At 60.5% G+C, this 56916-nt stretch carries 53 protein-coding genes and 4 tRNA genes (2 of these 57 running past the window's edge); 41 read left to right on the forward strand and 16 right to left on the reverse strand.

The window, feature by feature from the left end; genetic code table 11:
- Positions 1-476 carry the 5' end (the start) of a glycosyltransferase family 4 protein gene (locus BR24_RS10055; RefSeq protein ID WP_496541357.1) on the reverse strand. It extends 628 nt beyond the left edge of the window, so 476 of the gene's 1104 nt are visible here — the first part of the coding sequence; its start codon is at positions 474-476; its stop codon lies off the left edge, out of view.
- Between the two features lie 177 nt (positions 477-653).
- On the opposite strand from BR24_RS10055, the gene BR24_RS10060 reads away from it, so the two are divergent.
- Complete coding sequence (locus tag BR24_RS10060; RefSeq protein WP_496541358.1) at positions 654-3308, forward strand: tetratricopeptide repeat protein; 2655 nt, start codon at positions 654-656, stop codon at positions 3306-3308.
- A gap of 85 nt (positions 3309-3393) precedes the next feature.
- On the opposite strand, the gene BR24_RS10065 is transcribed toward BR24_RS10060, so the two are convergent.
- From BR24_RS10065 to dksA, 5 genes are all read right to left on the reverse strand, one after another.
- Positions 3394-4434: a VgrG-related protein gene (locus tag BR24_RS10065; protein WP_496541359.1), complete on the reverse strand. Its 1041-nt coding sequence runs from the start codon at positions 4432-4434 to the stop codon at positions 3394-3396.
- A gap of 94 nt (positions 4435-4528) precedes the next feature.
- Positions 4529-5620 carry an A/G-specific adenine glycosylase gene (gene mutY, locus BR24_RS10070; RefSeq protein WP_496541360.1) on the reverse strand — a complete coding sequence of 364 codons (1092 nt, stop codon included), beginning with the start codon at positions 5618-5620 and terminating at the stop codon, positions 4529-4531.
- Between the two features lie 10 nt (positions 5621-5630).
- Positions 5631-6395: a 2,3-diphosphoglycerate-dependent phosphoglycerate mutase gene (gpmA, locus tag BR24_RS10075; protein WP_496541361.1), complete on the reverse strand. Its 765-nt coding sequence runs from the start codon at positions 6393-6395 to the stop codon at positions 5631-5633.
- Between the two features lie 93 nt (positions 6396-6488).
- The gene (locus BR24_RS10080) at positions 6489-8009 is read right to left on the reverse strand and encodes an NFACT RNA binding domain-containing protein (protein WP_496541362.1); all 1521 of its coding nucleotides are present in this window, start codon (positions 8007-8009) and stop codon (positions 6489-6491) included.
- 18 nt (positions 8010-8027) lie between these two features.
- On the reverse strand, positions 8028-8390 hold the full coding sequence (dksA, locus tag BR24_RS10085) for an RNA polymerase-binding protein DksA (RefSeq protein WP_018123422.1): 363 nt from the start codon (positions 8388-8390) through the stop codon (positions 8028-8030).
- A gap of 210 nt (positions 8391-8600) precedes the next feature.
- On the opposite strand from dksA, the gene BR24_RS10090 reads away from it, so the two are divergent.
- The 5 genes from BR24_RS10090 (at position 8601) to BR24_RS10110 (ending at position 10175) form a co-directional block, all read left to right on the forward strand.
- Positions 8601-8675: transfer RNA gene (locus BR24_RS10090), tRNA-Gly, on the forward strand.
- A 12-nt stretch (positions 8676-8687) separates the two neighbouring features.
- Positions 8688-8762 (forward strand) — tRNA-Cys (locus BR24_RS10095).
- 17 nt (positions 8763-8779) lie between these two features.
- Positions 8780-8854: transfer RNA gene (locus tag BR24_RS10100), tRNA-Gly, on the forward strand.
- Positions 8855-8933: 79 nt separating this feature from the next.
- Positions 8934-9008 (forward strand) — tRNA-Gly (locus tag BR24_RS10105).
- A 159-nt stretch (positions 9009-9167) separates the two neighbouring features.
- Positions 9168-10175: a hypothetical protein gene (locus BR24_RS10110; RefSeq protein ID WP_496541363.1), complete on the forward strand. Its 1008-nt coding sequence runs from the start codon at positions 9168-9170 to the stop codon at positions 10173-10175.
- On the opposite strand, the gene BR24_RS10115 is transcribed toward BR24_RS10110, so the two are convergent.
- Complete coding sequence (locus BR24_RS10115; protein WP_496541364.1) at positions 10172-11509, reverse strand: dihydrolipoyl dehydrogenase family protein; 1338 nt, start codon at positions 11507-11509, stop codon at positions 10172-10174. The genes BR24_RS10110 and BR24_RS10115 overlap by 4 nt on opposite strands.
- 96 nt (positions 11510-11605) lie before the next feature.
- A complete protein-coding gene (locus BR24_RS10120; RefSeq protein ID WP_496541365.1) occupies positions 11606-12472 on the reverse strand; it encodes an EamA family transporter in 867 nt (288 codons plus the stop codon).
- A 148-nt stretch (positions 12473-12620) separates the two neighbouring features.
- Between BR24_RS10120 and BR24_RS10125 the strand changes: the two genes are divergently transcribed.
- From BR24_RS10125 to leuB, 6 genes are all read left to right on the forward strand, one after another.
- Entirely contained in the window at positions 12621-13268 is a 648-nt protein-coding gene (locus tag BR24_RS10125) for a phosphatidylserine decarboxylase family protein (protein ID WP_496541366.1), read from the forward strand.
- 18 nt (positions 13269-13286) lie between these two features.
- On the forward strand, positions 13287-14057 hold the full coding sequence (gene pssA, locus BR24_RS10130; protein ID WP_018123427.1) for a CDP-diacylglycerol--serine O-phosphatidyltransferase: 771 nt from the start codon (positions 13287-13289) through the stop codon (positions 14055-14057).
- A gap of 324 nt (positions 14058-14381) precedes the next feature.
- The gene (locus tag BR24_RS10135; RefSeq protein WP_496541367.1) at positions 14382-15920 is read left to right on the forward strand and encodes a 2-isopropylmalate synthase; all 1539 of its coding nucleotides are present in this window, start codon (positions 14382-14384) and stop codon (positions 15918-15920) included.
- Positions 15920-17179 (forward strand): 3-isopropylmalate dehydratase large subunit, encoded by a 1260-nt coding sequence (gene leuC, locus BR24_RS10140; RefSeq protein ID WP_496541368.1) that lies wholly within the window; start codon positions 15920-15922, stop codon positions 17177-17179. Before BR24_RS10135 ends, leuC begins: the two co-directional genes overlap by 1 nt.
- Positions 17180-17189: 10 nt before the next feature.
- On the forward strand, positions 17190-17684 hold the full coding sequence (locus BR24_RS10145) for a 3-isopropylmalate dehydratase small subunit (RefSeq protein ID WP_496541369.1): 495 nt from the start codon (positions 17190-17192) through the stop codon (positions 17682-17684).
- A 9-nt stretch (positions 17685-17693) separates the two neighbouring features.
- Complete coding sequence (leuB, locus tag BR24_RS10150; RefSeq protein WP_496541370.1) at positions 17694-18761, forward strand: 3-isopropylmalate dehydrogenase; 1068 nt, start codon at positions 17694-17696, stop codon at positions 18759-18761.
- 83 nt (positions 18762-18844) lie between these two features.
- On the opposite strand, the gene BR24_RS10155 is transcribed toward leuB, so the two are convergent.
- Positions 18845-19207 carry a hypothetical protein gene (locus BR24_RS10155; RefSeq protein ID WP_496541371.1) on the reverse strand — a complete coding sequence of 121 codons (363 nt, stop codon included), beginning with the start codon at positions 19205-19207 and terminating at the stop codon, positions 18845-18847.
- Positions 19208-19404: 197 nt separating this feature from the next.
- Between BR24_RS10155 and BR24_RS10160 the strand changes: the two genes are divergently transcribed.
- Positions 19405-19923 carry a hypothetical protein gene (locus tag BR24_RS10160; RefSeq protein WP_496541372.1) on the forward strand — a complete coding sequence of 173 codons (519 nt, stop codon included), beginning with the start codon at positions 19405-19407 and terminating at the stop codon, positions 19921-19923.
- A gap of 100 nt (positions 19924-20023) precedes the next feature.
- Here the strand turns inward: BR24_RS10160 and BR24_RS10165 are convergent, their stop codons facing one another.
- Together BR24_RS10165 and BR24_RS10170 are read right to left on the reverse strand one after the other, a co-directional pair.
- Positions 20024-20563, reverse strand: coding sequence for a hypothetical protein (locus BR24_RS10165; RefSeq protein ID WP_496541373.1), 540 nt, complete (start codon positions 20561-20563; stop codon positions 20024-20026).
- The gene (locus tag BR24_RS10170; protein ID WP_496541374.1) at positions 20560-21936 is read right to left on the reverse strand and encodes an amidohydrolase; all 1377 of its coding nucleotides are present in this window, start codon (positions 21934-21936) and stop codon (positions 20560-20562) included. Before BR24_RS10170 ends, BR24_RS10165 begins: the two co-directional genes overlap by 4 nt.
- A gap of 234 nt (positions 21937-22170) precedes the next feature.
- Here BR24_RS10170 and BR24_RS10175 point away from each other — a divergent pair, with 234 nt between their 5' ends.
- The 3 genes from BR24_RS10175 to BR24_RS10185 all read left to right on the forward strand — a co-directional run bounded on the left by BR24_RS10175 (position 22171) and on the right by BR24_RS10185 (position 24788).
- Positions 22171-22368, forward strand: coding sequence for a hypothetical protein (locus BR24_RS10175; protein WP_496541375.1), 198 nt, complete (start codon positions 22171-22173; stop codon positions 22366-22368).
- 72 nt (positions 22369-22440) lie between these two features.
- Positions 22441-24279 carry a UbiD family decarboxylase gene (locus BR24_RS10180; protein ID WP_496541376.1) on the forward strand — a complete coding sequence of 613 codons (1839 nt, stop codon included), beginning with the start codon at positions 22441-22443 and terminating at the stop codon, positions 24277-24279.
- An 8-nt stretch (positions 24280-24287) separates the two neighbouring features.
- Complete coding sequence (locus tag BR24_RS10185) at positions 24288-24788, forward strand: hypothetical protein (protein WP_496541377.1); 501 nt, start codon at positions 24288-24290, stop codon at positions 24786-24788.
- A gap of 77 nt (positions 24789-24865) precedes the next feature.
- On the opposite strand, the gene BR24_RS10190 is transcribed toward BR24_RS10185, so the two are convergent.
- Positions 24866-25255 (reverse strand): Hpt domain-containing protein, encoded by a 390-nt coding sequence (locus tag BR24_RS10190; RefSeq protein ID WP_496541378.1) that lies wholly within the window; start codon positions 25253-25255, stop codon positions 24866-24868.
- On the reverse strand, positions 25252-26202 hold the full coding sequence (locus BR24_RS10195; RefSeq protein ID WP_496541379.1) for a chemotaxis protein: 951 nt from the start codon (positions 26200-26202) through the stop codon (positions 25252-25254). The genes BR24_RS10190 and BR24_RS10195 overlap by 4 nt, the downstream gene beginning before the upstream one ends.
- A gap of 216 nt (positions 26203-26418) precedes the next feature.
- Between BR24_RS10195 and BR24_RS10200 the strand changes: the two genes are divergently transcribed.
- From BR24_RS10200 to BR24_RS10320, 25 genes are all read left to right on the forward strand, one after another.
- Positions 26419-29379 carry an NAD-glutamate dehydrogenase domain-containing protein gene (locus BR24_RS10200; RefSeq protein WP_496541380.1) on the forward strand — a complete coding sequence of 987 codons (2961 nt, stop codon included), beginning with the start codon at positions 26419-26421 and terminating at the stop codon, positions 29377-29379.
- A gap of 19 nt (positions 29380-29398) precedes the next feature.
- On the forward strand, positions 29399-30484 hold the full coding sequence (locus tag BR24_RS10205; RefSeq protein ID WP_496541381.1) for a hypothetical protein: 1086 nt from the start codon (positions 29399-29401) through the stop codon (positions 30482-30484).
- Between the two features lie 116 nt (positions 30485-30600).
- On the forward strand, positions 30601-31119 hold the full coding sequence (gene tpx, locus BR24_RS10210) for a thiol peroxidase (protein WP_496541382.1): 519 nt from the start codon (positions 30601-30603) through the stop codon (positions 31117-31119).
- A 181-nt stretch (positions 31120-31300) separates the two neighbouring features.
- A complete protein-coding gene (locus BR24_RS10215; RefSeq protein WP_496541383.1) occupies positions 31301-31591 on the forward strand; it encodes an ArsR/SmtB family transcription factor in 291 nt (96 codons plus the stop codon).
- A gap of 105 nt (positions 31592-31696) precedes the next feature.
- On the forward strand, positions 31697-32758 hold the full coding sequence (locus BR24_RS10220; RefSeq protein ID WP_496541384.1) for an SO_0444 family Cu/Zn efflux transporter: 1062 nt from the start codon (positions 31697-31699) through the stop codon (positions 32756-32758).
- 78 nt (positions 32759-32836) lie between these two features.
- Positions 32837-33769, forward strand: coding sequence for an ABC transporter substrate-binding protein (locus tag BR24_RS10225; protein ID WP_496541385.1), 933 nt, complete (start codon positions 32837-32839; stop codon positions 33767-33769).
- A 1-nt stretch (position 33770) separates the two neighbouring features.
- Positions 33771-34502, forward strand: coding sequence for an ABC transporter ATP-binding protein (locus tag BR24_RS10230; RefSeq protein WP_496541386.1), 732 nt, complete (start codon positions 33771-33773; stop codon positions 34500-34502).
- Positions 34499-35251, forward strand: a complete 753-nt coding sequence (locus BR24_RS10235; protein ID WP_496541387.1) for an ABC transporter permease — start codon at positions 34499-34501, stop codon at positions 35249-35251. Before BR24_RS10230 ends, BR24_RS10235 begins: the two co-directional genes overlap by 4 nt.
- A 14-nt stretch (positions 35252-35265) precedes the next feature.
- Complete coding sequence (locus BR24_RS10240; RefSeq protein WP_496541388.1) at positions 35266-36249, forward strand: PhoH family protein; 984 nt, start codon at positions 35266-35268, stop codon at positions 36247-36249.
- Complete coding sequence (ybeY, locus tag BR24_RS10245) at positions 36246-36689, forward strand: rRNA maturation RNase YbeY (protein ID WP_496541389.1); 444 nt, start codon at positions 36246-36248, stop codon at positions 36687-36689. The genes BR24_RS10240 and ybeY overlap by 4 nt, the downstream gene beginning before the upstream one ends.
- Positions 36686-38224, forward strand: coding sequence for an AlbA family DNA-binding domain-containing protein (locus BR24_RS10250; RefSeq protein ID WP_496541390.1), 1539 nt, complete (start codon positions 36686-36688; stop codon positions 38222-38224). The genes ybeY and BR24_RS10250 overlap by 4 nt, the downstream gene beginning before the upstream one ends.
- Before the next feature lie 254 nt (positions 38225-38478).
- A complete protein-coding gene (gene argF, locus BR24_RS10255) occupies positions 38479-39378 on the forward strand; it encodes an ornithine carbamoyltransferase (RefSeq protein WP_496541391.1) in 900 nt (299 codons plus the stop codon).
- A gap of 31 nt (positions 39379-39409) precedes the next feature.
- On the forward strand, positions 39410-40645 hold the full coding sequence (locus tag BR24_RS10260; protein ID WP_496541392.1) for an argininosuccinate synthase: 1236 nt from the start codon (positions 39410-39412) through the stop codon (positions 40643-40645).
- A 1-nt stretch (position 40646) separates the two neighbouring features.
- Positions 40647-42032 (forward strand): argininosuccinate lyase, encoded by a 1386-nt coding sequence (gene argH, locus BR24_RS10265; RefSeq protein WP_496541393.1) that lies wholly within the window; start codon positions 40647-40649, stop codon positions 42030-42032.
- An 8-nt stretch (positions 42033-42040) separates the two neighbouring features.
- The gene (locus BR24_RS10270; RefSeq protein WP_496541394.1) at positions 42041-42583 is read left to right on the forward strand and encodes a hypothetical protein; all 543 of its coding nucleotides are present in this window, start codon (positions 42041-42043) and stop codon (positions 42581-42583) included.
- 200 nt (positions 42584-42783) lie between these two features.
- Positions 42784-44820: an ATP-dependent zinc metalloprotease FtsH gene (gene ftsH, locus BR24_RS10275; RefSeq protein ID WP_496541395.1), complete on the forward strand. Its 2037-nt coding sequence runs from the start codon at positions 42784-42786 to the stop codon at positions 44818-44820.
- A 21-nt stretch (positions 44821-44841) separates the two neighbouring features.
- Complete coding sequence (gene folP, locus BR24_RS10280) at positions 44842-45702, forward strand: dihydropteroate synthase (protein ID WP_496541396.1); 861 nt, start codon at positions 44842-44844, stop codon at positions 45700-45702.
- A 9-nt stretch (positions 45703-45711) separates the two neighbouring features.
- Positions 45712-46467, forward strand: a complete 756-nt coding sequence (cdaA, locus tag BR24_RS10285) for a diadenylate cyclase CdaA (RefSeq protein ID WP_496541397.1) — start codon at positions 45712-45714, stop codon at positions 46465-46467.
- 3 nt (positions 46468-46470) lie between these two features.
- Positions 46471-47376, forward strand: a complete 906-nt coding sequence (locus BR24_RS10290; RefSeq protein WP_496541398.1) for a CdaR family protein — start codon at positions 46471-46473, stop codon at positions 47374-47376.
- An 11-nt stretch (positions 47377-47387) separates the two neighbouring features.
- The gene (glmM, locus tag BR24_RS10295) at positions 47388-48740 is read left to right on the forward strand and encodes a phosphoglucosamine mutase (protein WP_496541399.1); all 1353 of its coding nucleotides are present in this window, start codon (positions 47388-47390) and stop codon (positions 48738-48740) included.
- A gap of 9 nt (positions 48741-48749) precedes the next feature.
- On the forward strand, positions 48750-49622 hold the full coding sequence (gene galU / locus BR24_RS10300) for a UTP--glucose-1-phosphate uridylyltransferase GalU (RefSeq protein WP_496541400.1): 873 nt from the start codon (positions 48750-48752) through the stop codon (positions 49620-49622).
- On the forward strand, positions 49610-50371 hold the full coding sequence (locus BR24_RS10305; RefSeq protein WP_496541401.1) for a hypothetical protein: 762 nt from the start codon (positions 49610-49612) through the stop codon (positions 50369-50371). The genes galU and BR24_RS10305 overlap by 13 nt, the downstream gene beginning before the upstream one ends.
- Before the next feature lie 3 nt (positions 50372-50374).
- Positions 50375-52714, forward strand: a complete 2340-nt coding sequence (gene priA / locus BR24_RS10310) for a replication restart helicase PriA (RefSeq protein WP_496541402.1) — start codon at positions 50375-50377, stop codon at positions 52712-52714.
- A 114-nt stretch (positions 52715-52828) separates the two neighbouring features.
- The gene (locus BR24_RS10315; protein WP_496541403.1) at positions 52829-53329 is read left to right on the forward strand and encodes an OmpH/Skp family outer membrane protein; all 501 of its coding nucleotides are present in this window, start codon (positions 52829-52831) and stop codon (positions 53327-53329) included.
- A 4-nt stretch (positions 53330-53333) separates the two neighbouring features.
- Positions 53334-54593, forward strand: coding sequence for an SH3 domain-containing protein (locus BR24_RS10320; RefSeq protein ID WP_496541404.1), 1260 nt, complete (start codon positions 53334-53336; stop codon positions 54591-54593).
- A 6-nt stretch (positions 54594-54599) separates the two neighbouring features.
- On the opposite strand, the gene BR24_RS10325 is transcribed toward BR24_RS10320, so the two are convergent.
- From BR24_RS10325 to BR24_RS10335, 3 genes are all read right to left on the reverse strand, one after another.
- Positions 54600-55022, reverse strand: coding sequence for a hypothetical protein (locus BR24_RS10325; RefSeq protein ID WP_496541405.1), 423 nt, complete (start codon positions 55020-55022; stop codon positions 54600-54602).
- Between the two features lie 186 nt (positions 55023-55208).
- Positions 55209-55973 (reverse strand): amino acid ABC transporter ATP-binding protein, encoded by a 765-nt coding sequence (locus tag BR24_RS10330; protein ID WP_496541406.1) that lies wholly within the window; start codon positions 55971-55973, stop codon positions 55209-55211.
- Positions 55973-56916: the 3' portion of an ABC transporter permease subunit gene (locus tag BR24_RS10335; RefSeq protein ID WP_496541407.1), read on the reverse strand. 76 nt of this gene lie beyond the right edge of the window; the window shows 944 of its 1020 coding nt (coding positions 77-1020); its start codon lies off the right edge, out of view — the gene reads right to left on this strand; it ends in the stop codon at positions 55973-55975. The genes BR24_RS10330 and BR24_RS10335 overlap by 1 nt, the downstream gene beginning before the upstream one ends.

Here is a 56916-nt window from a genome sequence, read left to right on the forward strand (position 1 = left end):
CAGAGCTGTTTCTCCGGTGTGCGCATGCGCTCGAGAAAATGCGTGGCCATGCGTTTGTTGGTGACGATGACGGAGTCCGCCACCGAAGCGTGCAGCCAGCGATTGACGGGGTCGTTCTTGGGCAGTCGCTGGTCGCCGCGAGTGCGGACCAGCCTGAACCCGAAGCCCGCCTTTCGCAGGGCGCCCCAGATGAAGAACCCCTCCCCCCGGTGACAGTTGACTATGTCCGGACGGTAGCGGCGCAGGAGCGATACGGTGTTCGCGATGGTGGAGGCGAGCCGGACCGGGTTGGTCGTGTTGAGGTCCAGCGCTTCCACGCGCAGGCCGAGATCCATGGCCTTGCGCTCCGCGGGAGTGCCCGGTTGGACTATGACGGTCACATCGTGCCCCGCGCGGGCCAGCAGTCTGGAAAGCTCCACGGCATACCATGCAGTGGCGTTGTACCAGCGGACGTTGATTACTTGGAATATTTTCATAGCTATTATTGGAAAGGCGGAGAACTTCGGGGCAGAATGACAGGAGCGTCAGTGCTTGGCAAGGGTGTGAGCACAAAAAGGTTGGAATTTTATTTGCATATGTGTACTTCGGCATAAACTGCGGTAAAAGATGCCAGCCGGAACGGAGCCGGCGGACAAAGAGAACCGGGGAGAATCATGCTGCATCTATCGTCCTTGGCGGGCGCATTGCCCGAGATTAATCAATCCCGCATGGTGTCGTCCGGATACGCGGTCTGGCTTGTCTGGGACGGCAAGCTGAACACGGCGATCACGCACACCCTGCGCGACTACGGCTGCCTCCTCATGGCCGAAGAGGAGCTGCAGGCTCTCTGGTACTGCTCCAATGCCGAAGTGTTTCGAGCCTTGGCCCGCCTTCAGACCTGGGCACGGGTCAACTCCATCAGCGTATTCGCGCAGGTCATGCCGGTCACGTTTCTTGTCGGCTACGACCTCTCCACCTCCCTCTCCGTCCCGCAGGAATTTCTTACCCAGAGCGCCGATGCCACCAATGATTTCGAGGTCTGGATACATCCCAAGCTCGAAAGCGAAATCAAGAACATTGCGGGCCTGAGTCTGCGGGCCGTGGGGCAACCGGAAGGCCTTTCCAACGTTGAATGGAAGCTGCTTCAGGCGGATCAGGGGCTGGACTACGAGTCCACGCTTCGCTGGTATTTCATCATCAAGCCGCTCGGGAAGCGCGGCGACAAGGAGAGCATCGTTGGCTGGCGCGATTTCTCCAATGAAATTCAGGAGCTAATGAAGCGCCTGAGTCTCAAGTATATTTCCGACGTCAAAGAGGGATTCATGTTCTTCCCTCTGGACAACGTCCGTCTGCTGCGCAGTTTCTGCACCGATATGCTCAACCTCATTCATGAGGCCAAGACGCAGGAAGATCACAAGTACTGGCCCGTGGTCATGGCGGTCGTGCCGCAGGGAGACTTGCCGTTCACGCAGGAGCTTCCCAAGAAAGTTGGCGTGGACTGGAACCGCCTCACGCCGGACTTCCCGCATATGCGCTATATCGACGGGTTTTTGTTGAGTCCGTGGTTTGCGGTTAACGATGCGCGTCTGGGGACCAAACAGACCAGCCTTGAGTCGTGGTGCAACATCCGCCTTCGCAAGGAGGGTGGCGAGGAGGAGTACGGGACCATCGAGGTCGGCATTCCGGTTTCGCTCACCGAAGCGGAAGGGATGGAGTGTTTCTACTGCGGCCAGAAGAACCACCCTGCATTCGAGTGTCCGAGCAAGCAGTTCGGCATCCAGACCGGAAAGGCGTGGGGGCAGCTGGCCCGCATGAGCATGGACGACATCAATGAAGGCGTCGCCCAGATCAATGACGACATCGACTCGGCCAATTTCGTCGAGACCGCCAACAAGATGCTGGCAGCCAAGGAACCGTCCAAGGGCGGCGTTATCCTTCAGGCGGTGTTCGACATCAATTCACCGGTGCAGCCCCGGACCGTGAAAATGGTATGGCGCAGCAAGGCCAAGGAGTGGGCCGAAGGGTTCCAGCAGCTTGGTCCCGAGGAGGGCGACCACATCTGGCGGGGGCTCAAGGCGGTGCAGGAGGGCGACCACGCGGAAGCCGAGGCGGAAGCCAAGAAGGCGGTGGTCAAGTACACCCGCAGCTATCAGCCTCAGAGTCTGCTCGGGTTTCTGCATCTGGAGATGGAGGACCCGACGCAGGCCATGTTCCATTGGCAGGAGGCCGAACGGCTCGCCTTCACTCCGCTTCAGCAGGGATATCTCGTCTTCCTTCAGGCGCGACTGCAGGAGGTCCTGGGCAACTTCAAGGACTCCACTTCACTTTACAAGCGGGTGAACGTTTTGAGTCCGGGGTGGCTGGAGCCGCTGTACCGGCAGGGCGTGTGCATGGTGAAGCTCGGCTTCACCGGGCAGGCGATGGACCTGTTCTTCGACCTCATCAATACGGACCCGAACATATTCAACCGCATTATCATCGACCCTGAACTGGACCGGGGGAGGGTGCAGCTCCTGAGCTTCCTCTGGGACAAATGGAGCGAAGCCCAGAAAGAGGCGGAAAAGCTCCGGGAAAAGCTGAAGGAATATATCGAGGAACTGGACAAGCGTTTCGAGAAGTCGCACCCGTTCTACGAAATAGCCGAAACCGAGCTTTCCAAGCTCAAGCATACGGCAGAGGTGGACAACTACGTCGCCTACCAGATGCTCAGCCGCGGCATGGAGCGTTTCGGCGAGCAGATGGAGAAGCAGGTCCAGCTCGAACTCAGGCGCATCAACTCCAACATCGACTTTCTCACGGAGCGCGTCCGCGAGATTCAGAAGGAAGCCGCGTGGTTTCCCTTTCCCAAACTGCTCGTGGAGTTCAACAAGGATTTCAACTACTGCGTGGAGAAGGTCAACTGGATCAAGACCCAGCACCTCAAGCAGGCGGATAATTTCAGGCTCGCCACAAAGTACGTCGAAGAGATCGAACAGCGCGTGGAGGCGCTCTCGGGAAGGCTTGTCACCCTGCGGATAGTACGTGACAGCACTTTGTTCGTCCTGATGCTCGGCAAGTCCTTCATCTGGTTTGAGCTGGTGGGCCTCGGACTCGCCTTTGTGGGCGTTCCGGCCTTCCTGTGGTTCACACAGGACGTGCAGGGCAGTTGGCTGGTGAGTACCATGCGCGAGAATCAGTGGGAAGTCACAAAGGGGTTCGTCATTATCCTGAGCGCGCTGGCGCTGGCGTTCGCGGCCATCAAGAGCGCCGCCGGATTCGAGAAACGCAAGCAGCAACTGTTCGACCAGCTGGAAGAGGAAATGAGCAGCCGCTCGAAGAAGCGCTACTGACCATTTTCATAAAAAAGAGGACGGGTGTTCCCCAACACCCGTCCCCATTACCGGACCGCCGGATCTCCCCTCCGGCGCCGCGGCGCTACGCGGTCCGATTGACCTGCATGCCGGAGAGCATGTTCAGGGCAATTTCCTTCTCCGATTCCAGACGGTTGCCTACCGCCTGTCTCACCCGCTCCGTGCTGGAGCCGAATTGCCCCTTGCGGGTGTCGTAGACCTGTTCAATGAGTTTGCGGCTGAACTCGCCGCCCTCGGTTCGTCCGAGAAACGCATTGATGGCCTTGCTGAAAATGTTGGTCGCTCCGGTGGGACCGTGTTGCACGGAAGTGCTCCAAAGCACTTCCTTGACGATGGGCGGTGCGCTGTCCAGGTCAATGCCGGTCTTGTCGCGGATCATGTTTCTGGCGGTGTCGTAATGCTCACCCTTTATGAAGCCGTGCTGGAGCTTCTCGAAGTGCTCGGGCATTTCGGAGGCGATGCTCTTCCATTCCTTGGGCATGTCTCCGGTGGTGCCCCCGGTCTCGGCCGGACCGGCCGAACGAAGGCGTTGCGCCAGCTCCGGTGCCTTGTCGTCGAGATAATTCAAAAAGCGGTCCATGGTCCCGGTCTTGGAGGCTATCTGGTATTTTCCGTACGAAGTCCCGCCGGTGCTGTCCCAGCCAATGGCCTCGATTCCCTTGTCGCCGGATTCGAACTGGGCGGACAGGAAGCCTTCCACCTCCTGCGCGATGCTCTGCGGCTTGGCCGCGGAAGCCGCGGCCGGGGCCTGTGCGGTATTGTTTGCCGCGAGTTGCGGTGAGACAGCCGCACGAACCGCCTGCGGTACGGAAACGGAAGTGGGGCCTTCGGTACCAGTCTGCTGCATGATGCGCGAGATGGTGGCGAGGGCGTCGAACATCATGGCGTCGTTGAGAAACGACGTGTCGAACTGCCCCGCTCCCGATCCGAGGTTCTCCTCCCCGTCCGAAAGAAGACTCTGTGCCATGTTCATCTGCTGCTCAAAGGCGCGGTTGACCTGTGCCGGAGGCTTGCCGCCGCCAAGACGCTCCCCGAACCCGGAGCCCGCGTCCTTGGATTGCAGCATCTGCACCGCGTCGATCATGCCTTTCATTCCGATCGCCATAGTTCACCTCATGTGTCAAATTACCGTCGGTGACGGCTTTGTCCACACGATTGAAAGCAATCGCTGTGCCATGATATTTAGTGCCTTGAAAAGACTAGAGATTGATTAGTGCTGAGAGCCGCAGGTCGTCATGAATCCGTTCAAGCAGCTTGCGGTGGCCTGCGGGGTAGGCATAGTTCGAGAGTTCCCGGGGCCGCACGAAGCGTCCTTCAACCGCCTCGTGAAATACGGGGGCCACGCTTCCTGCCGCTTTGCAGAGATAGCAGTGCATGGTCACGCGGTACTTGGTGTATGCATATTTGACCACGGCGAGCTTTTCTCCCGGCTCAACGGCGAGCTCGGTCTCTTCCAGATACTCGCGCCTGAGGGCCTGTTCGGGAGTTTCACCCGGTTCCACGCAGCCGCCCGGAAACTCCCAGAGGCCGGGCCAGACGTCGTCGGGCTTGCGTTTCTGGATGAGGACCTGTCCTTCGTGCACGAGAACGCCCGTGGCCATCTCGATGTGAATCACGTTCTTTCCGGGTTTGGGGAGCGGGCGTTCGAAAACGATGTTTTCCCGGTGGGCCGAGCAGCAAGGCTGGACAGGGCAGAGGTCGCACTCCGCCTTTCTGGAGCAGACCAGCGCGCCGAGTTCCATGAGCGCCTGATTGAACTCGCGCGGCCTGTCCTTCGGCATGAAGCGTAGAACGCACTGCGCGGCCTTTTCACGCAATTCTCTGGAGCCCGCCTCGAAGCCGAGGTTTTCCAGCCGCGCGAATACGCGCATGACGTTGGCGTCGATGCAGGGCACAGGGCGATTGAAGGCGATGCTTGCGATGGCGCCGGCGGTATATTCGCCTATGCCGGGAAGCGCCCTGATGGCTGCCGGGTCATCGGGAAACCGGGCGTCGTGGCTTTCGACAATCTCCCGGGCCGCCCGCAGGAGGTTGCGGGCGCGTGAATAGTATCCCAGCCCTTCCCAGAGCTTGAGGACTTCATCCTCTCGCGCCAGCGAAAGCGCATGTACGTCCGGGAAGCGCTCCACCCAGCGTTCGAAGTAGGGGACCACGCGATCCATCTGGGTCTGCTGGGCCATGATCTCGGAGACCCATACATGGTAAGGGTCGTACGTCCGGCGCCACGGCAGGTCGCGCCGGTTGGTCTCGAACCAGTCGAGCAGGGCGTTGGTGAAAGTGTCGGGTGTCACCCGCGATGCTTTACGCTTCCTTGTCCTGCTTGGCAACCGATGCCTGATTCGCCACGGCCTGCGCCTTTTTGGCCGCCTCTTCAGGATCGCCAAGATAGTACCGGTTCTGCGCCTTGAGGGAGCCGTCCAGTTCGTAGACGAGGGGGACCCCTGTGGGAATGTTCAGCCTGGTCACCTCGTCGTCGCTCATGCCGTCGAGATATTTCACGAGGCCGCGAAGCGAGTTGCCGTGGGCCACCACCAGCACCTTGAGTCCCTGCCTGACCTGCGGCGAGATTGTCTCGAACCAGTAAGGCATGGTGCGGTCAATGGTCAGCTTCAGGCTCTCGCTGCGGGGCAGTTCAGCCTCGTCCAGTTCAGCATAGCGGCGCTCCCGGCCGGGAAACCGCTCGTCGGAAGGATCAAGCTCCGGCGGCGGGACGTCGAAACTGCGACGCCATTCGAATACCTGATCGTCACCGTACTTTTCGGCTGTCTCGGCTTTGTTCAGCCCCTGAAGGGCGCCGTAGTGTCTTTCATTGAGTCGCCATGTGCGATGCACCGGCAGCCACATGAGGTCCATGCGGTCCAGAACCAGCCAGAGAGTCCTGATGGCCCGTTTCAGGACGGAGGTGTGGCAGATGTCGAAGGTGAACCCCGCTTCCTGGAGCAGTCTCGCGCCTTCGACCGCTTCCTGAACGCCCTGTTCCGTCAGGTCAACGTCGGTCCACCCGGTGAAGCGGTTTTCGAGGTTCCATGTACTTTGGCCGTGTCGAATGAGAACCAGCTTGTGCATTCGGCAATCTCCTGAGTTGAAATTCCAACGCACAGGCTAGCACGGCGTGAGAGGTGATTGAAGAATTATTTTGAGGCGGGGGGCAGGTCGCAGTCAGGTCTTCCAGCGAAGGCGCCTTTCGAGGTCGGGATCGGTCTCGGCACGGATGACGCCGATGGTTTCGTCCACCACCACCTGTCCGTGCGCGAAGCCCTTGACCTTGCGCACGTCCTTGACCAGCGCGTACATCACGTCGGCGTGCACGTCCTCCTTGCGCCAGCTCTTGTTGGCGCAGAGGGTCGCGGCCTGCCGCAGGCTTGTCTCCGGAACCTCCTGCCCCGGATGGTCGCGGCGCAGTATGACATGCGAGCTCGGACCGTCCGCCACATGAAGCCAGTAATCGAACGTGCTGGCGGCCTTGCTGATGATGTCGTGGTTGGCCTTGCTGTTCTTGCCGCGCACAACGGTCAGGCCGTCGTCCGTGACGAAGACGTGGGCGGCCAGTCCTTTGTATCGCTTGGGCAGGGTGGGGGATGGTCTCTGAGTGGTGGATTCCGGTTTGTCTTCGGCTGGGATGCCTTCATTTTCCACGCGGGCCATGTCTTCTTCGAGAATGCGTCGGCGCTCCTCGACGTGGGGCATGCCCCGGTCTGCTTTGGAGGCCAGCTTGAAGTAGCGCGCCATGTTCTCGCTGACGGAAAGAAACGGGTTCAGTTCGACAGTGACCTCTCCGTGTTCCGGGTGGTTCACCTCGACCGAGTCGAGTCCTTCGGCGTCCTGAAACCGGTAGAGTTCCGCCTGAAGTGCTTCGGCCTTGATGCGGTCGCGCCGATAGGTCTCGAGTCTGCTCTCTTCCTGGTCCAGCTTGGCGAGGGCCCGGCGGATGCGTCTTCTGGCCGACTTCTTGCGTTGTTGCAACCCGGGGTCCCCCGCCTTTTGCAACAGTGGAAACAGGGTGGGCTCCCCGTAAGCGGCACAGGCCTCCAGTGCCGTGTCGAACCGTTCGGCGTCCGGCGTTTCCGGCCAGAGAAGCGGCGGCTTGGGCGTCCCGTCCTGCGCGTGTGCCATGTAGCAGCATTCAGCCTCGCCGAGCGCGATCTTGGCGTAGGTTGCATGGCCATCGTGCTCGGGCAGCGAGCGCAGGCGACGGCGCAGGGGAGGGGAAATGTGCGGAAACTGTCGCCAGATCTCGTTGTCTTCCAGAACATCCTCAAAGGCGGGCCATTCCGGTTCAGCGGCGAAGCCCTCGTCAAGGCCGCGCACGAGCTTGAGGTCGTCGTGGATGTCGAAAACGAGGTGTGTCCACTCCGGGTACTGGCGCGAAGGGGTGAGTTCAAAGGCCAGCCGGAGATTGGGCCAGTCGGTGAAATGGGTCAGCAGCCGCCTGCCCTGAAGGCGTTTGCGCATCCACATGACAATGGCCGGCGCGTCGGCCGGGTTGGCGGGCTTGTTGTCCGTGAAAAAGAGATGGCCCGCCGATCTGGCGGGCCTGAACAGCATGTTCTTCGGGAGTCCGCGGGCATGCAGACGGAGATTCCAGACACCGGGAGCCGGGCCGAAAACCTTGTCGACCCTGCACCCTTCAAGCGCTGGGCCCAGTTCCGCCGCCAGACGGCGAAAGAAATTAGCTTCCATGTCGTCCTGAGCGTGGGGCTAGTCGCCGCGCACGTGCTCGTCTTCTTCCTGCTTGCTCTTGCACTCAATGCAGAGCGTGGTCATGGGTCTGGCCTTCAGGCGCGGGACGCTGATGTCATCGCCGCATTCCTGACAAAGGCCGAAATCGCCGTCGTCGATACGCTGAAGCGCCTGCTGGATCTTCTTGATCAGCTTGCGCTCGCGGTCGCGCAGTCTCAGGGTGAAGGCCCGGTCGGACTCAGCCGTGGCGCGGTCTGCCGGATCGGCATAGACTTCGCCGGTTTCGGTCATGTCCTCAAGCGTCTGATCACTCTTCTTGAGGATGTCGTCGAGCATTCCCGTGAGCATTTCGCGGAAGTACTGGATATCCTTGGCGTCCATGTATTAGGCTCCTGCGGATTCGGTGATGTGCGAAAACTTACCGAGACTCATGATAGTAAACAACTAGACCGGCTGCGTAAACCAAAAAGGCAGTGAAAGTAAAGCATTTCCTTGTATGGCGCCTGCCGAAATACAAAGCCGTAGTTTTTTCGGATTTCCCCTTGACAGCTGAAGGGGCCACGGATAGAACTCTCTTCGCTTTCGCAAAGAGCGGGAATAACTCAGTGGTAGAGTGCAACCTTGCCAAGGTTGAAGTCGCGAGTTCAAATCTCGTTTCCCGCTCCACTTTGAAATACAGGCGGCATAGCCAAGTGGTAAGGCAGAGGTCTGCAAAACCTCCATTCTCCGGTTCAAATCCGGATGCCGCCTCCAAATATCCCAATTTTCGAGCGGGAATAACTCAGTGGTAGAGTGCAACCTTGCCAAGGTTGAAGTCGCGAGTTCAAATCTCGTTTCCCGCTCCAAAATTTCCGATCCTCACGGCTTGCCGGAGGGTCGTTCCGGAATACTTCCGGAAGCAGCTTTCACACCTCAGTGTGACGAGCGGGAATAACTCAGTGGTAGAGTGCAACCTTGCCAAGGTTGAAGTCGCGAGTTCAAATCTCGTTTCCCGCTCCAGATTTTCAAGCCGGTCTCTTCATGAGACCGGCTTTTTTTGTGCCCTTCAGTTGTGCCGGTTTAATTCATTTATATTGATGTGGTGCTGGCACGCCTTTCCGGTATGGTCCATGCACTGGCTCGTGGCAGGCAATCAATTCCCACCCCACGGAAGACGATATGAACGAAGCCAGACTCCAGACATCCATAAAGCAGGCCCTCGACGGGTCACCTGCCTCGGCCCTGCTCTCGGGAGCCGGGATGCAGGCCCGCAACTTCACCACGGCGCTGGACTCCCCGGTCTGCGGGGAGTGTCCCGCCTTTTACCGCGAGACGCCACTTTTGAGCGACGTGGAACAACTCTGCGATCCGGCCGTGATGCCGGACGGGCCGGCGCTACTCAACCTCGTGCTGAAATATTTCCATGCCTACGTGCATGACGGGTCGCACGAGCAGAGCGTGTCGTATGCCGACATCGCCGCTTTGCTGACGGGGTTTTCGCGACACCAGAGCATGAACGAACCAGAGGACGATCCGGAGCTCATGAACCGGATGCGTAACTGGTCCGGGGCGCTTCGCTGCCTTGCCGACATCCCGAGGGCCGCCTTCATCGCGGGCAAGGTGCTCGGGGCCGCGGTGAAGTCCGGGACGGAGGAAAGCTGCCCTCATCTGGCAGTGGATGTGGGGGCCGCTTCGGGCCTGTTGGTGCTCGCCTCGTACGTTCAGGCGCACCGGAACCGCTTTGCCCGCTCCGTGCCGTGCGGGTTCATGGTCGACCCTCTTGCGGGGGAAAGAACTGCCGACCTGTTGCGCTCGCTGGACGCCGGGAGCATTATTCCCGCCGACCCTTCGAGGTCAGGGGCATATGCGTCCATCTACGGACTGAAAGTGCATTTTGTGGCCAACGAGAGCATGGCCCTGCTTCAGGGCGGCATCGGCCGTGAAAACTGTTTTGCCCGGTACGGAGCGCTGTTCAGAGCGGCGGGAAAGGGGCTGGACGAGGCGGTTTTTCTGCCTGAGGGCGTAGTGGCTCACTGCTCAGGGGAAAACATGAGCGCGCTGCTCACGCCGGATAATCACTTCCAGCCGCCTGCGGGGTACGAGAACGCCTCGTTCTCCCCGCAGGGGCTGCTTCTGGACGGGGAGATCCTGCCGGCCCACAGGCTCGGAAAAGACCTCCTCGACTAAATCATGTACTTGAGCTGATAGCCGTTGGTCGGATAAACCCACGGCGTGTCCCGCACTTGGTCGAGCGGGATGCGGTGGCGTACGATGAGCGCCAGCGTGTTGGCTATTTCTTCGGCATTGTGTCCCAAGACGTGTCCGCCCAGAACCACACCGTTCGTTTCATCCAGCAGAATGCGGCTCCTGCCCACGGTCTCACCGAGACGCTTCCAGGCAAAGGCGTCGGCGAGGTCAGTTTCCTTGACCGTGAAGTCGAGTCCGCGTTCTCGCGCCTCCGATTCCAGCAGTCCCACGCGAGAGATGGGAGGCAGGGTGAAGCAGGTCGCCGGGACGCCGTCGTGGTTGGCCTCGGCTGTTTCGTCGCCGAGAATGATCGACGCCGCTACGGCCGATTCCAGCGAAGCGGTCGGCGTGAGTCCGAAGGGCGTGTCGGCCACGTCGCCGATGGCGAATATGCGCGGGTTGGAGACGCTGCGCATCTGCTTGTCCACGGCGATTCCGGCGGCCTCATGCCTGACCTCGGCAAGGTCGAGCCGGAGGCCGTCCACAGCAGGGACGCGCCCGGCGCAGTTGAAGACCGCGTCCACCACGGCTTCGGGTTCGGGACCGTCGGTAATGACGGCCAGCGCCTGTCCCCGCTGTTCGATACCGTTAATTGGGCTGTTGAAGCGGATGTCGATGCCTGCCTCGCGAGAAGCCTGCACCAGCTCGTCCACCAGTTCGGGGTCGAAGTCCCTCAGGGCGCGTTCGCTACGGACGAATACGGTGACATTGGAGCCGCAGCGGGCCGCTATGTGAGCGAACTCCATGGAAATATAGCCACCACCGATGAACGCGATGTTTCTGGGCAGCTCCTGCAGGTCGAGGAAGTCGTCGCTGGTCTGTAGAAAACCGGCGCCGGGCATGTCCAGTTTGCGTGGGACCTGTCCGGTGCAGATGCAGATATGCGGCGCCGTATAGGTCTCGCCGTCGGCTTCCACTGTTTGAGGGCCGGAGAACGATGCGCTGCTCTGGACTACGTCGATGCCGAGGCTTTCATAATGGTTTCTGGCCTTTTCTGGCACCGGGTCGGAGAACCCGTCCTTGAAGCGCGCCATCTGGGGCCAGTCCGCGTAAAGGTGTCCCGCAGCGCCTTTGCCGTAGAGATGCCGCGCCATATGGACGGCTTCCGGGGCGGACATGAGCGCTTTTTTCGGATTGCAGCCGCGCAGCGGGCAGACGCCGCCCACGCCGTTGTGTTCGAACATAACCACTCGCTTTCCGGCTTCCGCCAGAGGTGCTGCAACGCCGCCTCCGGCCGGTCCCGCGCCGATGACGATCACATCGTATTCTTTCATGACTCTCCCGTGTTTTTTGTTTTTACTGCCTACCGTAGACAAAAACTGACTTCTTGTCAGGAGGTGAATGAGAAATGCGAGGTTTCTAACCGGTTGCTACCCGAGAAAAGCCAGCAGAGTGGCACCGAAGCCCATGAGTCCGGCTCCTGCGAGCCGGGTGAGCGTGTTGCCCTCCTTGAGCCAGCGCCAGCCGATGAGCACGGAGAACAGCCCGTTGAGTCGTTTGACGGCGACCATGTAGGCTGCAGCGGTCATGGAGATGGAGAACATGTGGCAGGTCAACTCCGTGAACCCCAGCAGTCCGGCGACGAGCGCGGGTACCGGTTTCTGCATGAGAGAACTCGGCCTGAAGCGACCGGCGAGGATGCCGCCCAGAACGATGGCGCACGCGCTGCCTATCCAGAACGAACCTGCCGCATAGAGCGGGGAGGAGAGCAACAGCAGTTTTTTGCCGAGCACCGCACACAGGCTGTAGATCGTGGCCGCGGCCAGCATGTACCGCGTGCCGGGCTCGGTCGCCAGCGCTTTGAACGGGTCAAGCCATGAGCGGGTCTGGGCGGAAATGTTGATAATGTATCCACCGACGACGATCGCCGCTATTCCGGCGGCGCCTTTGAGCGGGATATTTTCGCCGAGGACGAGGAACCCCGTGAGCATGACGATGGCCGGGGTCAGCGTGAGAAACGGCATGGTCAGCGAGATGGGGGACCGTCTGATGGCCTGCGACTGAAATCGGAAGGCCACGGCCACCAGCGGACAGACCATGAGCAGCGTGGTCCAGAAGCCGGACTGAAACTCCGGCGCTTCTCCCAGAAGCATGGAAGCGGCGAAGAACGGCGACCCCCACACGAAGGGTATCGCAGACATTTCCCATGAGTTGAGGTGGTTAAAGTGTTTCTTGAGCACGGCCGCTTCCAGCGCGGTGGCGAAGGCGGACCATACGGCGAGGCTGAACCAGAGCATCTCAGCTTCCTTCGGAGTGTATGAATGTGGAGCTCATCGGCAGGCAATACAACGGTTCGGCTCCATTGTAAAAAGCGGTTGCGGACATACTTGACCCGAACCACCGGGCAGAGTATTGGAACCCTAGCACAACACCTAGGAGATATACATGCGTGAATCGACAGTGGGCATTGTCCGCGAGGGCATGCCGTACATTATCATAGCAGCCTTCGTGACGCTTGTTTTCGCGGTTCTTGAATGGGAATTCGCGACGATCGTCATGCTGGCCCTGACGCTTTTCATAGGCCATTTCTTCCGTGATCCCGAGCGGGTGCAGCCCGAAGACGCTGATGCCGTTGTCTCGCCCGCGGACGGTAAGGTCTGCAAGATCGCCACCGAGACCGACCCCATGACCGGCGAGCAGCGCCAGGTCGTCTGCGTGTTCATGAACGTCTTCAACGTCCACGTGAATCGCATGCCGGTTTCCGGAAAGGTGGAGGCCATCCGCTACATCCCGGGCAAGTTCTTCAACGCCTCGCTGGACAAGGCCAGCACCGACAACGAACGCTGCGCCATGACCATCGTGGGCAAGGGCAACCAGCGTTTCTCCATGGTACAGATCGCCGGTCTCGTCGCGCGGCGCATCGTCTGCTGGGCCGAGCCGACCGACAAGCTCAAGCGCGGCGACCGCTTCGGTCTGATCAAGTTCGGGTCGCGTGTTGACCTTTACATCCCGGATAGCTATGTTCCCAGTGTACGCGTTGGCGAAAAGGTCGTCGCCGGAGAAACAACTCTGGCCGCAAAACGCTCCGCGTAAAGAATTTAAAGGACTGAAATGGCAAGGGAAAAGAAACTGCCCAGACATAAGAGCGTCTACATTCTGCCCAACCTGCTGACCATTGCGAGCCTGTTTATCGGGTTCCTCGGAATGACGTTGGCGATGCAGGGCAGATTCGAGGCGTGCGCTCTGTGCATTCTCGCAAGCTGCGTCTTCGACGGACTCGACGGCAAGGTCGCCCGCCTCACCGGCACCTCCAGCGAGTTCGGTGTCCAGCTGGACTCCCTTGCCGACCTCGTGGCTTTCGGTGTCACGCCGGCCATCATGGCCTACCTCTGGCACCTTCAGGAGTTCGGACGCCTCGGACTCGTGGCGGCCTTCCTGCTCATCGCCTGCGGCGCGCTTCGCCTTGCCCGCTTCAACGTGCAGACCAAGACCACTTCCAAGAAGTTTTTTGTCGGCCTGCCCATTCCTGCGGCCGCATGCACGCTTGCCACACTGGTTCTTTTCTCATCCTACCTTTCCGACTGGATGAACGCCCAGATCGTACCCATGGGCCTTCTGGTCATGATGTACGTGGTGTCCATCATGATGGTCAGCACCGTACGCTTCTACTCCTTCAAGGATTTCGGATTCTTCAAGGCTCACCGCTTCAGCTCGATGGTTACCGCCATTCTGCTGTTCGCGCTGATCGCCTCCAAGCCGAAGCTGCTCGGTTTCGTGATCTTCTTCGGCTACCTCGTATCCGGTCCCGTCTACACGCTGTTCTTCCTGTCCCGCAGGAGCAGCCGCCTACTAGGCGATTCCTCTTCCAACGAACTATCGTAGTTCGGCCCCGACCCGTTTTTCACCATAGATGAATCCCGGGCGGACGCTGAGCCGGACGCGGGGGAGTTCATCCTTTTCGTCCCGTTCTTCGTCCGTTCGTCTTATGCAAACCGCAACCGCAAGGGCCCCGAGCCCGGAGGCAGCAATGCAAGCAGACGGAACCATCGTCATCCGGCACCCGCACCCCACAGCGCGATTCCGCATGGAGCGACTACGCGCACGGTAAACTGTGACGACCACGATCCGCGTGCCGCAACGGCGTTCCTGCCGAAGGCGCGCACCAACACTTTACCGTAAACGACGGGCTCAGCCCGGAGGTGCAAAATGTCCGACAAGATTATGATTTTCGATACGACCCTGCGCGATGGCGAACAGTCCCCCGGCGCCACCATGAACATCGATGAGAAGATCCGTATGGCCCGCCAGCTCGAAACACTCGGGGTGGATATTATCGAGGCCGGTTTTCCAATCGCCAGTCAGGGCGACTTCGAATCGGTCAAATCCATTGCAGAGTCCGTGACCAACCTGCAGGTGGCGGGCCTCTGCCGTACTGTGACCAAGGACATCGACCGCTGCTGGGAAGCAGTGAAGAACGCGCCCGAAGGTCGCATTCACACCTTCCTCGCCACCAGCCCCATTCACATGGAGTACAAGCTCGGTAAAACTCCGGATCAGGTGGTTGAAATGGCCGAAACTGCGGTGAAACACGCCGCAAAGTATACGTCCAACGTGGAGTTCTCGGCAGAGGACGCCTCCCGGTCCGACTGGGATTTCCTCGTACGAGTCTTCAACACGGCCATCAAGGCGGGGGCGCGGACTCTCAACGTCCCGGACACCGTTGGGTACACCCAGCCGCACGAGTTTTACGAGATGATTCGCTTCCTCATGGAAAAACTGGAAATGAAGAGCGACACCGTCATCTCGGTTCACTGCCACAACGACCTCGGGCTCGCCGTGGCCAACAGCCTCGCCGCCATCCGGGCCGGTGCGCGTCAGGTGGAGTGCACGGTCTCCGGCATCGGCGAACGTGCCGGCAATGCCGCGCTCGAAGAGGTCGTCATGGCGCTCAATACCCGCAAGGACCTCTACGACATCGACTGCGATGTGGTGACCGAGCAGCTGTATCCCTCCTGCCGCCGCCTCTCTCAGATTATCGGCCAGCCCATTCCGCCGTACAAGGCCATCGTGGGCACAAACGCCTTCGCCCACGAATCCGGGGTGCATCAGGACGGCGTCATAAAGAACCGCCAGACCTACGAGATCATGACCGCCGAGAGCATCGGCAGGCAGGGCACTGAAATTGTCATCGGCAAGCATTCCGGTTCCCATGCCATCAAGCGCAAGGTGGAGGAGCTGGGCTACACGCTTCAGGATGATCAGGTGGAAGCAATGTTTGCGGCGGTGAAGGAACTCGCTGACAAGAAGGAGCGCATTCACGATGAAGACGTGGAAGCGCTCGTGCTGGAAAAGGTCTACCGTCGTCGCGACAAATTCCGTCTTCGCGACATGAGCGTGTTCTCCGGTACCGGCGAAGTTCCGCCGCACGCAGCCGTGGTAATGGAGTTCGGCGAAGAGGGTGGTGACGTGGATATCCGCAAGCACACCGCTTTCGGTCGCGGAACCATTGACGCCGTGTTCAGCTCCATCTACGACTTGATAGGGTATCGTGCCAGCCTCGAAAGCTACACGGTCAACGCCGTGACCTCCGGAACCGACGCTTTGGCCGGGGTTGCGGTGCGCATAACGTATGACGGATTCAAGGCTGTCGGCCGCGCCAACGATGAGGACGTCGTCCGCGCTTCCGCATTGGCCCTCGTCAACGCATTGAATCGTTTGGAAATCACCAGAGAGGAGAGGAAATAATGTCTCAGACCCTCGCAGAAAAAATACTGCAGAAGCATACCGACGAAACCGTCGAAGGGCCGGGGCAGATTGTCCAGTGCCGCGTGAGCGGAGTGCTCGCAAACGACATCACCGCACCGCTGGCCATCAAGGCCTTCAGGGAAATGGGCGCAAAAAAGGTCTTCGATCAGGACCGCGTCTTCCTCGTGTGCGACCACTTCACCCCGAATCGCGACATTGACTCGGCCGAGCAGGTCAAGGTGGTGCGCGAGTTCGCCGAGGCGATGGGCGTCACCAATTATTACGAGTGCGGTGATGTGGGTGTGGAACACGCCCTGCTGCCCGAGAAGGGGCTTGTGGGGCCGGGCGACATCGTCATCGGCGCGGATTCGCATACCTGCACCTACGGCGGGCTGGGGGCCTTCGCCACCGGCATGGGCTCCACCGACATCGGCGCGGCCATGGCGCTCGGGGAGACCTGGTTCAAGGTGCCGCCGACCATCCGCGTGGAAGTCACCGGCAAGGGCTCGGAATACGTGGGCGCCAAGGATGTGATGCTCAACCTGATCGGCCGCATCGGCGTGGCCGGGGCACTCTACAAGGCGCTTGAGTTCGGTGGGGAAGCCATCGCCGACATGACCGTGGAAGGGCGCATGACCATCGCCAACATGGCCATCGAGGCCGGCGGCAAGGTCGGGCTTTTCGCCTCAGACGGCAAGACCCTCGACTATGTGGTGGAAGCCGGTCGCAAGAACGCCGAAATGCTTACTCCCGATCCGGGCGCGCAATACGAGCGCGTGGTGGAAATCGACGTGAACGGAATGGAGCCGCAGGTCGCCTGCCCGCACCTGCCAGATAACGTGAAGCCCGTGGACGAGACTTCCGGCCTGAAAATTCATCAGGCGGTCATAGGCTCCTGCACCAACGGGCGCATCGAGGACATGCGCGAGGCCGCTGCGATCCTGAAGAACCGCAAGGTGGACAAGTCGGTTCGTTGCATCGTGCTGCCCGCCACCCCGAAGATCTGGCAGGACTGCCTCAGCGAAGGGCTCATGGAAATCTTCATGCAGGCCGGATGCATCGTGGGCCCGCCCACTTGCGGCCCCTGCCTCGGCGGGCACATGGGCATTCTCGCGGGCGGGGAGCGCGCCATCGCCACCACCAACCGCAACTTCAAGGGCCGCATGGGCAGCCTCGAAAGCGAAGTGTTCCTGTCCAACCCGTCCGTTGCCGCGGCCAGCGCCGTGGCCGGAGAAATTATCCACCCGGCCAAGCTGTAGGAGGTCGATCATGAAAGTGACCGGAAATGCCCATAAAGTGGGCGACCATATAGATACCGACGCAATCATCCCCGCACGGTTCCTCGTGACCACCGATTCCGACGAGCTGGGCCGCAACTGCATGTCCGGCCTTGAGGAGGGATGGGTAGACCGCGTGAAGAAGGACGACATAATCGTGGCCGGGGAGAACTTCGGCTGCGGCAGCTCCCGCGAGCACGCGCCCATCTCCATACTCGGAGCGGGCATTCCCGTCGTGGTGGCCAAGAGCTTTGCCCGCATCTTCTATCGCAACGGCTTCAACAAGGGTCTGGTGCTGCTGGAGGTCGGCGACGACATCAGCAAGCTCGGCAACGGCCATGAGCTGACCGTCGACACGGAAAAAGGCGAAATCACCAACAATACCACCGGGGATGTCGTCAAGTGCGCTCCCGTTCCGTCCTTCATGCAGGGCATCCTCGACGCAGGCGGACTGGTGGAATACGCGCGCGCAAGGCTCGCGGAATAAGGAGCGGCAATGAAGATATGCATACTTGCCGGTGACGGCATCGGACCGGAGATCGTGGCGCAGGGCGTCAAGGTACTCGATAAGGTGGGCGAGAAATTCGGACGCACCTTTGAATACTCGGAAGCCCTGATCGGCGGAGCCGCCATCGACGCAACGGGCGGTCCTCTGCCCGACAGTACCGTGGAGCTTTGCCAGGAGGCAGACGCCGTGCTGCTGGGCGCGGTGGGTGGACCCAAGTGGGACACCATAGACCCGTCCATCCGGCCCGAGAAAGGGCTGCTCGGCATCCGCAAGGCCATGGGCCTTTTCGCCAACCTTCGCCCGGCGGTGCTCTTTCCGCAGCTCAAGCACGCCTGCTATCTGCGTCCGGACATCGTGGAAAACGGTCTCGACGTGATGGTGGTGCGCGAACTCACCGGCGGAATCTACTTCGGCGAACCGCGCCTCGAAGGTGAAATCGAAGGTGAGCGGTACGGCTACAACACCATGGTCTACCGCGAGCATGAAATCCGCCGCATCGCCCGCGTGGCTTTTGAAGCCGCCCGGAAGCGCGGCGGTCGCGTCTGCTCCGTGGACAAGGCCAACGTGTTGGACGTTTCCCGCGTGTGGCGCGACGTGGTGGTGGATGAACATGCCGGATACGGCGACGTGGAGTTGAGCCACATGTACGTGGACAACGCCGCCATGCAACTGGTGCGCGATCCGGGCCAGTTTGACGTGATCGTCACCGGCAACCTGTTCGGCGACATCCTCTCGGACGAGGCCGCGGCCATCACCGGCTCCATCGGGATGCTCCCGTCGGCGTCTCTCGGAGCCGACGGACCGGGGCTGTACGAGCCCATTCACGGTTCCGCACCGGACATCGCCGGGCAGGACAAGGCCAACCCGCTGGCGACAATTCTTTCCATCGCCATGATGCTGCGTCACTCCATGGATATGGCCGAAGAGGCCGACTGCATCGAGCAGGCCGTCCAGAAGACGCTGGAGCAGGGCTACCGCACCGGCGACATCATGGAGCAGGGCGCTAACGCCGTCGGCACCACTGCCATGGGCGCAGCCGTGCTGGCAAACATCTAGCGCGTCAGTACGTCAAAGATTGAAAAGGGCCGCTTTCCGGCAGGAAGCGGCCCTTTTTTAGCGAGGTGAGGGGGGGATGGAGATCAGCCGCCGAACCAACCCGGGGCGATGACTTCCATGGCCTTGGAGTAGTGAACGCGCAGGTCTTCCAGCTTGCCGCCGATCATTTTTTCCTGATCGCTCATGCTGGAGGGGCAGACGTCCTTCATCTCGTCGACGATGGTGTCCAGTTCCTTCATGGTGGACTTGATCAGGGTGATCTGGTCCTGAAGGCCGGACGGATTGTCGTATGCCAGCACGTCGTACAGGCGTGCCTTCCATGCGTTGAGTTCCATTTCAAGGCCCTTGCAGTAGTGGGCGACGGCTTCTTTCTTTGCTTCTTCGGTGCTGCATCCATCGATGCCCACGCAGCTGGGGCAGGGTCCGGGATAATCCATGTTAGCCATGAGGTCCTCCAAATCATTTAGAATATGGTTACTATTAGTTTCTCCATACCACAGAGTTCATTCCTGTGTAAGCCATTATTTGAAAAAAATGATCTCTTCCTGAAAAAACGGACGATCGCGAAAATGCTTGTAGAATAGGCAAAGCAAAGCTACACATGCTTTCCCGTAGAAGGGAAAAGACCTGTCGGAGAGTATGAATGAATGAATTTGTGTTGACGGTTCAGCTCAGTCTGGACGGAGAGAATCACGAGGATGCCTACATCGACTTCATCCTGTCGGTGGACGGCAACTATCTCCATGAGGACGGAGGGGCCTACATCGACCCCGTGGACCTGACAATGAGCGCCGGGCTTTCCGGTGAATACTTTATCTTTACCTGCAACTGCGGCAATCCCGCCTGTCTTGGTATTGACGAAGGCGTCCATGTGGAGCACCACGGCAACGAGGTGCACTGGAAGCTCAGGACGCCGATCGCCTGGCCCTCCGAAGAGGAACTGCCGGAGTGGGCGCAGGACGTGCATCTCGTTTTCGACCGCGAGCAGTATGTGCAGGCCGTATCCATGGCTCTGCTGCACGCCAAGACGCTTGCGCAGGGCTGGCAGGGGCAGGGCTCCCTGTGGGTCGGCCCGGACATGACCCTCGAACAGCTTCTGTCGCTGGAGATCCCCGAAGCCGGGACCATCTCCATGCCCGTGGGCAACGGAACCATTCAGTAGCAGACTTTGGGTTTCAGACGGAAAAAAGGCCGCTCCGGGTACCGGGGCGGCCTTTGTTTTGTCTTTGTGGTGTAAAAAAATAAATGGGTTAGCTTCGGAATTAAAGTCGCCTTTGTTGTTTGGTGAAACGCTCTCTATACTTGAATTGTATCAGGTTGATGTTGTTTTCCCTGTAACGAGCGAAGGTATCCGCTGAGTTTCCATGTCCTGGCATTGTGTTCTTGTAATTTGCGTCAAGGCGTTCGCGCTCCCCTTTGGTGATGCATGCCCGTATAGAGCGTTTTTGAAGATAAGAATGTAAGTCAGATATCGAAGAAAAATCCCCTTCGTATATTTCTCTGGCCAGGACACAGCATGGTACGATGTGTTCATGACTGAAATATTTGTCAAAAAATTTACCGTAAGGGGTTCGTTTTATTTCCCCGGATGGATTTTTCATTGCATCAAGGTTTTCCTCCAGAAGCGCATTTGCTTCAGGGCTAATGTAGTGAACCGATACTTTATAGTTGGTTTCGTCCTCAGTGCGTTCAGAGGCTTTCCGGAGCAAGTTGATGATGATCCCCATGTCGGCTTGATAGCCTTGTGTTTTCCAGGACCAGAGCATGTTGAGAACGGTTTGGTTGATTTGGGCCTGCATCATGAACTCCTGATTTGTTTAACCGGAAACCGCTGCGGCAGCTCGATTCCGGCCCGTTTTCGTATGGCTTCGGCGCGCTGCTGCGCCTCCTCAAGGACGGCTTTTTCGTCGATGGTCAGAACTGTGCGGTCTCGCATGACCCACTTTCCGTCGCACATCACCGATTCCACACAACTGGAACGCATGGCGTAGACGAGGTTGGCCACGGCGTCGTGTACCGGCATGGAGCCGGGGTGCGAATGCATGTCGACAATGATCAGATCAGCAGCCTTGCCCGGCTCCAGCGAACCGATGGCGTCTTCCCACAGAACCGAGCGCGCGCCGTTGACCGTCGCCATTTCCAGAACGGACTGAGCCGGGACCGCCGTGGGATCGAGCGTGCGCCCCTTGTGGATCATGGCCGTCAGGTACATCTCGTCGAACATGTCCATGCGGTTGTTGCAGGGCGCGCCGTCCGTGCCGATGGAGACGCAGACGCCCCGCTGGAGCATTTCCGGCACCGGAGCGAATCCCAGCACCTTCATGGCCGCGCCGGGGCAGTGGGAGATCTTCACGTCGTGCAGGCGGAACAGGTCCATTTCCCTCGGTGTGACCCAGACGGTGTGCACGGCCAGCAGGTTGGGGCCGAGCGCGCCGATGCGGCCCAGATGTTCCACAGTGGGCAGCCCCCGGTCTGCCTTGGCGAAGTCGATCTCTTCCTTCACTTCGGCGACATGCATGTGCATGCCGATTCCGCGTGCGTCCGCCAGCTCCTTGGATTTGAGGATGAGCTCGTCGGAGTTGTTGAAAATGGTGCGCAGGCCGAGCCAGACCCGGATTCTGTCGTCCGCCGCGCCGTGCCAGCGGTCCATGTGTTCGACCTGTCGCGCGATGCATTCGTCGGCAGACTCGCGGGCCTGTTCGGGGATGCCTTCTCCGCAGTCCATGGTGGAGCGGGCGAGGATGCCGCGGATTCCGGCCTGCTCCACGGCTTGGCCCATGGTTTCAACATGCTGGCCCCCCGGTTCGGCGAAGCAGGTCACGCCGGAGCGGATCATTTCCAGACAGCAGGCCAGCGAAGAGACGTGGTTGTCCTCGGGAGTCAGGCTGCGTTCATAGGGCCATGTGCGTTCATGCAGCCACGTCAGCAGGTCCACGTCGTCACCGAGTCCGCGTCCGAGCTGCTGGGAAAGGTGCACGTGGGTGTTGATGAGGCCGGGCATGACCACCTTGCCGCCCGCGTCCACCACCTCGGCGTTTTCCGGGACGGCGGCTTCGTCAACGAAACCTGCTTGCTCGATGCGGCCGGCTCGCACGAGCACGCCCCCTTCTTCGAAAATCTCACGCTGTCCGTTCATGGTGATCAGGAAGGCGTTCTTGATATATGTAACCGACATGATTCAATCTCCGTCATGTTTGTTCGATGCTTGTCGCCGAAGCTAGGTACGCCGTGTCCTGAGCGGATGTCAACGGCGGTCTGAAAACGGGCGCACGGGATAATAATGGCGTTCACGCGTCATGCGCTGTTGAACTGAATATTCCCGAAAAGTGTTCTGTTGATGGAGTGTGTTATGAAAAAACATAAAAAACCAAATAGTTGCCTAAACTGCGTTTTTCTCAGAAAACGTTGCGTGCTCGGACTCAGGCGACCCTGGAATCAGGTTGCCTGCATGGAATTCAGGCCCTACTGCCTTGACTGCGTCTATCCTCATTTCTTCTGCCATACCTGCCCCAACCGTACTTCGCAGAAACTCAGGCCCGGACCCATCGGCATCATTGACCACGGCCCGGACGAATATGTCTGCACCTGGTCCAAAGCGTCGCAATAGGAATTTGCCTCTTAACATTGCGGCTGTGAGCGTATAGATTGCCTGCCTGAACAAAAAGGCAGGTAATCGAGCATGGGTTTCAAGAACACGCGCGAATGCCTCGAGGCTCTTGAGCGTCGGGGAGAACTGGTACGCATCGAACAAGCCGTGGACCCGCACATCGAGGCGGGCGCCATCCAGCGCCGCGTTTTCCACGCAGGCGGTCCGGCGCTGCTTTTCACCAACGTCAAGGGAACGCGCTTTCCCATGGCCGCGAACATCTTCGGCACGCGAGAGCGGATGCACTTCCTCTTCAGCGACACGCTGCGGATCGTCGAACGGCTCATGCGGCTGAAGTTCGACCCCATGGCGGCGCTCAAGCGGCCGTGGGACTACCTCGGCGGCCCGCGTTCAGCGTGGCATTCGCTGCCCAAACGGGTAAAGAACGGACCGGTGATGCGCAACGAGTGCCGCGTGACCGAACTGCCGGAGCTGATCTCGTGGCCCATGGACGGCGGCGGGTACGTCACCCTGCCGCAGGTCTACTCGGAAGACCCCGCCAAGCCCGGCTTCTCCGGGTCCAATCTCGGCATGTACCGAGTGCAGCTCACCGGAAACGACTACACCCCGGACGAAGAGGTGGGGCTGCACTACCAGATCCATCGTGGCATCGGCCATCACCACGCCGAAGCTCTCAAGCGCGGTGAAAAGCTCAGGGTCAACGTCTTCGTCGGCGGTCCGCCGAGCATGACGCTCGCGGCGGTCATGCCTCTGCCCGAAGGCTTCCCGGAGATTCTCTTTGCCGGCATGATGGGCGGGCATCGCATCCCCATGGTCATGCGGCCGGACGGACTGCCGGTTCCCGCCGAGGCCGACTTCTGCATCAGCGGCGTGGTGGAGAACGTGGAAAAGCCTGAAGGGCCGTTCGGCGATCACCTCGGTTACTACAGCCTGACGCACGACTTCCCGGTTTTGCGCGTGGAGCACGTTTACCATCGTGACGGGGCAATCTGGCCGTTCACCACGGTGGGCCGTCCCCCGCAGGAAGACACCATCTTCGGCGAGTTCATCCACGAGATGACGGGGGATCTGGTGTCCTCGGTGTTCGCCGGGGTGCACGAGGTCCATGCGGTGGATGCGGCGGGCGTGCATCCGCTGCTGCTGGCCGTGGGGTCCGAGCGATATGTTCCGTATGCCGCGGAGAGGCAGCCGCAGGAGCTCATTACCAACGCGCTTTCGCTGCTCGGCACCACCCAGACGTCGCTTTCCAAGTACGTGCTCATCGCCGCCAAGGAAGACAGCCCGGACGTCTCGGCGCATCATATCCCCGAGTTTTTTCGGCACCTGCTGGAGCGCGTTGACCTCGGGCGCGACTTTCATTTCATCACCCGCACCACCATCGACACGCTCGACTATTCCGGCATCAGCCTCAATCAGGGGTCCAAGGTCATCATGTCCGTGGCGGGGCCGGTGCGTCGCGAGCTCGGCACCGAGTTGCCCCCCGGTCTCGACCTGCCGGAAGGTTTCGATGAGCCGAAGGTCTTCGCTCCGGGCATAATGGTGCTTCAGGGCCCGAAGCATGACCGGCCGCGCGATACGTCCGACCCGAGATTCGACGCTTTGGGCGAGCGGCTTGAACGTGTGGCGGGCATCGAGCGCTTCCCGTTCGTCGTGGTGGCGGACGATGCTGAGTTCACGGCCGGAAACTGGGACAACTTCCTCTGGGTCGCCTTTACCCGTTCGGACCCGGCCACGGACATGTACGGCGCGGGCAGCTTCACTCACTGCAAGCACTGGGGCGCGGAAAAGGCCGTGATCATTGACGCACGCCTCAAGACGTATCATGCTCCGCCGCTGGAGCCGGTTCCTGAAGTGGAAAAAATGGTGGACGACCTCGGCGCGCCCGGTGGGCCGCTGCACGGCATAATCTAGGAGAACTCATGGACGAGAAAGTTATCGCATACCTTCGCGAGGGAGTCGCGCTGGACCTGTACCAGAGTGTCAAGGCCGCACGGAAACTCAAGGACCAGAAGGTCTTCCGCCACACCATGCTCGATGAGAACGGCACCAGCGTTTTCGTGGGCTTCTTCCCCAAGGCGGAACTGGACGAGCTGCCGGATCTGGATCAGTCCTTCCGGGAGCGGCTGAAAATTTTCAACGCCATCGGCGTGATCACCGACGGTGAGACCCGGCTGGACATGTACGTTCTGGGCAGCATGAACAAGCCGTTCACCACGCTTCAGAGCCATAACGAGCTCATGAAGCAGCTCGATGACGGGCCGCTTTCGGCGTTCATGGAGCAGTATTTCGAGGTGCGCGGGGTGAACATCGACTTCATGAACATGGAGTATGAAGCGTTCATGGAGGCCGTGGAGCGGGAAGTCTTCGCCAACACGCCCATGTCGGAAATGTCCAAGCTCGAAGAGCTGTTCAAGAACTGACAGGGTTGAATATCAACCTGAAAAGGGCCGCCCCGATCACCCGGGGCGGCCCTTTTCGTTTGGTGGAAATGTCGTTTCTACTGCGTTGTTTCCATCATCTTGCTGGCGACCTTGTTCAACATGGCCTCCTGAAGACGAATACTAATCTCGTTACTCTTCTCGACGTTCTCCAGAAGCTCGCGGAGCTTGTCCACGGTCTCCAGCAGGGCCGTGAAGGTCATGTCCGTGGGGGTGCCCTGCTTTTTGCGGATCATTTCGAGGATGTTTTCCAGCTTGTGTGCCAGCGTCTCGATGTTCTGCAGCTTCAGCAGGTTGGCCCCGGCCTTGATGGAGTGGGCGTCTCGGAAGATGCCGTGAATGACCGTGTCATCCAGTTTTCCCTGTTCAATATTGAGCAGCCCGGACTCCACGGAGTTCAGGCGTTCTTCGGTTTCTTCTATGAAGACTTCCAGTACTGGGTCTCTCATTCGGTGTGTCCTTGGATGAGCTCAATCGCCTTTTCGGCTATGCGGTTCAGTTCCGGTTTGGAAATCTGGTGGTCGGCGCCGACCGAGTCGCCCTTGTGCCGGAGTTCATCGGTGATGATGGAGGAGTAAAGGATGACCGGAAGTTTGCCCAGTACCGGGTCCTGCTTGATATTCTTGGTCAGGGTGAACCCGTCCATGAGCGGCATCTCGATATCCGAGATGACCACGTCCACGAAATCGGTGATGTCCCGGTTTTCCTCTTCGGCAACTCCCTTCAGTTCCAGCAGGGCCTTGAGCGCATCCTCGCCGTTGTTGAGGATGCGGTGACGGAAATTCGCGGCTTTCAGGTTTGCGTCCACCATCATGCGGATCGTGGCGGAGTCGTCGCAGACAATCGCCTTGTATTCCCTTTCCGCTACCGCCACGTTTTCCGTGTCGTGATCCTCGAATTCCGAAAGAATCGTTTCGAGGTCGAGCAATTGGATGAATCTGTCGTTTTTGTCAACCATTCCCACGATGGCGTCGGTGCTTTTCGCGATGACGCCACTTGGCGGAATGACTTCCCGCCAACCCACGCGGTGGATTTCGGTGACACCCGAAACAAGGAAACCGGTCACGGACTGGCTGAATTCGGTGACGATGACGATGTCCCGCTCGGTCTTGGGCATGTCGATTTCGAGCCAGACGCTCAGATCCAGCACGGCCAGAATCACCTCGCGCAGGGGGATGGTGCCCAGAAAAGAAGGGTGGGGCGCGGACTCTGGCGGCTCCAGATTGGGGGTCTCGATGACCTGCATGACCTTGGCCACATTTATGCCGAAGTAGTGCCGTATGGGCTCTTTGCCCTCGGGAACGCTTTCTTCAATGTAGAATTCAAGGAGTTCCAGTTCGTTGGTTCCCGTTTCGAGCAGTATTCCCGTATCGATGGGAGAGTCGGCTTTTTTCATCTTTCGGCCCTCTGGCTGAGCGGTTTTGTTGCCGGTGCGCACACCGGATTCTCCAAGTATTGGTTCCGCAGAGTCGAAAATCAAGTGAATAATTCATGAATCACCAATTCTTGTGAATGATTTTTTTATAAAGCCTTGACCTTGTTCCCCGAGCCATGCTCTAGGGGTAATAGGGAAAGGTCCTTTTTTCGTTTTTTTTAGAAATTGGAGCCCAAAATGAGCGATTCCGTGTCCATCGACGCCAGAGAGGCCCTGAGCGAACTCAAAAACATGCTTTCTGACTCTGCCGACGCGCTTGTGCCCTGGTTTTACGTGAACATGCCCGAATACTATTTTCAGACGCACGAAAAACAGGAGCAGCTCAAACATCTGCGCGCCATCCTCTCGGGGCAGGTGCGCTCCGAAAGACAGGCCGTACAGCTCAGGAGCCCTTGCGGAACCAGGGTAACCCACATCACCCCCGGCGCAGACATGAAGGTGCTGGCCGACGTGCTGGAGCAGTACCGAGAGAAAACCCTGCAGGCCGCGCGAATCTATTCCAGCCGCGACGACGCCCTGAGGCTCGACACGCTTGTGCTCGGCCCCCAGAACACCTGCGAAGTTGACGGCAGCGGCTACAAGCGGGCTCTCGAAGCCATCACCGAAAGCAGGATGGTCATTCCCGAAGATCAGGATGATTTCGGAAAGTTCCTTGCCGGAACCACCGAGGACTATGTGGAGAAGTTCGAAGCGGCCCGGGCCGTGCGTCACTTCGAGACCTGCCGCTGCGTCGAGGGCACCGAAAGGGTCCATGTTCAGCTGGACAAGGAAGTACACCCCGGATTTGACCGCATCAGCGTGGCCATGGCCAATCCCCCTTCCAAAGCGCTGCTGCTCATGGCGGTTAAGGTCCTCGCGCGCGAGGAAGTCCCCGTGGACCGGGCCTATGGCGATCTTTTCGAACTTCAGGAGAACGGCTCGGCCGCCGTGTTCAGTTTTTATCTGGACCGGTCAAAGGTCGATCTGGACGAGGATTCGGAGCGTTACGCGCGGCTGCGTCGTCAGCTCAAGGCCATTAAGTGGTTCGCGTTTCACGGACTCGAAGTGCTGTCAGAAGAGGACGGGTGGGAAATCGGCAGCGTCATGCTCATGCAGGCAGCGGCCGAGTTCGCCCACCAGTTCCTGACGGCCAAGGATATCTACGCCTACTCTTCAGGCCGGATCGTGCACACCATGCTCGACCACCGCGACATTCTGGAGCTGCTTTTCAGTTATTTCGAGGCGCGTTTCAATCCGGAAGTAGGCGGCGGGCGCGAGGCGCTGATGGAGCACAGGCGGCGCAAGGTGCGCAAGGCCATCGGCGGGGTGACGGACGACATCTGTCGCAACATCCTGAACTACATCTACAGGTTCTTCCGTTATACCCTGAGGACCAACTACTATGTGTCCGAGCGGTTCGGTCTCGCATTCCGCATGGATCCGCTCATCCTCTCCCCTATGCCCAAGGAGGAGCGCCCCTTCGGGTTCTACTGCTTTCACGGGCCCTATTGCTTCGGCTTCCATGTCCGCTATCGCGACATGTCCCGCGGGGGCGTGCGGGTGGTGCGCACCTGGAATCAGGAGCACTTCGAACTGGAGAGCAATCGGCTGTTCGACGAAGTCACCAAGCTGGCGAGTGCGCAGCAGTTCAAGAACAAGGACATTCCGGAAGGCGGATCCAAGGCCGTTGTGCTCATGGGTCCCGACGGGGAGGTGGACATCGCGGTGAAGAGCATGGTCGACTCCCTGCTGGATCTCATCACAGTACCCGAGGACGCCGGGCCGGGCAACTGGACGCGTCCGGAAGTGGTGGACTACTTAGATCGTGAGGAGATCATCTATCTGGGGCCGGACGAGAACATCACGCCCAAACACGTGCAGTGGTTCGTGGACCGGGCCCGCAAGCGCGAATACAAGTGGCCCGCCGCGTTCATGAGCTCCAAGCCGCGGGCAGGGATCGGGCACAAGCACTACGGCGTCACCAGTGAAGGGGTCATCGTCTTTGCGGACGAACTGCTGCGGGCCATGGGCATCGCCCCGCACAACCAGAGGTTCACGGTCAAGCTCACCGGCGGTCCCGCCGGCGACGTGGCCTCCAACGTCATGAAGATTCTGCGCCGAGAGTACGGTGACAACGCCTGCATCGTGGCCATGTCGGACGGACATGGGGCGGCCTACGACCCGGCCGGGCTGGATCACGAGGAGCTCTTGCGTCTGGTGGACGGGGAGAAGAAGGCGTCCCATTTCGACCCAGAAAAACTCTCCGGCCCCGATGCGTTCGTGGTCTCCACTGAGACGCAGGAAGGCAGGGCCGTGCGTGACAGCTTGCACAACACGGTGGAGGCCGACCTGTTCATTCCGTCAGGAGGAAGGCCGGACACCATCAACATGCAGAACTGGCAGCGGTTCCTGCGTCACGACGGCAAGCCCACTGCGCGGGGCATCGTGGAGGGCGCCAACATCTTCATCTCCACCGACGCCCGCGCGAAGCTCGAGGAGGCAGGCGTCATGGTCGTCCCCGGCCCGTCCGCCAACAAGACCGGCGTGATCTGCTCCTCCTACGAGATTCTTGCGGGGCTGGCCCTGTCGGAAGACGAGTTCCTCGAAATAAAGGACACGTACGTGGAGCAGGTGCTGGACATCCTGCGGCTGCGGGCGCGCGACGAGGCCCGGCTGCTCATGCGCGAGTACAAGAGCTGCGGCGGCTCCAAGACCATCACGGAGCTCTCCTACGAGCTGTCCCGACACATCAACGATCTCGCGGATATGGTGGTGGCGATGCTTGACGAAGGCGTGGCGTCAGTGGCCGCCAATCCGCTGCTCAAGCGCATGGTGCTCGCATACTGCCCGGCAATACTCGCTGAAAAGTACGGTGACCGAGTCCTGCGAAACGTTCCGCGCGCTCATTTCCACGCATTGCTCGGAGCATTCATCTCTGCGCGCATCATGTATCAGGAAGGGCTCAACTGGGCCGAGCGACCTGTTGACGTGGCAGGCGTTCGCAGGCTTATCATGGCCTATCTCGAAGAAGAGGATATGGTGACCCGGTGGGTAGAGGACATCCGCGAGAGCGGACTGGAGCAGGCCGACGACATCGCGTCGGTGGTGCAGGCCTCCGGACGCAAGTACCTGACCATGCGGCGTCTCGGATTCGCATAGACCCCAACGGGAGGATTGCATGCCCGAAGCATTCAGAAACGACGACGAAAGGTTGCGGTCCGAAGTGGACCGCGTCATGAAGGAACGGACCGAGCATGGGCTGGAAGGGCTTGTGGGCGGTCTTGAAGCCATAGTGATCAATACCCAGCCGGAACGGCAGAAGGATGCAGTGCAGGAGGTGTTGAACACCACCGGGTACAGGTACGAACAGGCGTTCGAGCGTGACGGGGTGCGCACCTGCGTCCTCAGGCAGGACGGCAGCGCCGACATGCTGGTCACCTCTCGCATCATGGGTGAGAATCCCTTCAGGCCGGTCAACAGGGGGCCGAAAGGGGATGCCATGCCGGATACGAGGCTGGAGACGCTGGTCTTCAAATGTCCGCGCCTTGAGGAGACAGTTGCCATCCAGAAGAAACGGGGCGTGCGCTTTCTCACGGAAGAGCCGTTGCGTACGCCGTCCTTTCTGTTCATGCAGACCGAACCCTCTCCCTATACCGGCAACTCTGTCGGGTACATCCAGTGGCTGGACGGGGAGAGCGTCTACTGCCCGGATGACGCGCAACGCCTTGACTGGCATTTCGAGAAGCCCGATTGGCCGCATCTGCGCGACGTTCACGAGCTCGACCACGCCGCGACGCGGGTCAGAGCGGAGGAGCGCGACAAGGCCATCATCGAATTCATGGAGCTGACCAACTACCACTTCGATTTCGCCATCTACGTGGAGGCGCTCAACTCCATAACCAACGTGGCGCGCTTGTCGGCAGAGGATTTCGCCATGGTCTTCACCTCCGGCATAGAGCCGTTCAAGTCTGTGGAGGAGTCCGGGCCGACCGAGCTGTTCATCCACAACTACAATACCCGCGTGCACCATCTGGCATTCAGGACGGAAAACATCGAGAAAACGTTCGACGCGCTCGGGGAGCACGGCATGGAGTTTCTGGTGGAGCTTGTGGGCTCGCCGGAAGAGGGCCTCAAGCAGACCTTCACGCGGCCCATGCCTTCCACGTTCATCGTGAACGAATACATTCACCGCTACGGCGACTTCGACGGCTTCTTCACGCAGTCCAACGTGACCATGCTGACAAAGGCGACGGAACGCCAGTAACGGTTTGCGGTCCGGTTGCGGTCCGTCCTTCGTCGGGCGGACCGCTCATTTTAGGATGATTTTTGCCCATCATATGATACGGTGGCGTGAAAACCGGAAATTCAAGGAGAGAAAAAATGACCGAAAGAAAAGGGTTAATCACGTTTCAGGGCAATCCGCTGACCATGGCAGGCAATCCGGTGGAGCCGGGCGACAAGGCTCCGGGGTTCGAGCTGCTGGACAACGCGCTGGGAACCAAGACGATGGATGACTACAAGGACAAGGTCCTCATCATCGCCACCGTGCCGTCGCTGGATACGCACGTGTGCGACCTCGAGGCCCGGCGCTTCAATCAGGAAGCCGCCAAGCTCGGGGACAAGGTGCAGGTGCTGGTGGTCAGCATGGACCTTCCTTTTGCCCAGAAGCGCTGGTCCGACAACGCGGGCGTGGACGTCATGCAGACGCTGTCCGACCATCGCGATGCGTCCTTCGGCCTCGGCTGGGGCGTGCTCATCAAGGAACTGCGCCTGCTGGCCCGGACGGTCTTCATTGTTGATAAATCCGGCAATGTCCAGTATTCGCAGGTCGTTCCCGAGGTAACCGACGAGCCGGACTACGATGATGTGCTTCAGGCCGTGCGGAAAATAATCGATTAGCGGCAGCTCAGGGCCCGAATATACTATCCATGCCCCTTCACCCGTGGTATCGGGTGGAGGGCTGGATGGAATTGACGGGAAGGCGGCGGCCTTCAGGACAACAAGGCAGAACCTTATGAGTACCAAAGCGTGCAGCAATACCCCCGGACACAAGCATAATGTGCAGGACGTTCAGGGAAATATGCTTTCTGAAAAAGAGTTTCTGTTCATGGCGGAGCTGTTCAAGGCGCTCGGGGACTATACCCGCGTGAGAATCTTGCACGCCCTGTCGATTTCGGAACTCTGCGTCTGCGCTCTTGCCGAGGTCCTCGAGATGTCCCAGTCCGCCATTTCACACCAGTTGCGGTTGCTGCGCGCAGCCAGACTGGTACGGTACCGCAAGGAAGGAAAAAACGTATATTACGCTCTTGACGACGAGCATGTGGAAGCGCTGCTCAAGCAGGGGTTTGCCCACATTTCCGAGGAGGCGTAAGCCTCCTCTCCCTCTTTCGCCCGCGCAGAAGCGGGCTATTTCAATTTGACATCTGAGCATACGTGCATATGATGCCCTTAAAGACAGACTGAAAGGGTATATTTTATGTTGACGGAAATCATATTTGAATCGTGGCACGTTCTGGTGGAGGCTGCGCCTTTCGTGCTGCTTGGTTTTTTTGTGGCGGGGCTTCTCAAGGCATTCGTTCCGGACGAATTCATGGCCAGACATCTCGGCGGTAATGGGCCCGGTCCCGTGGTCAAGGCCGCTCTGTTCGGCATACCGCTGCCGCTTTGCTCCTGCGGCGTGCTCCCGGCCGCGCTCGGGCTGAGGCGACAGGGCGCGAGCAAGGGAGCGGCTACCTCGTTCATGATCTCCACTCCCGAAACCGGCGTTGATTCCATCGCGGTGACCTATGCGTTGCTGGACCCGATCATGACCGTTGTCAGGCCTGTGGGCGCCTTTTTCACCGCCATCGTCGCGGGGCTGATGGTCAACATGGGGCCTGACAAGGAAGAAAAGCCCGAGCCGCTGGAAAACCTGGTCCATGCCGGTTGCGGATGCAGTTCCGGCTGCTGCGACGACGAGCCGAAAAAGGCCGGTGCGTGGCAACGGTTCCGCGGCGGAATGGATTACGCGTTCGGTGAGATGATCTCGGACATCGGCAAGTGGCTCATGATAGGCGTGGTGCTTGCCGGGATCATCGCCGCTCTCATTCCGGACGGGTTCATCGAAAACAACATCGGGCACGGTATACTGCCGCTTTTCATCATGCTGCTGGTCGGCCTCCCGCTCTACGTTTGCGCCACAGCCTCCACGCCAATCGCGGCCTCGCTTGTCCTCAAGGGCCTTTCCCCCGGCGCGGCGCTTGTCTTTCTGCTGGCAGGTCCCGCCACCAACGGCGCGACCCTCACCGTCATGTTCAAGGCGCTCGGACGCCGGGCGGCGTTTGCCTACCTGTTCGCGATCGCGGTTTGTTCCATCGCCTTGGGCTGGCTGACCGACAGGCTTTACGAGGGGCTCGGACTGGATATCACGGCGGTGCTTTCCGAAGTTGACGAGGCGGTCCCGGAGTGGCTGGGGACGGCTTCGGCAATCGCGTTGCTCCTGCTCATCGCGTGGAACATGCTCCCGCAGCGCCGACACGGCCACGACTGCTGCTCGTAGGATACCGAACATTCCCGGCTTTCTTTTCATTCGGCCGCTTCCGTGCTACTGAACGTCAAATTGATACGGAGTGGCCGAATGAAAAGAAAACTGCTGGTACTGCTTATCCTTCTGTTCTCGGCATTGCCTGCGCGGGCCGACGATTCTCTTACCAAAATCCGTTTCGGAATCCTCCCGGTTCTGGACACGCTCCCGCTTCAGGTGGCCGTCGCCGAGGGCCTGTTTCATAAGAACGGGCTGGATGTTGAGCTGGTTAAATTCTCCTCTGCCCTTGAACGGGATACCGCCCTGCAGGCCGGGCAGCTCGACGGTTTCTTCGGTGACCTCATCGCAACCTACATGCTTATCGACAAGGGTGTGCCCATGCGCATCGCCACCACGTCGTACAGCACCCGTCCGGGACAGCCCATGTTCGCCATAGTCGCCTCTCCCGCCAAGAAGGGCGTGGGCCTTGAAGGGGTGGAGGGGGCGGAGATGGCCATCTCCAAGTCCACCATCATCGAGTATCTTCTCGACAGGATTCTGGAGCGCAAGGGGCTGCCCTACGACTATTTTAAGCGTGTGGAGATCAAGAAGATCCCCATCCGGCTCCAGATGCTTCTTTCCAACGAGATAGACCTCGCGCTGCTGCCCGAGCCTCTGGTCTCGCTGACGCGCTTCAGGGGAGGCGGCGTGGTGTTTACCGCGGAGACGCTGGGCATCCCGTTGACCGTACTGAACCTGCATCGCCGCTTTTTCGAAGGGAGCGCGACCAAGTACCTGAGTTTCATGGCTGCCTACGTCGAGGCGCTGGAACTCCTCCGAAAGCATCCTGAAAAGTATCGCGAGCTCATGGCGGTGAGCTGCCGGATTCCGCCGCCGCTGGTCCCCGACTTCCCCATCTATGAATATCCCATGCCCAGCCTGCCCTCCGCGGAGCAGTTGAACTCGGTTCAGGACTGGATGGTCGCGCACGACCTGCTCGACGAGAGGATTCCCAGAGATTGGGCCGTATCGCCGGTCGCGCCCTGACATGCTTGAAGCCGAATCACTGAGCAGACGCTTTGACGGCCGGGCCGTTCTCGCCGACGTCTCCTTTTCCCTCGGGGAAGAGGAGACGCTTGCCGTGGTCGGCCCGTCCGGCTGCGGCAAGACGACGCTTCTTTACATGCTCTGCGGCCTGAGCGCGCCGGATGCGGGGCAGGTGCTGCTCGATGGCGAACCGGTTAGCCGTCCCCGGAACGACATCTCCATTATTCTGCAGGATTACGGTCTCCTGCCGTGGAAGACCGTGCGCGAAAACGTGGCCATGGGGCTCAAAGTGCAGGGCGTCTCCAGAGCGAAACGCACCTTCGAGGCCGAAGCCCGGCTTGATGAACTGGAGATGCTGGAACGGGCGGACGACTATCCCGGGACCCTCTCCGGCGGCGAGCAGCAGCGGGTGGCCATCGCACGGGCCTTTGCCACGCGCCCCCGCCTCATGCTGCTGGATGAGCCGTTCTCTTCCCTCGACGCCCTGACGCGCGAGAAGCTCCAGCAGACCATGCTCGACGTCTGGAAGCGCCGTCGCGTTCCCTCTGTGCTCGTGACGCACAGCCTTGAGGAGGCCGTGACGCTCGGCAGACGGATACTGGTGCTCGGCGGATCCCCGGCGAGCCCGGTGGCCTGTCTCGACAACCCCGGGTTCGGTGATCCCGCTCTCAAGACCACCCCCGAAGGGTTCTCGCTGCTCGGCGAGCTGCGTCGCACATTGGAGGGGATATGAAAGGCATGTTGCGATATGCCGTGGTCCTGCTGGTGCTGGGGCTTCTGTGGAAGGCCGCGTCCCTTGCCTTGGGGGGGCGGATTCTGCCTGACCCGCTGGAGGCTTTGTCGGCATTCGCGCAGGCCGCGGCCACTCCGGTTTTCTGGAAGCATTTCGGCGCGAGCGCGTGGCGGGTGCTGGCGGCCATGGGGCTTGCATGGATTACCGCCTTTCCACTGGGGCTGCTCATGGGCAGCGTGCGGCGTGTGGACGCCATGCTTGCTCCTTTCGTCTTTCTGACCTATCCGATCCCCAAGATCGTGCTGCTGCCGGTGTTTCTGCTGGTTCTGGGGCTCGGCGACGCGTCCAAGATCGTCATGATCTCGCTGATCCTCGGCTATCAGATTCTGGTGACGACCCGAGACGGCGTACGCGCGATTCATCCGAGGTATTTCGACTCGGTCCGCTCCATCGGCGGAGGACGGCGGCACCTGCTGTTCGACGTGCTCGTGCCTGCGGCGCTGCCTCACGGATTCACCTCGCTTCGCCTCGGCACCGGCGTTGCCGTGGCGGTGCTTTTTTTCGTTGAATCCTTTGCCACCACCAGCGGACTCGGGTATTTGATTATGGACGCGTGGGGGGCCATGGATTACGTGAGAATGTTTACGGGAATCATCGGCATGAGCCTCCTTGGCGCGGCGCTTTACGAAGCGGCGGACTTTCTCGAGAAACGTGTCTGCCGCTGGATGTTTCTGAGAAAAAAGAGCTGATTTGGAGATTTTACTTGACCACGAGAAAGCTGGAATTCGACGACAGCCACCGGGCCGCCATTCTTTTCGGCCCTGAAAACAATCACCTGCGCCTTGTCGGCGAAAGGTTCAACGTCCGCATCGAGTCGCGCGGCAGCATGGCCGTGATTTCCGCCGGCCCCGGCTCCGTAACCGGCGGGGACGAGGTGGACACCGCGGCCCGCGTGCTCACGCAGCTTTACGGTATGCTCCGAAAAGGTCGCAAGCTCGCGCCGCAGGATGTGGATCTTGCCTGTCGGGTCATCGACCGAGATCCCTCAGCGGAGTTGCACCGCGTCTTTCGGCAGGAAGTGGACGCAGGCTCGCCCAAGCGGCAGATCACGCCCAAGACTGTCAACCAGCGCAACTACCTTGACGCCATTCGCAATAACGATCTGACCATTGCCGTGGGACCGGCCGGAACCGGCAAGACCTATCTGGCCGTGGCCATGGCCGTGGGCGCGTTGCTTCGCAAGGAGGTCAAGCGCATCGTGCTGACCCGTCCTGCGGTGGAGGCCGGGGAAAAGCTCGGGTTCCTGCCCGGCGACCTCGCCGAGAAGGTCAACCCCTACCTGCGCCCCCTGTACGACGCTCTCAACGACATGCTCGATTTCGAAAAGGTGCAGGAGCATCTGGAGACCAGGGTTATCGAAGTGGCCCCGCTGGCGTTCATGCGCGGGCGCACCCTCAATGATGCTTTCATCATCCTTGACGAGGCCCAGAACACGACCTCCGAACAGATGAAGATGTTTCTCACCCGTCTGGGATTCGGCTCCAAGGCCGTGGTCACGGGCGACCTGACCCAGATCGATTTGCCGCGCGACAGCCGTTCGGGTCTGCTGCACGCCCGGGCCGTCCTCAAGGACGTGGAGGGGATCGTGGTCTCCGAATTCGATGATCGAGACGTGATCCGCCACCCGCTGGTGGGACGCATCGTCAGCGCGTACGACAAATCGGAAGCAGAGGAAGCCGGCCAGTGAGCGTGGAAATCGTCCGCAATGCGCCCGCCGACCCGTTGTTCCCGCTGGGCAATGGGGAATTGCACGACCTGTGCGACGATATCCTCGCCGCGCTGGGGCTGGATGAGGCGTCTTTCGAGCTGCGGCTCGTGGATGACTCCGAAGTGGCCGCGCTCAATTCTTCTTTTCTGGGATGCGAAGGGCCGACCAACGTCCTGAGCTTCCCCGCGCAGGAAGGCGTCGTGTCCGATGACCATGGCGAAGAACGCTATCTCGGCGAGGTGGCACTCTCCGTGGATACGCTGGCCCGTGAAACCCGTCTGTACTGGCAGGATCCGCGCGAGCACCTTTCCCGGCTGCTGGCCCATGCGATTCTGCACCTCGCCGGGTACGATCACGGCGAGGAGATGGAGGCGCTCACCGAACTGGCGGTCGCCGCCGTTTCCGGGGAAGCCGCATGAAGTGGGCAGGAGGCAGGTCTCTTTACCGCACACTGGTGGTGAGCGTGGTCCTCGCCGCATTGGCGGTGGGGTTTCTTGCGGTATGGGGCGTCCGCTCCTTCCGTGAGGACGCTGCGGCCATGGCCGTCGAGAACTCCGTGAAGGGGCTTGCCGGAACCGTCTCCGTGCTGGTGAACGTCCTCTCCGAAACCGGAGAACGCCAACAGTTCAGCGGCCTCGACGACGATCAGGTCCGCCAGCGCGTCATGGAAGTCATGCGCGACCGCACGCTCATGTCGGGCATTCTGGTTTCCGACGAAGCCGGGCTGGAGATGGCTGTCCTTCGAGAAGGGGACATGCTTGCTTCAGGCTACCCTCTGGACGGCACCTTCCGCTGGAACGTGTCCGAGGATGACCGCAAGCGGTTGCCGGACATCGATCTCGATTCGCTGGAGCATCGGCTGCAGTCCGAACGCGCCGCGCTGGAGCCCGGTCAGTTCAGTTGGACAAGCGCCTACACGTTCCACGGGCACGGCGAATCGTGGATGACCGTTTCGTGGCTGCTGGGCGAGAAGGGACGCATGCTCACGTTCATCCTGCCGGTTTCGGTTGTCGTGGATCAGCTGGCGCGTGCCGACAGGGGCGAGGCCCAGAAGCTGTTTCTGTTCTGGGAGACCGAGCGGTTCATGGATATTCCGAAGGTCGACGAGGGCGAACAGCCGACGCCTCAGGCGGCCGTGTCCCCGAGTGAACTCAGGGATCCGGTGGCGGGCAAGGCCGCACAGATGCTCATGCAGGACCATGGCCTGCGCGGCAGTCCGTTCCGGTTCCGCGTGAACGGGGAGGTCTGGTGGGGCGGCTCCAAGCCGCTTTCCGCATTCGGCGACAGCATGTACCTCGGCGTGGCCATGCCTCAGAGCAGCGTGAACACCGAGCTGACCGGTGACCGTTTCATCTACGGCTTCGGCGGAGCCATCGTGCTGGCTGCGTTGCTGGCTCTTTATCTCCTCAGACGTTACCGTAGCCGCATCGAGGGGCTCGGTCTCAGGCAGGCTTACGCCAACCCCGAGGATGTGAAGGCGCTGATCGAAGGCGGTGAAAACGAGCGGGTGGAATTCAAGCAGACTCTGCGTTTCAACGTCAAGGCGGGCAAGAACGGCCGCGAGATCGAACTGGCCTCGGTTAAGACCGTTACCGCGTTTCTCAACTCTCGGGGCGGAACCCTGCTGATCGGCGTGAGCGACTCCGGCGAGGTGCTCGGACTGGATGACGACAGGTTCGAGAACGACGACCGCGCCCTGCTACACTTCAACAATCTGCTCGGTCAGCATGTGGGCGTGCATTTTCAGCCGTTCGTCAACGCCCGCGTGGTGCATCTGGACGGAAAGAGTGTCCTGCGCGTCAATTGCGTACGCGCAGACGCCCCGGCCTTTCTGGTCAACGGTCAGACCGAGGAGTTCTACGCCCGCTCCGGTCCGGCAAGCCGCAAGCTCACGGTTCGGCAGTTCTACGAGTACCTCAGAAGCTCCCGGAGCAGATTTGGCGGTCATCGCTGACGGAATGTGCCGTCGCGCCGTTTTTTGACGATTTTTCTCGCGGATCGGGAGTTGTTTTGTGCGAAATCGCGATGGCGTGCCGACGTCGCTGGTGAATGTCGCGTTTCGCAAGAGGCGGCGGACGGTCTGAAAATCCACGCCGTTCGCGGCTTTGCGGGGTTCTTTAGGTCGTCAGGACTTTACAATCGGTCGTGATTGGGACAAACTCCATCGTTTACGCACCACACACAGGTTTTGAACGATGGAGAGTAACCATGGCAAACCACTTTCTGACCATTCTTGACATTCCGAAGGACGAGGCGTGCGAAATGCTCAAGCGCGCTCACGAAATGAAGCGCGACCGGCTTCGCCCGGAAGTCCTTGCCGGAAAGACCATTCTGCTGATTTTCGAAAAGGCTTCCACGCGCACTCGCGTGTCCTTTGAGGTCGGCGTCCGTCATCTGGGCGGCAACGCGGTGTTCATCGCGTCCCGCGACTCCCAGCTCGGCCGCAGCGAACCCCTTGAGGACACCGCCCGCGTGCTGGCCCGATACGCCGACGGTTTGGTGGTGCGAACCTTCGGTCAGCACAAGCTCGACGTGCTGGCCGAATACGGCGACATCCCCATCATCAACGCTCTCACCGACGAGTATCACCCCTGTCAGGTGATGAGCGATATGCTGACCATGTACGAGCGCACCCCCGATCTGGAGAAGGTCAAGGTGTCCTGGATCGGCGACGGCAACAACATGGCCCATTCCTTCATCAACGCCAGCGCCATGTTCGGCTTCGAGCTGACGGTGGCCTGCCCGGAAGGGTACGACCCGGATCAGGAAATTGTGGACAAGGCCGTCGACCTCGGCGCCAAGGTGACGTTCACCCGCGATCCGGCCAAGGCCGCCGAAGGCGCTCACTACATCAACACCGACGTGTGGGCCAGCATGGGGCAGGAGGAAGAGCAGAAGCTCCGCGAGGCCGCTTTTGACGGCTTCATCGTGGACGAGGCGCTCATGGCCAAAGCCGCGCCGAACGCCAAGTTCATGCACTGCCTCCCCGCGCATAGAGGCGAAGAGGTCAGCGCGGAAGTGTTCGAATCGGCCGCTTCCATCGTCTTCGACCAGGCGGAGAACCGCCTGCACATGCAGAAGGCGATCATGGAAAAGGTCTTCAAGTAGCAAATCAAGAGACGTACGGAGAAATATACAAATGGGTAAGATCGATAAGGTCATTCTGGCCTACTCCGGAGGTCTGGATACCTCCATCATCCTGAAATGGATCAAGAACGAGTACAACTGCGAAGTCGTCACCATGACCGCCGACCTCGGTCAGGGCGAGGAAATGGACGGCATCGAGGAAAAGGCCGAGGCTACCGGCGCTTCCAAGGCCTATGTGGAAGACCTGCGCGAGGAATTCGTGCGCGACTATGTTTTCCCCTCCTTTCGCGCCGGAGCGCTGTATGAAGGGCGCTACCTGCTCGGAACCGCCATCGCCCGTCCGCTGATCTCCAAGCGCATGGTCGAGATCGCCGAACTCGAAGGCGCTCAGGCCGTGGCCCACGGTGCCACCGGCAAAGGCAACGATCAGGTCCGCTTCGAACTCGCCACCATGGCGCTGAATCCGCGCATCGGCACCATCGCTCCGTGGCGCGACTGGGATCTCAAGTCCCGCACGGACCTCATCGAGTACGCCAAGGCCAACGACATTCCCATTCCCGTGAGCCGCAAGAAGCCGTGGTCCATCGACGCCAACCTGCTGCACACCTCCTTCGAGGGCGGCGAGCTGGAAGACCCGTGGAACGCTCCCGGTCCGGACTGCTACCGCAACATCCTGCCCATCGAGCAGTGCCCGGACGAGCCCGAGGAAATCACCATCGATTTCGAAAAGGGCGACCCGGTCGCCATCAACAACGTCAAGCATTCCCCGGCCGCGCTGCTTGCCAAGCTCAACGAGATGGGCGGCAGGCACGGCATCGGCCGAGTCGACATGGTCGAGAACCGCTTCGTGGGCATGAAGTCCCGCGGCGTCTACGAGACGCCGGGCGGCACCATCATGCACATCGCCCACCGCGACCTCGAAGGTCTGACCATGGACCGCGAAGTCATGCACATGCGCGATTCCATGATCCCCAAGTACGCCGAGATGGTGTACTACGGATACTGGTTCAGTCCCGAGCGCGAAGCCATGCAGGCCATGATCGACAAGACGCAGGAGAAGGTCACCGGCACGGTGCGCCTGAAGCTCTACAAGGGCAACTGCATCCCCCTCGGTCGCAAGTCGCCGTATTCCCTGTATAACGCTGATCTGGCGACCTTCGAGGAAGACACTGTCTACGATCAGGCCGACGCCGCCGGTTTCATCAAGCTCGTGGGCCTGCGCCTGAAAGGCCGTATGCAGCAGAGCAAGTGGGGCGGCAAGGAAACCGACGAATCCTGCGAGAGCTGAGATGGCTGAAAAGAAAATGTGGGGAGGCCGCTTCGCCGACGCGACGGCCACCCTCATGGAAGAATATTCGGAGTCCGTATCCTTTGACTGGCAGCTCTTTGCCGGAGACATTCGCGGTTCTCAGGCCCACGCGCGCGTGCTCGCCAAGCAGGGCTTTCTGACCGAGGACGAGGCAAAGCGCATCGTCGATGGACTGGACAAGGTTCGCGCGGAAGTTGAATCCGGCGACTTCGAGTGGGACACCTCCATGGAGGACGTTCACATGAACGTGGAGTCCCGCCTTACCGAAATCATCGGACCGCTCGGCGGCAAGCTGCACACCGCGCGAAGCCGCAACGACCAGGTCGCGTTGGATTTCCGCCTCCATGTCTCCACGCGCCTTCGCGTGTGGCGCGACCTGTTGAAGCAGGTCGTCCGCGCCTTTGCGGATCAGGCCGAAGCGCATCAGAAGACCATCCTGCCGGGATGCACGCATTTCCAGCCCGCGCAGCCGGTGGTTCTGGCGCATCACCTGCTGGCCTATTGCCAGATGTTCATGCGCGACGCCGAACGCATCGACGACTGCCTCAAGCGCACGGAAGTCTCTCCGCTTGGTGCGGCGGCGCTGGCCGGAACCACGCATCCGGTCAATCCGCAGGCCGTGGCCGACGACCTCGGGCTCGACGGCGTGTTCGCCAACAGCATGGACGCGGTCTCGGACCGCGACTTCGTGCTGGAGGCGCTGTTTACGGGGTCCGTGGTCATGGCGCACCTGTCGCGCTTTTGTGAGGAGATTATCATCTGGGCCAACCCCAATTTCGGCTTCGTGAAGCTGCCGGATGCCTACTCCACCGGCTCCTCGATCATGCCGCAGAAGAAGAACCCGGACGCGTGCGAGATCATGCGCGGCAAGACCGGACGCGTGTTCGGCTCGCTCATGAGCCTGCTGACCGTGCTCAAGGGACTGCCCATGACCTACAACCGCGATCTTCAGGAAGACAAGGAACCGTTCTTCGACACGGACCGCACCGTGGCGACGTCGCTTGCGGTCATGGCCGACATGATGCCCGGGTTCGTCTTTGTTCCCGAGCGCATGCGAGCAACCGTCGAGAAGGGCTTTCTCAACGCCACGGAGCTGGCCGACTATCTGGCCGCCAGAGGCGTTCCCTTCCGCGAGGCGCACCACATCACAGGTGCGGCCGTGGCCCATGCCGAAAAGGCCGAGAAGGGGCTGGAAGATCTCTCGCTTGACGAATTTCGCGAGTTTTCGGACAACATAGCTGAAGACGTTTTCGAAGTGCTCGACTATGACGCCTGCGTCCGCCGCAGGACATCGCCGGGCGGGACCGGTCCGGAATCGGTTTCCGGCCAGCTCGGTGCCGTGCGGGCATGGCTGGAAAGCGTCTAGGAGAAATGATGGCTCTCACCGACACCGACATCGGCATCCTGCGGGATATCCAGAACTACGCTAGAATCGAGCGGTACTTGGGAATGCTCCCGGCCAAGCTGGCTTCCGTGTATTCGGAAGGTGCCCTGGAAGGACTGATGGGAGCCGGGCTTGTCGAGGAAGGAGTCATCTTCACCCACTGCGGTTCCAACCCCAACGGATATCGGCTGACCGAAGAGGGCAAGGCGGCCTTGTTCGAGGAGGGCGGGCAGGACGCCGGAAAACGCTGGCGCATGCTGACCGAGTCCAAGCACCCCGACGCAGAAATGCTCGATGCCGGTACGCTCGACATCCTGGTCGACCTGTATCATCTGAGCAAGCTGCGGCGTTCCGGCGGGCTGGTGCGCAAGGAACTTCTTGACGAGTACGATCGCTCCAGCCTCAGCGCGCTGTATGACCTTGGCCTTATCTTCTGGGTCAAGCTCAAAGGCCGGGGCGTTGAGAGCGGCAAGGGATACATCATCTCCGACCGCGCCGTGCGTCTGCTCAAGCTCGTGGGAGAGATAGACTGACGCGGTTGCCCGTGGACACGAATTGCGATAGATACGTGACTGGGCGAACTGATCGGACCGAAAGAGCCGTTTTTTGCCCGAACCTCTTGCAATTCTGCGCAGGAGTCTTATGAAGGTCGTTGATAAACACTCGACCGAACGCCCTAAGGGCGAAACGCTTCAACGATAGCCAATCGCATCCGCTTACCGAGGAGTCATCCTTGAACAATTTCACCAAGAATCTCGCAATATGGCTGATCATCTCAGTGTTGATGGTCGTTCTCTTCAACCTATTCAGCCAGCAACCTTCGCCCAGCGTCAAGATGAACTACACTGAGTTCCTCCAGCGCGTGAATTCCGGCGACATCCTTTCCGTCAAGATCCAGGGACAGTCCATCACCGGCGTCACCTCGGCGGACAAGCGTTTCCAGACGTTTGCCCCGGATGACCCGAACCTCGTGGACAACCTGATCAATCAGGGCGTGCAGGTGGAGGCCGAACCGCCGGACGACGGGCCGTGGTATATGACCCTGCTTGTGTCGTGGTTCCCCATGCTGTTGCTCATCGGCGTATGGATTTTCTTCATGCGGCAGATGCAGGGCGGCGGTGGAGGCGGTCGGGGGGCCATGAGCTTCGGCCGATCGCGGGCGAAACTCATCAACCAGGAAAGCGCCAAGGTCACCTTTGAAGACGTGGCCGGCGTGGACGAGGCCAAGGAAGAGCTTTACGAAGTCGTTCAGTTCCTGAGCGACCCGCGCAAGTTCACCCGTCTCGGCGGCCGCATACCCAAGGGTGTGCTGCTCGTCGGCTCGCCGGGCACCGGTAAGACGCTCATGGCCCGTGCCGTGGCAGGTGAGGCGGGCGTGCCCTTCTTCTCCATCTCCGGTTCGGACTTTGTCGAAATGTTCGTCGGCGTGGGCGCATCCCGCGTTCGCGACCTTTTCGAGCAGGGCAAGAAGAACGCCCCGTGCCTCATCTTCATCGACGAAATCGACGCGGTCGGTCGTCAGCGCGGCGCCGGTCTCGGCGGCGGTCATGACGAGCGCGAACAGACCCTGAACCAGCTTCTGGTGGAAATGGACGGCTTTGAGTCCAACGAAGGCGTCATCCTCGTTGCGGCCACCAACCGTCCCGACGTTCTGGACCCGGCTCTGCTGCGTCCCGGCCGTTTCGACAGACAGGTGGTGGTCCCCACCCCGGACCTGCGCGGTCGCGAACGCATCCTTCAGGTACACGCCCGCAGAACGCCGCTGGCTCCCGAGGTCGATCTCGGCGTCGTGGCCCGCGGGACCCCCGGATTCTCCGGTGCCGACCTTGAAAACCTCGTGAACGAGGCGGCCCTGCACGCGGCCAAGAAGGACAAGGACCGCGTGGAAATGGAGGACTTCGAGGAAGCCAAGGACAAGGTCATGATGGGCAAGGAGCGCCGCAGCGTCATCCTTTCCGACGAGGAAAAGCGCATCACGGCCTACCACGAAGGCGGTCACGCGCTGGTGGCGAAGCTGCTGCCGGGCACCGACCCCGTTCACAAGGTTTCCATCATCCCGCGCGGTCAGGCCATGGGCGTGACCATGCAGCTGCCGGTGGACGACCGCCACAGCTACAACCGGGAATATCTCGAAAATCAGATAGCCATGCTTCTCGGCGGCCGCGTGGCCGAAGAAGTCGCCATCGGTTCCATTACCACCGGAGCCAGCAACGACATCGACCGCGCCACCAAGATCGCCCGCAACATGGTCTGCATGTGGGGCATGAGTGAAAAGCTCGGCCCTCTGAGCTTCGGCGACAATCAGGAACAGGTCTTCCTCGGCAAGGAACTCATCCACGACAAGAACTACGGTGAAGAGACCGCGAAGGTCATCGACGCCGAAGTTCGCCGCTTCGTGGAGGAAGGACACGACAAGGCCCGCTCCCTGCTGAAGGAAAAGCGCGAGGTGTTGGACAAGATCGCCGAGGCGCTGCTTGAGCGCGAGACAATCACCGGCGCCGACATTGACCTGCTCATGGAAGGCAAGGAGCTGCCGCCTGCGCCCATCATGAATGAGCCGCGCGACCTCGGTTCCGGCAAGAAGGAAGGTGGCGCCGGATACTCTCCGGTCAGCGAAAAGAAATCCGAATCCGAAGAGAGCGGCTCCGCCGATTCCAGTGACGAGGAATTCATCCTTGAAGACGCCGAGGACAAGGACGACTCCGGCTCCGGCGATTCCGGTTCCGGCAGCGAGTCCGACGACTCCGACGGCGGCTCCAAGCTCCAGTAAAAGCACATTGTCGGCGACTGTATGAAACAAACCGTTTGGACCATCAAGGGGGGCAGGGTCATTGGCCCTGCTCCCTTTTTCATTGCCGGAATAGTCAATGTCACCCCTGACTCGTTCTATGACGGAGGACGCAGCGCCGCTGCCGAGAGCGCGGTCGCCCATGGTGAACGTTTGGCAGCCGAAGGTGCTCACATCCTCGACATTGGCGGGGAGAGCACACGTCCGTATTCTGACCGCGTGGAGACCGATCAGGAACTCGCACGGGTTGTTCCGGTGATTCGCGCTCTGGCGGGAAGGACCATGTCCGGCCCGGAAGGGGAGTTCATGCCGGTCGTTTCCGTTGATACCTACAAGGCGGAAGTCGCTGCCCGAGCCCTCGAAGCAGGCGCCGACATCGTCAACGACGTGTCCGCCTTCGAGTTCGACCCGGAGCTGCTCGACGTGCTGGCCCAGTACAGGCCCGGATACGTGCTCATGCACAGCCTCGGCAGGCCCGAGGACATGCAGGACGCGCCGTCGTACGACGACCCCGTGGACGAGATAATCTCGTTTTTCGAGAAGAAGCTCTCGGCGCTGGACAAGGCCGGGGTGCCTTCCGACCGCATTGTTCTGGACCCGGGCATCGGCTTCGGCAAGCTGCTGGAGCATAACCTCGCCATTCTGGCCGACACGGATCGTTTTTTGGAACTGGGGCTGCCGGTTTACATGGGGCTTTCCAACAAATCTCTTTGGCAGGGGCTGCTCGGCCTCGGCGTTGATGAACGGCATAATGCGACGCAGGCCGGGACCGCCGTGACCGCCATGAAGGGCGCCGCCATTCACAGGGTGCATGAAGTGGCTGCCACAAGGCAGACGTTGACCATTGTGCACGCTCTGACATAGGAAATAAGGATGTTCGAGCTTTTCGGGATTCAGTTCGCGTGGCAGGCCGCTCTCGACATCGGTATCGTCGCGTTCATCTATTACAATCTCATCCTGCTGGTGCGCGGAACCCGCGCCGTGGCGGTCGTTTACGGACTGCTGCTGGTGCTGGTGATCTACTTTGTTTCCAGCAGGCTGAATCTCTTTACGCTCAACACCCTGCTGGGCGAGTTCCTGAACTCCTTCTTCCTTGTCATCATCATCCTGTTTCAGAAGGATATCAGGAAAGGCCTTTCCCAGCTCGGAACAGGTCGGTTCTGGTTCATGAAGGGGCAGCAGATAGAGGAGAAGATTCTCGACGAGCTCGTGCTGGCCGTCATCGGCATGGCCAAGGAACGTGTCGGCGCCATAATCGTTCTGGAAAAGAACGTCCCTCTCGGCGACATCATCGAGCGCGGCGTTGAGATCGACTCGCGTATCAAGGCCGAGTTGCTGCGTACCATTTTTCATCACGACACCCCGCTTCACGACGGGGCCGTGGTTATCCGCAGGGGGCGCATTAGCGCGGCGTCCTGCATTCTGCCGCTGTCCGGCAAGCTCAGGGGCAATACCATGTTCGGCACCCGGCATCGCGCCGCTCTCGGCATCAGCGAGAGCTCGGACGCCATTACCATCGTGGTCTCCGAGGAGCGCGGGGAAATCTCCATCGCCATCGGCGGACGCCTGACTACCAGCCTTGACGAGGTTCGGCTGCGCCGGGTCGTCAAGAACGCTTTGGAGCGATAGTTCATGCGCAAGAACTGGCAATACATGCTGCTGGCTGTCGTCATGGCCGTGTTTTCGTGGTTTCTGGTCAACGGCCAGGAGCGGGTCGAGACAGTGGTGGACATGTCGGTGATTATGAGCAACCCCCCCGAAGGGCTCATGGTCGACACCGGCTTCGTGGACAGCATCCAGGTGCGTCTGCGGGGCCCCAAGGGGCTGTTGCGCACCCTCGACAACAAACGGCTCGTCTATGATGTGGACGCCCGAAACTTCCGCGCCGGCCAGAACGTGGTGGACATTGACGTGGACCGCATCCCGGTGCCGTCCTCGTTCGACATAGTCGAACTGACACCGAACCGGCTTACGCTCGTGGTCGACCGCATCGCCGCCAAGACGGTGGAGGTCGAAGCCGAGTGGCGAGGTGAGCTGAACAATTTCTTCGTCTTCGACCGCATTGAGGTCACGCCGTCACAGATTCGTCTGCGCGGCCCCGAAACGAGGCTGCGCAAGATCACGGGAACAGATGTCGTCATGAAGGAGGACTTCCCGAGGGATGTCCCGACTTCTTGGGTGGAGCACCTCGCACTGGACCTGCCCGAAGAGGTGGAGGCCACGCCGTCGCAGGTCAAGGTGGAAGCGTTTTTCAAGCCCAAGACCCGGGAGATATGGGTCAAGATGCCTTTGGAGGTTGACTCGCCGCAGGGGCTGAGTCTCAGGCCGAGGCAGGATTACGTGCGGATGCTCATCGAAGGCCCGCTGATGATGTTTCGGGACAACGCGTTCCGCAAGGACATTCACGTGAGGCTCGACCCGCCTGAGAACCTGTCGCCCGGCGAAAAGCAACTGGACTACACGGTCACCGTTCCCGAGGGCGTGGTGGTCAAGAAGCGCAACCCCGAGAAAATCGGGGTCGTCATAGAGAAGGATTGATTGGAGAGACCATGAATCAGAGATTATTCGGAACCGACGGCCTGCGCGGTCAGGTCAATATATTCCCCATGACCGCGGAGGTCGCGCTGCGTCTCGGCCTTGCCGCAGGTCAGTATTTCCGCAACGGCAACAAGCGACACCGCGTGGTTATCGGCAAGGACACCCGCCTCTCGGGCTACGTGTTCGAAACCGCGCTGACCTCCGGCTTTTGCGCCAACGGCATGGATGTGTTTTTGGTGGGCCCCATGCCCACGCCGGCCATTTCCTTTCTGACGCACAGCATGCGGGCGGATTTGGGCGTGGTCATCTCGGCCTCGCACAACCCGTTCATGGACAACGGCATCAAGTTCTTCGACCACAAGGGATACAAACTGCCCGACTCGGTGGAAGACGAGATCACCTCGCTGGTCATGAATCAGGACACGCAGTGGGAGTATCCCGCCGCAGAGCAGGTGGGCAAGGCCCAGCGCATCAAGGACGCTGCCGGGCGGTACATCGTTTATCTCAAGCACAGCTTCTCCAACTCTCTCACGCTCGACGGCATGAAGATCGTGCTGGACTGCGCCAACGGAGCGGCCTACGGCGTGGCGCCCTCGGTCTTCGAGGAGCTGGGCGCCACGGTCATCCGCGTTGGCGTTGAGCCGGACGGGGTGAACATTAACAGCAAGTGCGGTTCGCTGTATCCGGAGGTCATCTCGCAGAAGGTCCGGGAGGAGAACGCCGACATCGGACTGGCTCTTGACGGGGACGCCGACAGGCTCATCGTCTGCGACGAGAACGGCCGGGTCCTTGACGGCGACCAGATCATGGCCCTATGCGCCCATGAGCTCATGAACAAGGACATGCTCCCCGGCGGAATGCTGGTGGCCACTGTCATGAGCAACATGGCGCTCGAGCTTTTCATGCAGGACTGCGGCGGCTGCCTGCTGCGCACTCCGGTGGGCGACCGCTACGTGGTGGAAGCCATGCGCCGCAAGGGCGCGGTTCTCGGCGGCGAGCAGTCCGGGCATCTCATTTTCCGCGAATACAGCACAACAGGCGACGGGCTGCTTGCGGCGCTGCAATTGTTGCGTATAATGAAAGAGATGGACAAGCCTCTCTCGGATCTGGCCACGCTGCTCGAGCCGCTTCCGCAGATTCTCAAGAACGTCCACGTGGAGCGCAAGATTCCGTTCGACGAGGTCCCCAAGGTTCAGGAGGCGGTCCGCAAGGTCGAGGACGCGCTGGCAGGAAAGGGGCGCGTCCTGTTGCGCTACTCCGGGACCGAGGCCGTGGCCCGTGTCATGGTCGAGGGAGAGCATCCGGACAAGGTGGAAATGTACGCTGACGACATCGTCGAAGCACTGAAGAAGCATTTGCGTTAGGAGGCATCAATGCAGGTCAAGAAAGCCGTCATTCCCGTCGCAGGCTGGGGCACTCGCTCCCTGCCCGCCACCAAGAACATTCCCAAGGAAATGCTGCCCATCTTCCGCAAGCCCATTGTGCAGTACATCGTTGAAGAAGCCATCGGAGCGGGGCTCTCCGATGTTGTCTTCGTCAACAACCAGAACAAGAAGATCATCGAGGATCATTTCGACCGCAACTTCCTGCTGGAACAGGTCCTGGAGCGCGGCGGCAAGGAGCAGCTGCTCGAGGAAGTCCGCGAAGTGGCCGAGATGGTCAATATCATTTCCGTTCGCCAGAAGCAGCAGCTCGGCCTCGGACACGCCGTCCTGTGCGCCAAGGAGGTCTGCAAGACCGAACCGTTCGCGGTTATGCTCGGCGACGACCTGATGTTCGGCATGAATGCGGGCATCTCCCAGCTGCTGGAGGCGGCGGAGACCGAAGGCAAGGCTGCCGTCGGCGTCATCGAGGTGCCTGAAAACAAGGTGCACCGCTACGGCATCATTTCCGGCGAAGAATTCGCCCCCGGCGTATTCAACGTGGACAAGCTGGTCGAGAAGCCCAAGCCCGAGGACGCACCGTCCAACTACGCCATCACCGGCCGCTATGTGCTGCTGCCGGAGATCTTCGACATCCTCGAAAAGCAGGGCGTCGGAGTCGGCGGCGAGATTCAGCTCACCGATGCGTTGCAGGGGCTTGCCGACCAGGGCAAGCTCATCGCTGTCAAACTGCAGGGACAGCGTTTCGACGCGGGCGACTGGATTGAATATCTCACCGCGAACATTTACTTCGCACTGCATGACGAAGAACTGCACGACGAACTGGTGACCCGGATTCAGGAGATCCTCCCGTGCAAAGAATAGTCGCGTTCGTTCTGGCGGCGGTCATGGTGTTTTCCGCGACCGCCGCCTTCGCTTTCACCCCGGATGACAAGGAGCTTTCCTCGCGTCTGGGCAAAGCGTACGGCGCATTGCAGTCGTGGCGCGTGGAGATGAGTTTTCCCGATTTCCCGGATGTCCGGGCCACGGTCTGGCAGCACGGTCCGCGCTGGAGGCAGGGATGGAGCGCGTCTTCCATGAAAGGAAAGGCTGTTGCTGTCGGCTCCGTTTCGGGTGTCGGCGCGGCCTGCCCTTCCGATTTTCCGCTGCCGCCGACCCTCTTCTGGAACATGCCCGGTCAAGTCGAGTACTGGAAATCCGCCGGAGTGGACAACGCCACCGGCGGTTTCGGCTTTGTGGGCGACCATCCGAGCCTTGTCATAGGTGCCGACCCGGGCGACGAGTCGAGGCCGCAGGTCTGGCTGGACAATGAAACCATGGCCCTGCTGAGGGTGCGACTTGCGACGTCGGGCGGCTTTATGGATATTCGCTTCAGGCAGTACGCCTTTGAGGGCGGCTTTCAGGTGCCCGAGGCCGGGGAAATTCAGCTTGCTTCCGGGCGAAGCGTCGAGTTCATGCTTGAATGGACTGACCTGAACGGCGCTGCCGACCCTGCCCTGTATGACGCTGCCGAAATCCGTTCCGCCGCCATGACGGGTGACTGTCCGGCGCCTCCGGCGCCTTTCGATACGCTCGCGGCGGGGCTCTCCGCAGTGCCTGTCCGGCAGGAGTAAGGCATGTCCGGCATGTGGCGGGTGGCCATAGTCTCGCCCCCGTATCAGACCCTCACCTATCTTGCCCCGGAGCGGCCCGGCGATGTCGAGCCCGGTATGCGCGTTATCGTCCCGCTCGGACGGATGCGGCGCGTTGGCGTGGTCATCGGCCCGCAGGACGATGCCCCCGAAGGCGTTAAACTGCGTCGCATCATGTGGCCGCTGGAAAGCTGTGCCATGTTGACCCCGGACCATCTGGAAATGTGCGCCAGCCTCGGGGTGCGGCAGATGGAACCGGTGGGCCGGATACTCGAAGCCTTCCTGCCGCGCGGGCTTCGCACGGCTGACATCGTCTTTCGACTTGATTGCGGACCGGGTGAATCGTTTCCGGCCTCCATGCGCCCCGGTGATCTCTCAGGCTGCTCGCCCTCGGACAAGGACCGTCTTGCCCGGATGTGGCGGGAAGGGCGCATGCGCGTGCGGCTTGACCCGAAACGCGAGGCCGAGGAGCGGTTCGCGAGGCTGGCCGCCGACCCGCCGTGGCCGGTGCGTCCCAACGCCAAACGGCAGCTCGCCGTACTGGAATATCTGCACGACAACGGCGCTACGAGCATCTCGTGGCTCAAGCACACGCTTGGCGATGGTGCGCCGCAGGCCGTGCGTGCGCTTGCCAAGTCCGGGCTGGTCAGCATCGGCGACGACGAATCGCCTGTAGAGGTCTCCCCGTGCGCGGAACCGCCGCGGCTTCACGACCCCACTCCACAGCAGGCCGAGGCTCTGGAACGGCTGATCCCCGCTCTTGACACCGGCGGAAGTCATCTGCTGCACGGCGTGACCGGCAGCGGCAAGACGCTCGTATACGTGAATCTCATCCGCCGCTGTCTGGAGAAGGGGCGCTCCGCACTGATACTGGCCCCGGAAGTCGCCATCGCCTGTCAGCTGCATCGGGCCGTGAGCGACGCGCTGCCGGGCGTGACTGTGCTGTATCACCACGGCTACCTCAGCCCGTCCGTGCGCGAGAACATCTTTCGGCAGGCGGCGACCGCGCCCGGACCGGTCTGCGTGGTCGGCACCCGTTCATCCCTGTTCGTACCGCTGCGCAACCTCGGCCTCGTGGTGGTGGATGAGGAGCACGACGAATCCTACAAGCAGGAAGAGCGTCTGGCCTACAATGCCAAGGAAGTTGCCCATTTTCTGACAAGCCGCTCCGAAGCGCTTCTGGTGCTGGGATCCGCAACCCCGGACGTGAAGACCTTCCACGCCGGCGATCAGGGGCGCATCCCGGTTCACTCCATGGCCGACCGGGCCGGGGCCGGAAAACTGCCGGAGGTGCAGTTGGTGAACATCGCGGGCATCAAGGATCCGTCCGTCCATTTCGCGCCCGAAGTGGTGGAGGCCATGCGCGAGACGGTGAAAAAGGGCGAACAGATCATCGTAATGCTCAACCGCCGCGGATACGCTCCGGTCATGTACTGTACCGACTGCGCCGAAGCGATTCGCTGTCCCGAGTGCGAAGTGGGGATGACCTATCACAAGGGGCGCGAGCGGCTGCTCTGCCATTATTGCGGCCTCTCGCTGGATTATCCGCTGCTGTGTCGCAACTGCGGCGGTGCGAACTTCATCCCCATGGGCGAGGGGACGGAGCGTCTTGAAGAGGCGTTGGAAAAGGCGCTGCCCGAAGAGACCGGCATCCTGCGCATGGATCGCGACACGGTCCGCAGGCAGGATGCCATGGAGCGGATTCTCGGACGATTCCGCGACGGCGAGGCGCAGGTGCTCGTCGGCACGCAGATGCTTTCCAAGGGGCACGATTTTCCTAGCGTCACGCTGGTGGTGGTCGTGGACGGCGATCTGGGCCTGAATCTGCCGGATTACCGCTGTACGGAGCGTACGTTCCAGCTGCTGGTGCAGGTCTCGGGGCGCGCCGGACGCGGTGAGCGACCCGGCAAGGTGCTCATTCAGACGCGCAACCCAGAGCACCCCGTGTGGAACGAAGTGGTCTCGGCGGACTATCATTCCTTTTTCGAACGGGAGATCAAGCGGCGCAAGATGTTCAGCTATCCGCCCTATGCCAATCTCGGGCTGATTCGCATGAGCTATCCGGACGGATGGGATCAGGGCCCGGGGGCGCTGACAGCCGTCAGCGCGCTCATTCGGGAGCGTGCGGTGGAGCTTGGTATCACCGCGCTGGGACCGGCCCCGGCCCCCATGGGAAAGCTGCGCGGCAGAAAGCGCTTCAACTGCCTGCTCAAGGGCGGCACATGGCAGGCCATGCGTGAACTGTTCGCCATGGTCCGCAGTGCGGCACGACCACATGCCGAGATGCGCGTCTCACTTGATCTCGATCCTGTGAACATGCTCTGATGCGACCTCTCGATGACTATGCATACCGTTGGCGGAATCATACAAGCCTCTCGACAGCCGCAGGGCGAAGCGGTACAACCGGAACCCATGAAAAATCGCAACAACGGGGACGTCATGTCCAGAATCATATCATGCGCGGCGGCCGTTCTGGCAGTGCTGCTTCTTGCCGCTCCGGCCATGGCCAGGGTCGGCTTCGTCAACCCGCAGGTCATCGTCAGCGAGTCCGAAATAGGTAAGCTGGCTCAAGACGACCTTGCCCGTCTCGGCAGGCTCAAGGATGCCCGCATCCGCAAAAGCGCCAAGCAGATCAATGAGCTCAAGGCCCAGATCGATCAGGGCCTGCTTTCAGAAAAAGAACGGGACATGCGTGAGGAGCAACTCAAGCGTCAGCTTCGGGCGCATGAAAAGCTGGTGACCGACAGCAATCTCGAGCTGCGGGAGCAGGAGCGCAGGCTCATCGAATTCATCATGAAACGGGCGGACAGAATTCTGCGCTCGCTTGCCGAGAGCCGGGGCTTTTCCATGATTCTTACCGATCCTGAAGCCATAGGGTACATTGATCTTTCCGTGGACCTCACCGATGAGGTGCTCAAGGAACTGGACAAGGAGGACTAGGGCAGTGGCTAGAAAAGCGTTTGTGTTTCCGGTTCTTCTTTCTGTTGCTCTGTGTCTTTTTGCGGCCGAGGCGCAAGCCTTCGGAGAAATCAGGTATCCGGACCGTCCGCTGAATCTCAGGCAGAAGCGCGATGCCGGCTCGGGCTGGGTCGGACTGCTCCGAGCAGGACAAAAGGTCCGCATCGCTTGGGTCAAGGACGGCTGGGCCGCCATCTTCGAGCCGTGGATGACGGACCCTGATACCGCCCGCGTGGCAGGGTATGCCAACACCAAATATCTCAAAAAGCGGCGTGGAAGGGTGGAGAAGAAACCTTGGGGCGAGTGGAGGCGCACAAAGACCAAGCTCAACTATCGTTCCGGTCCGGAGCGTGGAGCCAAGCGGCTGGGCGTTCTCGACACCGGCGTGGTCGTGCGGACCGATTTCCCCGAAGACGGCTGGGTGGCTGTCTTTGAACCCAAAGCCACCATACGCAGCCGCATGAACTCCTTCGGCTGGGCCAAGGAAGACTACCTTGCAGTAGCCTCGCGACCGAGCAAAAAGGTGACATCGTCTCAACCCCGAACCACTCCCAAGACGAAACAAAAGCCTGATGCAGCATCCCTCGCCGGTACTTCCAAGGCTTCGTCCACCGAGTGGGGCCGCATCCTCCGGGCTCCCATGGAACTGAACCTGCGCAGGGAGCGTGCGGGCGGTTCCAAGTATGCCACGACCATCCCGGAAGGGCAGGCCGTCAAAGTCGATTTTCTCAAAAACGGCTGGTACGCGGTCTTTTCCCCGTCCGCCAGGGTTCGCAAGGAATCCAGAGCGTTGGGTTATGTCCTGCGACGCCTGATCGAGCCGGAAGCCGCGGGTTCGCAGCCTACCATAACGAGCAAGGGTGACAGCGACCGCAAGACCATAGTCATTCCGCGCAAGCCCACGGCAAAGGTGCACAAGGCCGCCCCCGAAGTGAACAAGCGCGCGCACGGCTTCCGCTATGGAGTTATGGAGCGCGCCCAGTCGACCATGCTCGGTATTCCCGTGGAGATCGTGAAGGTGTATCTTGATGTGGAGCGACTGCCCAAAGCGCAGTCCATGAGGGATTTCGCCCGGACGTTATGGAAGGAATTCCGTACGAGCGGACGTGAGCTCCGGTTGGAAATCTATCTGCCCGAGATGAATCTGGACGGCCTGTCCTTCATCTCGGCGCGCTACACCTATCAGGAGGAGGTTGAGTTCTGGGCCCGGAAAGCGACGCTCTACGGGACCCGTTTCCTCGACTGATCCCGATCAGGCGTATTCGTGGTCCGCAAAGAGCGGAAGCTCTTCCGCAGTCCTGCGAGGGGCGGGCCTGCCTTCTGAAGCCGCTTCAAGGAAGATGCTCTTGCAGTGGCAGCATTCCCAGCGCGGGCCGCGCTCCTGAAGGTTGATAAGCAGTCCGTCCCGGTCATAGCAGACCTGACAAAAGGGGCCGGACAGCTCTCCGTCCTCCTCCAGCCAGTACTTTCTGCCGTCGAACTTGACCCTTTCGGAAAGGTCCAGGATCTCGGCGACCTCACCCAGCTGTTTCTTCAGGGCGTCGTTTTCCTCGCAGACGGCGAGGTACTCGTCCTGAAGGCTTTTGAGCAGCACTTCGGCCTCTCTGAAGCGGCTGCCCTTGCAAAGGTCCAGTACTCGCTTGAAGCCGGTTGCATTCGCCAACTTGGTAACCATGTCTTACACCCCCGGATAAACCTAGTGTCGTCATTCCCTTGATCGGCTAACCGGTCGAAAACTTTAGGGTATGGAAAGACGCATTTGTTGCGGCTCTTGTTGACGGTGCAACTGCTCAACATGATGAGCTTTTTTGATCGAAAAAAGCAGGCCCCGCAGGGGGCCCGCCTGGAATATCGCGCTTGGCTAGAATATTTTGTCGATGAAGCTCTGGACCCGCGGGTCCTTGCACTCCTCGCGGAAAAACTGGTCCGGCGGCCCCTGAGCCAGAAATCCGCCGTCTTCCATGAAGACCACCTTGTCCGCGATTTCGCGGGCAAAGCCCATGTTGTGGGTCACGATGATCATGGTCATGCCTTCCCTCGCCAGTTGCTTGATGGCGTCGAAGACCTCGCCCACGAGTTCCGGGTCCAGCGCGGAGGTAGGTTCGTCGAAAAGCATGAGCTTGGGCTTCATGGAAAGGGCGCGGGCTATGGCGGCCCGCTGCTTCTGTCCGCCGGAAAGCGAGGCCGGGTGTCTGTCCGCGAATCCGGCCATGCCCACCTTGCCCAACATGTCCATGGCTATTTCGCGAGCGTGAGCCTTGCTGTTGCCCAGCACGGTCACCTGTCCTTCCATGGCGTTTTCAAGCACGGTCATGTGCGGAAACAGATTGAAGTGCTGGAAGACCATGCCGATCTGGGTGCGCAGGCGGCAGATGTTCCGGGCACGGTCGAGAACCTTTTCGCCCTTGTGTTCGCGGTAGCCTACTTCCTCGCCCTCGAACCTGATGGTGCCGGAGTCGATTGTCTCCAAAAAGTTGACCGTGCGAAGCAGGGTGGACTTCCCCGAGCCGGAAGGGCCGATGATGACGGTCTTCTCACCCGGGTTCAGCGAAAGGCTGACGTTGTCCACGGCCCGGTGCGAGCCGAAGGTTTTGACGATGTCGTTGAGTTCGATCAGCGGTTGCATCAGCGTTTCTCGTAAGCGCCGACCTTGGCTTCGAGGCGCTCGAAGCCGAAGGTGAAGACGGTGGTGAAAAGAAGGTAGATTCCGGCGGCGAGGCCGAGAACCGTAATGTTGAACGAGGCGTTGAAGAGCTGGTCCGCGGTGCGCATCAGCTCGACCATGGCGATGGTGGAGACCAGCGCGGTATCCTTGATCAGCGCGATGAATTCATTGCCCACGGGCGGCAGGATGACCCTGTAGGTCTGTGGGATGATGACGCGACGCATGGCCTGCCAGTAAGTCATTCCCATGGCTTCCGCCGCCTCCATCTGACCGTGGTCGATGGACAGGATGCCGCTGCGGATGATCTCCGCAAGGTACGCCGAATAGTTCAGCCCGAGCCCGAGCAGGGCGGCGGTCACCGGCTTGAGGGTGATGCCCAGCGCGGGCAGGCCGTAATAGATGAAAAACAGCTGCAGCAGCAGCGGGGTGCCCCGAAAGAGCCAGATGATGAACCAGCACAGGCGGCTCACGGACTTGACCGTGCCGATGCGCCCCAGCGCGATGAGCAGTCCGCCGATGGGCGAGACGATCATGGTGCAGACCACCAGCAGCAGGGTCATGAGGCTGCCTTTGAGCAGGTGCGGGACGAATTTTGCGGTGTCCTTCAGGAACTGTTTCCATGCGGGCATCATTGCTTCTTCGACCGAGCTGCGGAACTGTCTTGCCTCGATGTTGTCGGGATAGACTTCCAACAGCCCGTCAATGATGCGCAGGGCGGCGTCATAGTCCTTGGCGGCATACTTCAGGCGGGCGGCCTGCATCCGGCTGGATACGAACTGGCCCTGATCTCCTTCGGGGCCGGGAGCGGGAATCTGAAGGTAAACCTCCACGGCGCCGTCAAGGTCGCCGGTGACCATGATATTGTTGGCCTTGCGCATAAGCGCGTCGGCATCCGCTGCCGTGG

The organism is Pseudodesulfovibrio halophilus DSM 5663 (assembly GCF_059568665.1).

Excerpts from the sequence above, each read along its gene's own strand:
- BR24_RS10155 (WP_496541371.1), bottom strand. The coding sequence starts at position 19,207 with ATGGCTAACATGGATTATCCCGGACCCTGCCCCAGCTGCGTGGGCATC.
- BR24_RS10195 (WP_496541379.1), bottom strand. The coding sequence starts at position 26,202 with ATGAAAAAAGCCGACTCTCCCATCGATACGGGAATACTGCTCGAAACG.
- BR24_RS10110 (WP_496541363.1), top strand. The coding sequence starts at position 9,168 with ATGAACGAAGCCAGACTCCAGACATCCATAAAGCAGGCCCTCGACGGG.
- glmM (WP_496541399.1), top strand. The coding sequence starts at position 47,388 with ATGAATCAGAGATTATTCGGAACCGACGGCCTGCGCGGTCAGGTCAAT.
- BR24_RS10230 (WP_496541386.1), top strand. The coding sequence starts at position 33,771 with ATGCTTGAAGCCGAATCACTGAGCAGACGCTTTGACGGCCGGGCCGTT.
- BR24_RS10315 (WP_496541403.1), top strand. The coding sequence starts at position 52,829 with ATGTCCAGAATCATATCATGCGCGGCGGCCGTTCTGGCAGTGCTGCTT.
- BR24_RS10135 (WP_496541367.1), top strand. The coding sequence starts at position 14,382 with ATGTCCGACAAGATTATGATTTTCGATACGACCCTGCGCGATGGCGAA.
- argF (WP_496541391.1), top strand. The coding sequence starts at position 38,479 with ATGGCAAACCACTTTCTGACCATTCTTGACATTCCGAAGGACGAGGCG.
- BR24_RS10270 (WP_496541394.1), top strand. The coding sequence starts at position 42,041 with ATGGCTCTCACCGACACCGACATCGGCATCCTGCGGGATATCCAGAAC.
- gpmA (WP_496541361.1), bottom strand. The coding sequence starts at position 6,395 with ATGCACAAGCTGGTTCTCATTCGACACGGCCAAAGTACATGGAACCTC.
- BR24_RS10170 (WP_496541374.1), bottom strand. The coding sequence starts at position 21,936 with ATGTCGGTTACATATATCAAGAACGCCTTCCTGATCACCATGAACGGA.
- priA (WP_496541402.1), top strand. The coding sequence starts at position 50,375 with ATGTCCGGCATGTGGCGGGTGGCCATAGTCTCGCCCCCGTATCAGACC.
- BR24_RS10185 (WP_496541377.1), top strand. The coding sequence starts at position 24,288 with ATGGACGAGAAAGTTATCGCATACCTTCGCGAGGGAGTCGCGCTGGAC.
- BR24_RS10165 (WP_496541373.1), bottom strand. The coding sequence starts at position 20,563 with ATGATGCAGGCCCAAATCAACCAAACCGTTCTCAACATGCTCTGGTCC.
- BR24_RS10205 (WP_496541381.1), top strand. The coding sequence starts at position 29,399 with ATGCCCGAAGCATTCAGAAACGACGACGAAAGGTTGCGGTCCGAAGTG.
- BR24_RS10145 (WP_496541369.1), top strand. The coding sequence starts at position 17,190 with ATGAAAGTGACCGGAAATGCCCATAAAGTGGGCGACCATATAGATACC.
- dksA (WP_018123422.1), bottom strand. The coding sequence starts at position 8,390 with ATGGACGCCAAGGATATCCAGTACTTCCGCGAAATGCTCACGGGAATG.
- cdaA (WP_496541397.1), top strand. The coding sequence starts at position 45,712 with ATGTTCGAGCTTTTCGGGATTCAGTTCGCGTGGCAGGCCGCTCTCGAC.
- BR24_RS10330 (WP_496541406.1), bottom strand. The coding sequence starts at position 55,973 with ATGCAACCGCTGATCGAACTCAACGACATCGTCAAAACCTTCGGCTCG.
- BR24_RS10060 (WP_496541358.1), top strand. The coding sequence starts at position 654 with ATGCTGCATCTATCGTCCTTGGCGGGCGCATTGCCCGAGATTAATCAA.
- BR24_RS10290 (WP_496541398.1), top strand. The coding sequence starts at position 46,471 with ATGCGCAAGAACTGGCAATACATGCTGCTGGCTGTCGTCATGGCCGTG.
- BR24_RS10160 (WP_496541372.1), top strand. The coding sequence starts at position 19,405 with ATGAATGAATTTGTGTTGACGGTTCAGCTCAGTCTGGACGGAGAGAAT.
- BR24_RS10080 (WP_496541362.1), bottom strand. The coding sequence starts at position 8,009 with ATGGAAGCTAATTTCTTTCGCCGTCTGGCGGCGGAACTGGGCCCAGCG.
- BR24_RS10215 (WP_496541383.1), top strand. The coding sequence starts at position 31,301 with ATGCTTTCTGAAAAAGAGTTTCTGTTCATGGCGGAGCTGTTCAAGGCG.
- BR24_RS10250 (WP_496541390.1), top strand. The coding sequence starts at position 36,686 with ATGAAGTGGGCAGGAGGCAGGTCTCTTTACCGCACACTGGTGGTGAGC.
- BR24_RS10180 (WP_496541376.1), top strand. The coding sequence starts at position 22,441 with ATGGGTTTCAAGAACACGCGCGAATGCCTCGAGGCTCTTGAGCGTCGG.
- pssA (WP_018123427.1), top strand. The coding sequence starts at position 13,287 with ATGGCAAGGGAAAAGAAACTGCCCAGACATAAGAGCGTCTACATTCTG.
- BR24_RS10190 (WP_496541378.1), bottom strand. The coding sequence starts at position 25,255 with ATGAGAGACCCAGTACTGGAAGTCTTCATAGAAGAAACCGAAGAACGC.
- BR24_RS10115 (WP_496541364.1), bottom strand. The coding sequence starts at position 11,509 with ATGAAAGAATACGATGTGATCGTCATCGGCGCGGGACCGGCCGGAGGC.
- BR24_RS10065 (WP_496541359.1), bottom strand. The coding sequence starts at position 4,434 with ATGGCGATCGGAATGAAAGGCATGATCGACGCGGTGCAGATGCTGCAA.
- BR24_RS10325 (WP_496541405.1), bottom strand. The coding sequence starts at position 55,022 with ATGGTTACCAAGTTGGCGAATGCAACCGGCTTCAAGCGAGTACTGGAC.
- leuC (WP_496541368.1), top strand. The coding sequence starts at position 15,920 with ATGTCTCAGACCCTCGCAGAAAAAATACTGCAGAAGCATACCGACGAA.
- folP (WP_496541396.1), top strand. The coding sequence starts at position 44,842 with ATGAAACAAACCGTTTGGACCATCAAGGGGGGCAGGGTCATTGGCCCT.
- BR24_RS10125 (WP_496541366.1), top strand. The coding sequence starts at position 12,621 with ATGCGTGAATCGACAGTGGGCATTGTCCGCGAGGGCATGCCGTACATT.
- leuB (WP_496541370.1), top strand. The coding sequence starts at position 17,694 with ATGAAGATATGCATACTTGCCGGTGACGGCATCGGACCGGAGATCGTG.
- BR24_RS10220 (WP_496541384.1), top strand. The coding sequence starts at position 31,697 with ATGTTGACGGAAATCATATTTGAATCGTGGCACGTTCTGGTGGAGGCT.
- tpx (WP_496541382.1), top strand. The coding sequence starts at position 30,601 with ATGACCGAAAGAAAAGGGTTAATCACGTTTCAGGGCAATCCGCTGACC.
- BR24_RS10225 (WP_496541385.1), top strand. The coding sequence starts at position 32,837 with ATGAAAAGAAAACTGCTGGTACTGCTTATCCTTCTGTTCTCGGCATTG.
- argH (WP_496541393.1), top strand. The coding sequence starts at position 40,647 with ATGGCTGAAAAGAAAATGTGGGGAGGCCGCTTCGCCGACGCGACGGCC.
- BR24_RS10120 (WP_496541365.1), bottom strand. The coding sequence starts at position 12,472 with ATGCTCTGGTTCAGCCTCGCCGTATGGTCCGCCTTCGCCACCGCGCTG.
- BR24_RS10235 (WP_496541387.1), top strand. The coding sequence starts at position 34,499 with ATGAAAGGCATGTTGCGATATGCCGTGGTCCTGCTGGTGCTGGGGCTT.
- BR24_RS10260 (WP_496541392.1), top strand. The coding sequence starts at position 39,410 with ATGGGTAAGATCGATAAGGTCATTCTGGCCTACTCCGGAGGTCTGGAT.
- BR24_RS10200 (WP_496541380.1), top strand. The coding sequence starts at position 26,419 with ATGAGCGATTCCGTGTCCATCGACGCCAGAGAGGCCCTGAGCGAACTC.
- galU (WP_496541400.1), top strand. The coding sequence starts at position 48,750 with ATGCAGGTCAAGAAAGCCGTCATTCCCGTCGCAGGCTGGGGCACTCGC.